Here is a 55,519-nt window from a genome sequence, read left to right on the forward strand (position 1 = left end):
CGGCTCCGGGTGATGGATGGGCGGGGTGACCGGCGCGGTTCAGGGCCACGCGGGTAGTCCGCAAATGAAACGGCCGTCGCCGCGCCGGTCTTATCGAGGTCTGGGTGAGACCGCTGCCGTGAGGGAGCGTGCGCGGCTGGTTCTCTCCACACCCTGTTACCAGGACGGGACCTGACCAGTCGGCCGGTTGCCCACGACACCGACCCGCCATGGGACGACTCCCATGACCCTCGATATCCAGCCACCATTCGTTCGTCGCGAGCGCCCGCCCGTGGTTGGACGGAGGCAGGATAAGGGGGCGTGGATGTGGGGGGATTAGTTTTGTGCGGAATCTTTCGGCCGGTGCGTGGACCCACCCGGGCGCCCAGCTTGGCCTGGGCCCAGCTTACGGCTGGTGCGGGAGGCGAGGTGGGTCCCAGCTTTCGCTGGGATGACAGCCGGTGGGAGCGGCGGGCTCAGTGCCCTCCGCAGGTCCCTAGGCCGGCGCGCCGTCGGCGTCTTCGTCGAAGCCGTTGTTGACCAGCGTGGTGATCGCGTCGAGCGCCTCGCGGGCCTGCTTGCCGGTGGCCTGGACGAGAATGGTCGAACCCGGCCCGGCGCCCAGCATCATCAGGCCCATGATCGAGTTGCCGTTCACCGCGGTGCCGTCGCGCACCACCTTGATCTCGGCATCGAAGCACTCGGCCGTGCGCACGAAGCGCGCCGAGGCGCGCGCATGCAGCCCCTTGCGATTGACGATGGTCAATTGCTGCGCGAGCGCCCGGTCCGATCCTGCCGCGGTATCCATGCTGCAAGGATGCCCGAAATGGCGTCAGCCGCCAAGCGTTTCGCTGGCCACGTTGATGTATTTCCGCCCGGCCTCGGCCGCCGCGGCCACGGCCCGCTTGATGTCGAAGTCGGCGCGGATGCGCGCCAGCTTGACCAGCATGGGCAGGTTCACGCCGGCGATCACCTCGACCTCGCGCTGCTGCATGATCGAGATGGCGAGGTTGGACGGCGTGCCGCCGAACATGTCGGTGAGGATCACCACGCCCTGGCCCTGGTCGGCGCGGTCGACACCGCTGAGGATGTCGTTGCGCCGCTCCTCCATGTCGTCGTCGGGGCCGATGGCCACCGTCTCAACGAAGTCCTGCGGACCGACGACATGCTCGAGGGCAGACTTGAACTCGACGGCGAGCGCACCGTGAGTCACCAGAACCATGCCGATCATGCAATATCCCCAGTCCCGGAGGTTCCGGCGGGACCCGAGGCCCCGGACGAACCCCGAGTCTTGACCCATGCGGGCCTTGATTCAAGTGGTTTTTTGTCGCGCCGCACCGCCGGGCGCAGCGAGCGCCCGGAGCGCCTCGCGCACCAGCAGGCCCTGGTGCCGCCCGTCGACCACACCGGCCCGCGGCACCGGCGCCCGCGGCACCGCGATGCCGAACAGCTCGGTGACCAGGGCGTCCTCCTCCAGCATGCGCTCGAGCGTGTCGACGAGGTCGATGACCAGGTCGACCCCGGCCGCCTCGACATGCGGCCGGCTGACGATGCCGCGGCCGCGCAGCTCGATCAGCCCGGCGATGTTGGGGGCGGGATGCATGGCGAGCCGGCCGTCCTCGACGACGATCTCCACCCGGTCGTCGGAGACCAGCTTCGCCTCGCGCCCCCGGGCCTCCCAGGTATCGAGCAGGTCGAGGGCCAGCAGTGACTTGCCGGCGCCCGGCGGTCCGCGCAGGATCACGCCGAGGCCGTCGAGCACGATGCCGGTGGCGTGGATATTGTGGCGCTCGCTCATTTCCGCTTCTCGGCCGCGGCGCGCCGCAGGCGCACCGTGAACCGCGCGCCGCTGCGGTCCTCGCGGTTGGCGCCCGCGATCGAGCCGCCATGCGCCTCGACGATCTGCCGCGAGATGGCGAGCCCGAGGCCCGAATGGTCGCCGAAATGCTCGCCGTCCGGCCGGTCGGTATAGAAGCGCTGGAAGATGCGCGTGATGTCGCCGCGGATGCCCGGGCCCTCGTCGGTCACCGTGATGGTCACGCCGTCCTCGTCCGAGCGCACCAGCACCAGCACCTTGCCGCCTGCGGGCGAGAACGAGACCGCGTTGTCGATCAGGTTGTTGATGACCTGGGCCAGCCGGCTGTCATGGCCCAGCACCACCGGCGAGTACCGGCTCACGTGCTTTTCCAGCACCACGTCGACCTTGCGGTTGGCCGCCACGTCCTTCTGGATCGACACCATGGCGTCGCAGAGCTGGGCGATATCGACCCGCTCGGCGCTCTGGCGCGCCAGTTCCGCATCGAGCCGGCTGGCGTTGGAGATGTCGGAGATCAGCCGGTCGAGCCGGCGCACGTCGTGCTGGATGATGGCGTTGAGCCGCTCGCGATCCTCGGCCCGCCGCGCCCGCGGCAGCGTCTCGACCGCGGAGCGCAGCGAGGTCAGCGGGTTCTTGAGCTCGTGCGCCACGTCCGCGGCGAAGCGCTCGATCGCCTCGATGCGCCCGTAGAGGGCCGCCGTCATCGAGCGCAGCGCCTTGCTCAGGTGCCCGACCTCGTCGGTGCGCTCGCTGAAATCGGGGATCTCGGCCCGACTGGTGATGGTCGACTGCACCGTCTCGGCCGCCCCGGCCAGTCGCCGCAGCGGTCCGGCGATGGTGCCGGCCATGAGCAGCGACAGGATGATCTGCACCGCCGCCGCGACGAGCGCGATCCGCAGCACGCTCCAGCGCTCCGAGGTGGCGATCTGGTCGATGTCGCCCGGCTGGGTGGAGAGCAGCAGCACGCCGACCGTGGCGCGCACGCGCTGGATCGGCACCGCCACCGACACCACCAGCTGGTGCTTGGGATCGACGCGCACGATGGCCGTCGCCGCGCCGCCCAGCGCCGCTGCGACCTCGGGGTACTTGGTGCCCTCGTCGACCCCCAGTTCCTGGTACTGCGGGTAGTCGTCGCCCGGCAGCCAGTCCATGAACGTGTTCCACCAGTCGAACAGGAAGAAGTTGCCGCTGTCCGCCGGCTTGCTGATCTGCCGCAGCACCTCGCCGCGCGCATAGAGGTTCGTGCTGTCGAGGATCAGCAGTCCGCCCTGGTCGTAGATGCGGGCCCGCGTCCGTGTCGGGGTCACGAGGTTGCGCAGCAGCGGCGCCACGCGCTCGGGGTTGATCGGGAACTCGAGGCTGGGATCGAAGAAGCTGAGCGGGGAGACCGGCTCGCCGTCCTGCAGCTCCAGCAGCCGGTCGGGATTGACGGTGATCACGTCGCTGTCGACCGTGGCCGAGGCGGCGATCGCCGCAGCGATGATCTCGCCCTGCACGCGCAGGCTCTGCACGCGCGCCTCGATCAGGCCGGTGCGCCACTGGTTGAGGAACAGGATGCCCACCACCAGCACGGCGAGGCCGGCAAGGTTGAGCACGATGATGCGGCGCGCCAGGCTCGAGAAGATCGTCAGCTCGAGCAGGCGCTTGAGCTGTCCCAGCACGGTCAGCACAAAATGCCCGATCGCTGCCGCGATGCGGTTCAGCCTCGACATTGGACCCTGCGCGGATGCGGGCCGGCGACCGGTCACATCCTCTTCGGTAACGGCCAAGTCGTCCCCTTACTGCTCCTTGAAGCGGTAGCCCACGCCATAGAGCGTTTCGATCATCTCGAAATCGTCGTCGACGGCCTTGAACTTCTTGCGCAGCCGCTTGATGTGGCTGTCGATGGTGCGGTCATCGACATAGACCTGGTCGTCATACGCGGCATCCATCAGCGCGTTGCGCGATTTCACCACGCCGGGCCGCAGCGCCAGCGCCTGCAGGATCAGGAATTCGGTGACGGTGAGCGTGACGCGCTGCCCCTTCCAGGTGCAGGTATGCCGCTCCTCGTCCATGACCAGCGAGCCGCGCTCGATCAGCGCCTTGCTCGGCGTCGCTTCGGCGCCCGGCGTTCCCGCCGCCGCCGAGGGGTCGCGCGGCGCGGCGCGGCGCAGCACCGATTTCACCCGCTCGACCAGGAGGCGCTGGCTGAACGGCTTGGTGATGAAGTCGTCGGCACCCATCTTGAGGCCGAACAGTTCGTCGATCTCCTCGTCCTTGCTGGTGAGGAAGATCACCGGCACGTCGGACTTCTGGCGCAGCCGGCGCAGCAGTTCCATGCCGTCCATGCGCGGCATCTTGATGTCGAGGATGGCGAGGTCGGGCCGGTCGGCCGTCAGCCCCTCGAGGCCCGAGGCCCCATCGGTATAGGTGGCGACCTGATACCCTTCGGCCTCGAGCGTCAGCGATACCGAGGTCAGGATATTGCGGTCGTCGTCCACCAGTGCGATCTTGGGCATTGAGCTCCCTTTCATCGAGGTATCGGCCACGGCGCTTCAGTCGCGCCCAGCCGAAATGTGGCGGACATTGACTGCCACAATTGCGCATAAATAAGGCGTCGGGCCTGCGATTGCCAGCCTGCCGCACCCAACCGAAGTCGCAGGACTTCTGTCGTACGCCGGATTTCCGGATGTTCCGCAGTGGCTTGCGCGGCGTAACTCGGCTCATTCGAGATCGGAGTTACGGCCATGGGGCACGATATTCACCAGCAGATCGCAGCGCGGATCGGGGCTTTGGCTACCGTGCGCTGGGACGAACTGCCCCCTACGCTCGTCGAGACGGCGCTCGGCCGCGGCGAGGGGCGCCTTGCCGCCGGCGGCGCGCTGGCGGTGACCACCGGCGTCTATACCGGCCGCTCGGTCAAGGACAAGTTCATCGTCCGCGACGCGGCGACCGACGGCCACGTCTGGTGGGACAACAACCAGCCGATGGCGCCGGAGCATTTCGACGTGCTGCTCGCCGACATGCTGGCCTCGATCGCCGAGCGCCAGCTGCACGGCCAGCACCTGCTTGCCGGCGCCGATGCGGCGCACCAGATGAAGGTCGCGGTCGTGACCGAAACGGCCTGGCACGCGCTGTTCATCCGCAACCTGCTGATCCGCCCCGACGCCCCCACGGCCGAGGGCACCGATGTCACCATCCTGCACCTGCCCAGCTTTTCCGCCGATCCGGCCCGCCACGGCACCCGCACCGGCACGGTGATTGCCCTCGACATGGCGCGCAAGCTGGTCCTCATCGGCGGTACCGCCTATGCCGGCGAAATCAAGAAGTCGGTGTTTTCGCTGTTCAACTACCACGCGCCGCTCACCGGCACGATGCCGATGCACTGCTCGGCCAATATCGGCCCGGATGGCGACGTGGCGCTGTTCTTCGGGCTTTCGGGCACCGGTAAGACCACGCTCTCCAACGATCCGGAGCGCCTGCTGATCGGCGACGACGAGCACGGCTGGACCGCCGAGGGCGTGTTCAACCTCGAGGGTGGCTGCTACGCCAAGACGGTCAAGCTCAGCCCCACGGCCGAGCCGCAGATCCATGCCGCCACGCAGCGCTTCGGCACCGTGCTCGAGAACCTCAATCTCGATGACCGGCTGGTGCCGCTCTACGACGACATCTCGCTCACCGAGAACACCCGCGCCGCCTATCCGCTCGAAACCCTGCCGGTCGTCGCCGAAGGCGGCGTCGGCGGTCGTCCGCGCACCGTGGTGTTCCTGACCGCCGACGCCTTCGGCGTGCTGCCCCCGATCGCCAGGCTCTCGCCCGAGCAGGCGGTGTTCCACTTCCTGTCGGGCTACACCGCCAAGGTCGCCGGCACCGAGCGCGGCATCACCGAGCCGGTCGCCACCTTCTCGGCCTGCTTCGGCGCCCCGTTCATGCCGCTGCATCCCACCGTCTACGGCCGGCTGCTCGAGGAGCGCCTGACCCAGACCGGCGCCAGCATCTACCTGCTCAACACCGGCTGGACCGGCGGCGGCTATGGCGTGGGCAAGCGCATCGACATCGCCACCACCAGGCGCCTCCTCGATGCTGCCCTGTCGGGTGAGCTCGAGCAGGGCGAGATGCGCACCGAGCCGCTGTTCGGCATGCAGGTTCCCCTGCGCGTCGAAGGCGTCACCCCCCGCGCCCTCGACCCCCGCGCCGGCTGGGCCGACGTTGCCGCCTACGACGCGGCAGCGGCCAGGCTCCAGGAACTGTTCGCCAACAACTTCCGCAAGTTCGAACAGGTCGCGGAAGCGGCGGAGTAGGGCCCCGCAAGCTCGTGTGACGAAACCGGCACCAGCCGCCCTTCTCCCCTTGCGGGAGAAGGTGGCGCGCAGCGCCGGATGAGGGGTGTCGCAGGCGGCAGTCTGCGCGACCGGAGCAAAGCGACGGGCGACGACGAGGGCTGAGACTGACCCCTCATCCGCCCTTCGGGCACCTTCTCCCGCAAGGGGAGAAGGGAGGAGCGGACCACTCTCCTCACCCCCAAACGAAAAAGGCCCCGTTCAGGGCCCATTCATCCGCGTTTTCGTAAGGCTCAGTTCGTCGCGTAGAACACGTGCGAGCCGATGGCGGCGACGCGGTGGAAGGTGTGCGACCATTGCGGGGCGACCGCGGTGGTGTGGTAGAACAGCGCCGAGTTCGGGATGACGCCGGGGCGCTCGCCGCGCTGGAACTCGTAGAACGCATCGTCGGCCAGCTTCAGCGACCGGTTCCACGCCGTGCGTTCGCGCCCCATGTCGGAGCGGCCGTCGCAGGCAAAAGTGAACTGGCACTTGTACTTGCCCTTGTCGGCGTTCTGGAACACCACGCCGCAGATGGTGGACGGGTACTTCTTGCTCATCGCGCGGTTGATGATGACGTTGGCCACTGCCAGCTGGCCCTCGCGGCTCTCGCCACGCGCCTCGTGGTAGATCGCCTGCGCCAGGCACAGCCGCTCGCCCTCGGCGAGCTTGACGCGCTTGGTAGTCGGCACGAACCCGTCCTGCGCGTAGTTGGTGAGCACGGCCGCGGTCAGCGCCGGCTTGTCGGAGAAATCGGCCGCCTCGATCGCGTCGAGCGCCTTGTTCTGCTTCTTGGCGATATAGCCGAGCAGCACGTCCTCGGTCAGCTCGGCCTGCGCGGCCGGCACGTCGAAGCCGTCGAAGCTCTTGAGCTGCTGCTGGCGGGACACGTAGGCCTCGAGCAGCGCATTGGTCAGCTGCGGCTGCGTCGCGGCATGGAACTGCTCGCGCTTGATCGACACGGCCGAGGTGAAAGCGGCGGGAACGACGGTCGCGTCGGCGAGGTCTTCGGCATTGGCGGGCGCCACGGTGACGTGCAGCACGAAGGCTGCTGCGGCAATCGCCGCCGCGTGCATGACCACGCGCACCGTCTTCGCGAAAGCCCCTGCCCTCAACCCGCCTACCTTCCCCGATGCCGCCCCCGAGGCAGCCCAGTGGTCTCGTTACCCTGCCGGCAACCTAGCCGAGCCCGGGCGGTGATGGAACCCAGAATTTACAGTTACTTAACCATGAACGTTAGGCTCTTAAATTGAGGTTAATGCCCCGCGACCGGGGGTGAAAGCCCTGATTTTCAAGAGCTTTGCCGATAGGTAACGGCAGCCTTCGACAATTGATAAAAGTTAATCGTTCCGAATCGTTGCACGAACACAACAGTGCCGGCGCCCCGTTTCCGGAGGCCGGCTGCAAGCTGTCGAGCGTAACTTGAGTCGCGGCCTCAGCCGCGCGGGAAGGCAGCGTCGCGCAGCACGTGGAGACTGTCCATCACCGCCACGCACAGCGCGCTGATCTCGTCGGACGGGGCGACGATGTCGGGCACCATGATGGTCTGCAGCCCCGCCGCATGCGCCGCCCGCACCCCGGCATGGGAGTCCTCGACCGCGATGGCCTGGCCGGGCGCGATGCCCAGCAGCTGCGTGGCCCTCAGGTAGGGCTCCGGGTGCGGCTTGGGATTGGTGACGTCGTCGCGCGTCACCACCGCGGCGAAATGGTCGAGCAGCCCGGCGTGGCCGAGATGCCCGAGCGCGTGCTGCGCGCGCGACGAGGTGGCGACGGCGGTCGGGATGCGGGCCGACCGGAGCTCGCGCAGGATTTCGTGCACACCGGTCTTGACCGGCACCGACAGCTCCATGCGCGCCTTCATCTTGGTGCGGCACATGTCGTCGAACACGGCATAGGGAAAGCTCACGCCATAGGCCTCGACCAGCAGCCGGTTGGTGGTCTCGTGGCTCGAGCCGACGATCTGGTGGTGCAGCCCGTCGGTCATGGCGAAGCCGAGCTCGGTGCTCACGTCCCACACGATCTCCTTGAACACCATCTCGGTGTCGAGCAGCGTGCCGTCCATGTCGAAGACGATGGCGGAGAAGGGTTTCAGCGGGGCGTTCGGCGCGTTCGTGGGCATGGCCTGCATATAGGCAGAATTGCCCGCCGCCGCTACCCTGCCGGCTTCAACGCGCCGCGACGACCTGCTATGTGCGATCCGATGACCGATTTTGATCCCTACGACATCCTCGGCCTGGCGCGCGCCGCCCGCGCCGCCGACATCAAGCTCGCCTACCGCCGCCGGGTGCAGACCGCCCACCCCGATCGCGGCGGCGACCCCGAGGTCTTCATCCGCGTCGTCCGCGCCTTCGGCCTGCTCTCCGATCCCGACGCGCGCCGGCTCTACGACGAGACCGGCATCGTCGACGACGAGGCGGTGAAGGGCTATCGCCGCGAGGTGGCGCAGATCCTCGCCGACATGTTCGATGCCGCCGTCGAGGCCGCGGTGGCGACCGGCCTCAGGCTCGAGAGCGTCGATTTCATCGCCCAGATGTCGGCCGCCGTCACTACCGGGCTCGGCGATGCGCGCCGCACCCTGGGCCGCACCGACGGCGAGATCGGCGCCCTGCAGGCCCTGCGCGCCCGCATCCGCCGCACCGACGCCGACCGCAACCTGTTCGCCGAGCGCCTCGATGCCCAGGTCGCGCTCAAGGCCGAGCAGCACCGCACCATCAAGCGCCGCGTCGCCATGCTGGAGACGGCGCTGGCCGAGCTGGGCAACTACGAGAGCGAGACCGAACTGATCGCGGCGCTCGAGGCCGAGGGCTGATCCTCCCCTGTGCATTCTGGCGGTGAACCGTCCTACCGCCCCAGCAATTCGACCGTCAGCGGGTCCTCCACCCCGCCATAGTATTTCTCCAGCACCTGCCGGAACGGCGCGCCGGCGCCGGCCCGCGCGAACAGCGTCATCGACGAGCGCAGCTTCAGGTCGTCGGGCGCCCCGAAGATCTGGTGTGCGCTGCGCCCTTCGATCCGCAGCACCGCCTTGGCGCATTCGACCAGCCGCGGCCCGAGCACCGGATGCGCCAGGTAGTCCCGCGCCGCGTCGAGGTCGGCGATGCCGAAGCGCCGTGCCATGTCGCTGCGCCCCAGCGCCGTGAGCTGCGGGAAGATGAACCACATCCAGTGGCTCGCCTTTTGTCCGGCCGCCAGCTCGGCCAGCACCACGGCATAGACCCGGTCCTGCGCGACAACGAAATGTTCGAACATGGCCGCGAGCCTAGCACGCCCGCCCACCTTGCTCCCACCCCGTGCCTTTGCCATTGTCGCACAGGTTGCGAGGGAGGGGACGGATGGGCGAACTGCACGATTGGGCCGCGCGGCCGGAGCGCGAGGTGTTCCCGGGCTTCCACGGCCGCTTCATCCACTCGGAGCGCATGACCTTCGCGCGCTGGCGCATCGATGCCGGCGCCGTGCTGCCCGAGCACAGCCACGAACACGAGCAGGTCGTGCACACCTTCGCCGGCGAGCTCGAGCTGGTCATCGAGGGCACCCGCCATGTCTGCGGCCCCTCGAGCGTGCTGGTGATCCCGCCCAATGCCCGCCATTCCGGCCGGGCGCTCACCGATTGCGTGGTCATCGACGCCTTCGCCCCGGTGCGCGAGGATTATCGCTAGGGACAGGGCCGGTGCGGGTCGCCACCCCCACCCTTGATCCCTCCCCACAAGGGGGAGGGAGACGATGGAGCCGCGCCCCCGCCGCCTCCCTCCCCCTTGTGGGGAGGGCAGCAGAGCTTGTGAGCGCAGCGAACTAGCGTCGCTGGGTGCGGGTGGCCGCACGCACCGGCGGATGCTCATGGCGCGCCAGGCCGTCCGGCCGCCCTGCGGCGCCGGAGGATGGGGTGGGCGGGACCGGCGCGGTTTCGGCCACGCGGGTAGTCCGCAACAAAACGGCCGTCGCCGCGCCGGTCCGTTCGGGGTCTGAGTTGGACCCGGTGCCATGAGGGAGCGTGCGCGGCAGCCGCTCTCCACACCTCTGTTACCAGAGCGGGACCTGGACTGTCGGCCGGTTGCCCATGCCACGGGCCCGCCGCCGGACGGCTCCGGCGACCCCCGAAATCCCCGGCCAGCCGTCCGTACGCGACCGCGCCCGTACCGGGAACGGGAGGAGAATATAGTGGCGCGGGAGTGGGGGGACAGAGTTGGCTGGTTTTTGAGTAACACAGGGAAATCGCACGGCATTTTCGAGGTGAAGGGCTCTCTCTGCCCTCCCGCACCAGCTGTCATCCCGGCGCAAGCCGGGATCCAAGGCGCAGCCCGCACCCAGCCGGGAGATGGATCCCAGCTTTCGCTGGGATGACACCCGGTGTTTGAGGCGAGTCCTGCCTGTCACCGATTGTGCCCTTGAGCGTTTCCAATGTCGGTGCGCCAATGGGCCCTCTTGGTGCCCTCCCGCACCAGCTGTCATCCCGGCGCAAGCCGGGATCCAAGGCGCAGCCCGCACCCAGCCGGGAGATGGATCCCGGCTTTCGCCGGGATGACACCCGGTGTTTGAGGCAGCGTCTTGCCTCTCATCGACTGTAAATGCCCTAAAACCCCAGTTTGGAGCGGGTACGCAGCTCGGCAATATCGATGGGCTCGCCGGCGAGGCCGTAAAACCGGCGCGGGCCGGGACGGTTCGCCGGGCGTGTGGGGGGCTGCGGTGGTAAGGCCGGTTGCGGCCGGGGCGAAACCGGCTCCGGCTCCGGTTCGGGCTCCGGCTCCGGGATCAGCGGCAGCGGGTGGTGCGGGCCTTGCCACTCCATGCCCCCGCGATAGCGGCGGCGGCGTTTTGCCGGGCGGGCGGCGCGCTCGGCCTTGTCGCGCCCCTCGAACCCCGTGAGCGCTTCTTCGAGCGCCTCGAAGGCGAGGACGAGGGCCAGCCGCACCTCGCCCCGGGTGACTGTGTCGCGGGGCGCAAAACGTGCCCGCCATTTGGCCCCCATCGTCCGGCTCACCGCCGCCTCTGCCGTATCGAGCAGCCAGACGAGCTGGTCGAGCTCCTCGCGAAACAGCGGGTGGCTGCCCGGGCGCCCATTCTCCTCGCTCGTGACCAGCCACCCCGCCACCGCCGAAAGCGCACTCTCGATCCGCCCCCTGACCCGGCGCTCACGGATGGCCCGGTGTCGCGGATGCTCGGAAACGGATGGGACGGGCACGGCGTGATCCTCGGTTGTTTGGGGTGAGGATACGACGGGTGGGAGGGGACGGGGACTGAATCATACGGCAAGCGACGTGCAAATCCAAAAGGACAAAACACGAACGGTGGCTATCCGTCTAAGTGGAAACTGGATATGCTTCGCTGATTAGTGTTGTCGCATGAGTCTGCCATGACCACTTTTGGTTTTTCGGCCTTCCTCAAGCTGGTTAGTTCTAGTGCAAAGAGGCAGAGATCGTTGATCGCCGAGCGCGTGAAGGGTGAAAGGAAGTCCGGATATGACTTCCATAAGGCCATGCGTGGCATTTGCGGGGGCTACCTTATTGGTGGGGTTTCGCTCGCTGACAGCAGGGTCCTCGCCGAGGCCATAGTGAAAGAAGCTGAGCGCAAATCGGCGCTGACCGCCATTGATCGCGTCGCCGCTTGGCGGCGCGAGCGCGTGGCTGATGCATTCACAGTCGCTAGCCGTATCTGCGAGAGCCCTACAGGCATCTTCAAAGTGCGATTTGATCCAGATTTTGGCACCACCATTGATGGGCAGCGTGTAGCGATCCATCTTTGGAACACGAAGCTGCCGCCGCTTGATGCCCGGCTGACGAGAGCCGCGCTATCGCTCTTTCCTGGATTGTATGAAGGTCTCGACGATCTCGCTGTCCTATCCCTTCGGAATGGACAATTGGTGCTTCTCAGCGAGGATGCTGATGCCGCTACAATCGGTGCGAATGTGGTTGAGGCGCTTGAAGACATCTTCATAGAGATTCGGTCTGGGGGTACGAGGCCTGGGGCCGAGGAACACCCGACGCCCTAAGGGCGCACGATCTTACTAGTACATCCCCGTTCATCCGACCCCAATCCCGCGAATGCTAGACGCCACGATGACGACAACTGAATCGACAATTCCCGACATCGACCAAGTAGCCGCAATTGAACTCTGTCAGCGGGTTGAGGATCAGTTCTATGACTGTAAAGCGAATGCGCTGTCAGGCGCTGGTGCCGAGAAGATTGGTGTAGCATTCGCGAACGCTGACGGCGGCACGTTCATTATGGGTATCCACGACGCCGATGGACGACCAGTGCCAAAAGACCGATGGGATGGCGCACCAAATCCAGAACACTTCAACGGTGTGTTGCAGGCACTCCACAGCCTCGATCCACCGCTTCCTTTTAGATACGACTTCCTGCAATGCTCTGTCCTAGGGGGGTATATACTTCGCGTGTACGTGGACAAGAGTCGGGCGGTTTGCCAAACGTCAGACAGAAAGGTGTATCAGCGCGTCGGCGCTCAATGTCTGCAATTGAGGTCGGTTGAGAAAATCACTCAACTGTCCTTTGCCAAGGGCTATGTCACCTTCGAGAACCAGAAGTTGGTGGGTGTGAGGCCCGAATACGTTGTAGACTCAAACACGCTTGCTTCGTTCGTCGAAGACGTTAAGCCCCGCCCAGACGGTCTTTCCTACTGCCTCAATGAGGGCTTGCTCGATTACAACGACTGGACTCCACTGGCGTGTGGTGTCCTGCTGTTCGGGGATCAACCCCAAGGTGTCTTCCCAACGCGTTGCGAGTGCCGGGTTGTGTTCTATGACACTCGGCTTGAGGTCCCGGAGAGGGAGCATCTGAAGATAAACGAGACAATCGGCGGCCCTCTATATCAGCAGATACACAGCGTCGTCGATCGAGTATCAGAGATAATGTCTGGTATACAAATACTTACCTCAGACGGAATGAAGCAAGTAAAATATCCACCAGAGGCAATCTGAGAGATTATCGTCAATGCGATTATTCATCGTGACTACTCAATCGCGGACGATGTGCAGATAGTGATATTTCAAAATCGTATCGAGGTGATCAGTCCAGGGCGCCTTCCGGGTCACGTTACAGTGGAGAATATCCTCGACGTACGAGATAGCCGAAACCCAAAAATCGTTCGCACTCTGCGACGATATAAGGATGCGCCAAATCAGGATTTGGGGGAAGGGTTGAACACGGCGTTTCAGAAGATGAAGGAATGGCGGTTGCAACCGCCAGTCATTCAGCAGCTTCAGAACGCAGTGAAGGTCACCATTCCGCATACACCACTTGCCACACCCGAGGAAGCGGTTCTAGAGTACTTGCAGACGCATGAAGAGATCAACAACAGCATTGCGCGCTTCCTTACCGGCATTAAGTCAGAAAACCAAATGAAGGAGGTGTTCTATCGCCTGCGCGATCGGGGGCTGATAGAGCGCGTGCCGGATAAGCGCGGCAATGCCGCCGCTTGGCGCCGGACCTGAAGATTGGGATGGGGCGCTCAATGCGCCCCGTCCCAATCCCGCGCCGCATGCGCATCCACCTTGATCGGCACGGTCAGCCGCACCGCCGGTTCGCTTGCCGTTTCCATCGTCTTGACGATCACCGGCATCACGTCGGCCTCTTTCCCCTCGTCGACCTCAAAAATCAGTTCGTCGTGGACCTGTAGCAGCATCGTCGCGTCGGCGCCGGCTGCCTTCAGCGCCGGTTCCATGCGGATCATGGCGCGGCGGATGATGTCGGCGGCAGAACCCTGGATGGGGGCGTTGATCGAAGCCCTCTCGACAAAGCTGCGCTCGGCCGGGTTGTTGGATCGCGCGTTGGGGAAGTTCACCTTGCGGCCGAAGATGGTCTCGACATAGCCCTGCTCCTTCACCAGCCGGCGCTGGTCGGCCATGTAGTCCTGGATGCCGGGGAAGCGGGCGAAATAGGTCTTGATGTACTCGCCGGCTTCGCTGCGCTCGATGCCGAGCTGGTTGGCGAGCCCGAAGGCCGAGATGCCGTAGATGATGCCGAAATTGATCGCCTTGGCGCGGCGGCGGATTTCGCTCGGCATGCCCTCGACCGGCACGCCGAACATTTCGGACGCCGTCATGGCGTGGATGTCGAGCCCTTCCTCGAACGCGTCCTTGAGCGCCTGGATATCGGCGATGTGGGCGAGGACGCGCAGCTCGATCTGGCTGTAGTCGGCGCTGATCAGGAGCTTGCCCGCCGGGGCGACGAAGGCGGTGCGGATCTTGCGCCCATCCTCGGTGCGCACCGGGATGTTCTGCAGGTTCGGATCGTTCGAGCTCAGCCGCCCGGTCAGCACCGAATGCTGCGAATAGGTGGTGTGGACGCGGCCGGTGCGCGGGTTGATGTAGGTGGGCAGCGCATCGGTATAGGTGCCCATCAGCTTGGTCAGCTGGCGCCAGTCGACGATGGTGCGGGCGATGGCGATGCCCTGCGCCGCCAGCTCCTCGAGCACGTCGGCGCCGGTCGACCACTGCCCGGTCTTGGTCTTCGAACCACCCGGCAGGCCCATGCGGCCGAACAGGATTTCGCCCAGTTGCTTGGGGCTGCCGAGGTTGAAGCTGCCGCCGGCGAGCTCATAGGCTTCGGCCTCGAGCGCGGCGGCGCGCTGCGCGAAATCGCCGCTGAGGCGGGAAAGGATCTGCCGGTCGACGGTGATGCCGCGGCCTTCCATGCGCGCCAGCACCGGGGCCAGCGGGCGCTCCAGCGTCTCGTACAGCGTCGTCATGTTCTCGGCGACGAGCCGCGGCTTCAGCACGTGCCACAGCCGGATGGTGAGGTCGGAATCCTCGGCGGCATAGCGCGCCGCGTCCGCGATCGGCACCTCGGCGAAGGTCTTCTGGTTCTTGCCGGTGCCGAGCAGTTCCTTGATGGCGATGCCAGTGTGGCCGAGCCAGTGCTCGCTGAGCTCGCCCATGGTGTTGAACTGCGGCCCGTCGAGCGCGTAGCTGATCAGCAGGTTGTCGTCGAACGCGCGCACCTCGACGCCGTAGCGGGCCAGGATGCCGAGGTCGTACTTGATGTTGTGGAAGATCTTGAGGATCGAGCGGTCGGCAAACACCGGCTTCAGCATGTCGAGCGCCTGGCGCATCTCCATCTGGCCTTCGGCATGGCCGCCGCCGAGCAGGTCGTTGGCGCCCGTGGTGTGGCCGAGCGGCAGGTAGGCGCCATTGCCCGGGGCGGTCGAGAACGAGATGCCGACGAGGTCGGCGGTCTGGTTGTCGAGCCCGGTGGTCTCGGTGTCGGTCGCGACATAGCCCTGCGCGTAGATCGCCTCGATCCAGCGCGCCAGCGCCTCGGCGTCGCGGATGATCTCGTAGTTCGAATGATCGAGCGGGATCGCCTTGATGCGCGCATGCTCGAGCCTGGCATGCACCACCGGGGCAGACTCGGCCCGGCCCTCGGCCACCTGCCGCGCGGCGCGCGCCTCGGCCCGGGCGGAATTGTCGAAGCCGACCGGCTCGGCCGGCTTGGCGGCAAGCTCCGGGTCCGGCGGCCAGGCGGACGGGTCGGCATCGAGCAGCGTGCCGAGGCGCTTCGCCACCGAGACGAACTCCATGGCGTTGAGGAAGGGGAACAGTTTTCCCGGCTCGATCGGCTGGCGCCTCAGGTCCTCGAGCGGCAGCTCGACCGGCGTGTCGTGCTTGAGCGTCACGAGCTGTTTCGAGATGCGGGCGAGCTCGGCATTCTCCTCGAGCGCCTGCCGGCGCTTCGGCTGCTTGATCGAGGCCGTGCTGGCGAGCAGCGTTTCGATGTCGCCATAGGTGTTGATCAGCTCGGCCGCCGTCTTCACCCCGATGCCGGGCACGCCCGGCACGTTGTCGACGGCGTCGCCGCACAGGGCCTGAACTTCTATGACCTTGTCGGGCGAAACGCCGAACTTTTCCCGCACTTCATCCGCGCCAATCCAGCGAAGTGCAGGCTGACCCGGCCGCGGAATCGTGTCGAGCAGGCGCACGGAGCCGTCCGGTTCGACCAGCTGCATCAGGTCCTTGTCGGACGAAACGATCGTCACCTTGCCCCCGGCATCGCGCGCCAGCGCCGTGTAGGTGGCGATGATATCGTCGGCCTCGTAGCCTTCCATCTCGATCGAGGGCAGGCCGTAAGCCCTTGTCGCAGCTCGCGTTAATGGAAACTGCGGGACCAGCTCCTCGGGCGCCGGCGGCCGGTGCGTCTTGTAGTCGGCATAGATCTCGTCGCGGAAGGTCTTGGATGAATAGTCGAAAACCACCGCCATGTGCGTCGGCGCATCCTCGCCCTTGAGGTCCTCGCCCAGCTTCCACAGCATGTTGCAGAACCCGATCACCGACCCCACTGGCAACCGATCCGACTTGCGCGTCAGCTGCGGCAGGGCGTGGAAGGCCCGGAAGATGAAGCCAGAGCCATCGACGAGGACAAGATGCATGTGAAGCGATTCCGGATGTTTGGCGCGGACCTTAGCCGAGATGGCCCGGGGGATGAACCCTGACGAAGCCTGACAGGGGTGGGAAAGCCCGGTCCGTGTTGTTAGGATGCGCGGGCCAAGGGGATCGACCAATGAGCAAGCCGGTTATCTTCACTATCACGGCCGCCTGGGATGACGAGGCCTCGGTCTGGACCGGCCACTCCGACGAGATCCCGGCCGCCGCCGATGCTCCCACGCTCGACGAACTGCTGAGCAAGATTTCCGCCATGGCCCTCGACGTGTTGCCGGACAACCACCCGGACATCGACCCCTCTCAGCTCTACCTGCAGATCACCGCGCTGCGCGAAGCCGAGCCCGCGGCGGCCTGATGGCACCGCAGTTCGACCGGCCCCTGCGCGACCTGCTGAAGGCAGCCGGCTGTAGCTTCGTACGCCCGGGCAAGGGCAGCCACGAGATCTGGCACAGTCCGATCACCGGCCGGACATTTCCAGTGCCCATCGGCATCCCCAGCCGGCACACTGCCAACGCGATCCTGCGACAAGCGGGCCTGCCAAAGGCCTTCTAGCCCTTCCATTTTCCCTCGTCCGCCCCATCTCTTCCGACAACAGCGTCGAGAGGGCATGGGAATGCGGGCAGCGGTATATCGTCGGTTTGGCGGACCTGAAGTGGTGCAGGTCGAGGATGTGCCAAAGCCGGTGCCCAAGGCCGGCGAGGTGCTGATCCGCGTCGTCGCCTCGACCGTATCGGTCGCCGACCACCGCATGCGGGCCAAGGACGTCCCGGGCGGGCTGGGGCTGCTGGTCTCGGCCGTGGTTGGCATCTTCAAGCCGCGCCGCCGCATCCTCGGCATGGACTTCGCCGGCACCGTCGAGGCGGTGGGCGAGGGCGTGACCCGGTTCAAGCCGGGCGACGACGTCGTCGGCCTCACTGGCGCGGCCTTCGGCGGGCATGCCGAATACGTGGTGCTGCCGCAGACGGCGGCAATGGTCGCAAAGCCCGATGGACTGGGGTTCGAGGATGCCCTGGCGCTGGTGTTCGGCGGCCATACGGTTTCGGAATGCGTGCGCAAATGTCCGATCCGGCCGGGCGACGAGGTGCTGGTCAACGGCGCCTCCGGCGCGGTCGGCACCACCGCGATCCAGGCTGCCAAGGCGGCCGGGGCCGTGGTGACGGCCGTCACCAGCGCCGGTAATGCCGAGCTGGTCCGCTCGCTCGGCGCCGACCATGTCATCGACTACGCGCGCGAGGATTTCGCCGCCGGCGACAGGCAGTACGACATCATCTTCGAATGCGTCGGCAACGCTCCCTTCGAGCGCGTCGGGCGCGTGCTGAAGCCGGGTGGGGCGCTGCTGCTGGTGGTCCTCGATCTCAAGGGCCTGCTCGGCGCCGGCCGCAACAGCCGCCGCTCCGGCAAGCGCGTCATCCCGATCAGCTTCACCGCGAGGCCCGAAGACGTGCGCTTTGCCTTCGACCTGGCGGTGAAGGGGGCCATGCGGCCGGTGATCGACCGGACCTATGCGCTCGACCAGATCGTGGAGGCGCACCGCTATGTCGATACGGGGCGGAAGCGTGGCACGGTGATCCTGCGGGTCGTATGACGCACCGGCTGCGGTCGGATCGATACAACTCGACTGATCCCGGATTGAGCCGAGTCATTGCCCGATTTGGGTCGTTTTCGGGACAGATTTTCCACACGCTTGTTAAGCATAGTCGCCGGCATGAACGGGGCATTCGACAGGTTCAGGCGCATCGCAGGGCGTGCGCATCCGGCCTTGATTAGTGACGTGTTGGGAGGTTTCGCGCTGCCGGCTCTCGCGGCAGCCGGCACGCTCGGCGTGGTTGGCGTACTGTTCGGCCTGCAGTGCGGCGGCATCGACCGTTGCTTCGTATCGTCCGCGCCTGCCGCCGTCGCCACCATGGCCCCCTCCGCGCCTGCCGCAGCGGCGGCGGAGCCGCGCCTTGTGCCCGACGCGGGTGTGGTCGTCGCCGAGCCGGCTCCGGTCGTCGAGCCCCCGGGCGGGGTGGCGGAGACGCAGTTGCGGCGGATCGACGACATGATCGGCAGCAGCTTCGCCGCGATCCGCGCCGATGATGCGGGCTGGCTATCGGGCGCGCACAGCGCCAGGACCGAGCCGGTCGTGGCGGCCGTGGCTGACAGTGTAGGCCCGATCCGGGCCGTCGCCGCCGCTGGCAAGCCCAGGACCACGTCCGCTCCTGCGCCGACCAGTGCCCAGGGCGAGGCGGCGGTTGCGGCCATCGACGCCCTCGAACAGCCGGTGCGGCCCGTGCCGCGGCCCGAGCCGCTCACCGTTACCGCCTTTGCCGAGACTCCGTCGGATACGCCGCAGGAGGTCACCGCGGCCGCAAAGAAGCAGCTCGCCCAGGTCGCGGCCAGAACGCCGGTCGCGACAGCGCAAGCCAGGCCTGCCGAACCGGCCGGGGCCGCCAAGGTGGCCGATACTGCCAGCGGCGACACCCGCACCGTCGCCGGATCCGGCGTCAATGTCCGTTCCGGCCCCGGCAAATCCAGCGGCAAGCTGTTCGCGCTGGCCGGCGGCGAGAAGGTCAAGGTCGGTGAGGACCAGCACGGCTGGCTCAAGATCACCGACGACCAGGGCCGCACCGGCTGGGTCTACAAGACCTATCTGGACTAGTCCCTGCGGGCAGGCAGCGGGGGCCGATGCCTGCCCCCGCGGACTACTCCACCTGTCCGATGCCGGCCGGACTTTCACCGGGCGACAGCACGTATTTCCAGATCGCCGCCCCGAGCGCGCCGCCGACCAGCGGCGCGACGATGAACAGCCAGACCTGGCCCATCGCCCCGTTCTGCGCAAAGACCGCTGCCGCGATCGAGCGGGCCGGGTTGACCGATGTATTGGTCACCGGGATCGAGATCAGGTGGATCAACGTCAGCGCGAGGCCGATCGCGATGGGGGCGAAACCGGCCGGAACCGCCTTGGCAGTCGAGCCCAGGATGACGATCAGGAAGAAGGCGGTGAGCACGATCTCGGCCACCAGGGCCGCGAGCATGCCGTAGCCGCCGGGCGAATTGGCGTCGAAGCCGTTGGAGGCAAAGCCGCCGGGGGTGTAGCCCGCGACGCCCGAGGCGATGACATACAGCACGGCCGCACCGGCGATGCCGCCCACGACCTGCGCCACCCAGTAGGGCACCAGGTCCTTGTAGGCAAAGCGGCCGGCCAGCGCGAGCCCGAGCGACACGGCCGGGTTGAAATGCCCGCCCGAGATGCCGCCCACGGCATAGGCCATGGTCAGCACCGTGAGGCCGAAGGCCAGGGCCACGCCGACGAAGCCGATCCCGACGTCGGGAAAGCCGGCCGCGAGGATGGCGCTGCCGCAGCCGCCGAAGACCAACCAGAAGGTGCCGAAAGCTTCGGCCGAAAGTCGCCTGAACATAACGCTGGCCCCTGTCCAAGGATGTTCCCACCCTCGACTGTTAGTCTGCGTCGCGTTGACCGTGAATTGGCGAGCCGCTGTTTTGCACCGTTGTCGCGCCGACCCGGACGCCTCTCAGCGCAGGCCGGCTTCTTCGAGCAGGCCCAGGCGCTTGGCGTCGTAATAGTAGCCGCGGGCGAAGAAGCGCACGGCGCTGTCCGAGTTGTAGCCGCCGACCACATAGGCGCCGCGCAGGTACCTGACGCCGTACTTGAGGTTCGTCTCGGCATCGAGCAGGCCTTCGGCGCTGCCGCCGTAGCCCATCGAGCGGGCGGTGTCGTGGCGGATCTGCATCAGCCCCAGATAGGGTCCATGCCGCGCTGCCGGATTGAAGCCGCTCTCGCGCTGCACCACGCGGCGGACCAGGGACTCCGGTACGTCGTAGATCATGGCGTACTTGGCGATCAGCCCGTCGACCGGTGTCGGCATGCGCGCCGGCGCCTCGGCGAAGGCCATGGGCTCGAACGGCTCGTCCGCCGCCTCGGGCCGGTCCTCGGGCACCGGCGCCGCCGCGGCGACGACGGCCGGCGCCGGCTTGAACGAGGGCAGGCCCGCCATCGAGCAGCCCGAAACGGCGAGCGCGATGGCCGGCACGACGAGCAGCAAGCGCATGGCAGCGATGGAGGCGGCAGCCCTGGACATGCCCGTCTCATAACAGAAGCCCGCGCAGGGGGGAACCCGGCGGCGAGTGCCCGGCAACGGGCCCGTAACGCCGGGGTTCCGCTCGCCTTCCGCCCCTGCTATGAGCCGCGCAATGCTCAACCCCATGCCCGCGACCTTCGACTACCACCCGCCCACCGACCCGTGGCTGACCGTGGTGCATGCCGACGAGGACATCGTCGTGCTCGACAAGCCCTCGGGCCTGCTGTCGGTCGCCGGCAAGGACCCGGCGCTCGCCGATTGCCTCGAGGCCCGGGTCAAGCAGCGCTGGCCCACCGCCGCCATGGCGCACCGACTGGACAAGGACACCTCGGGGGTCCTCGTCATGTGCCTCAACAAGAAGGCGCTCGGCCATGTCGGCCAGGAGTTCGAGCAGCGCCGGGCGAAGAAGTCCTACGTGGCGCGCGTCTGGGGCGAGATCGAAGGCGACGCGGGGCGCATCGACCTGCCGCTCGCCACCGACTGGGAGCACAAGCCGCGCCAGCGCGTCGACTACGAGCGCGGCCGCCCCAGCGTCACCGACTGGGTGGTCGAGTCCCGCGCCGACGGCATCACCCGGGTCCGGCTATATCCGCTCACCGGCCGCACGCACCAGTTGCGCGTGCACATGATGGAGCTCGGGCATCCGATCCTGGGCGATCCGTTCTATGCCACCGGTGCGGCGCTCGCCGCCGCCGACCGGCTGCAGCTGCATGCCGAGGAGCTTGCCTTCAATCACCCGCGCGGCCACTGGGTCAGCTTCCGCGTCCCGGCGCCGTTCTAGCAGCGGCGCCGGCGCCAGCTCGCGTGAAGACCCTGGTTCTCTGCCCCTGCCGTCACGAAATCGTCATGGGAAGGCCGGAATCCGGTCCGAAACGGGCCAAACCTGGCCTCTAGCGTCCTCCTTGCCCGACCGGCGCCTGCTGGTCGTGCGATCCGTCGCATCTGACCCGGAGAGACCGATGAGCGAGCCTGAGGACCGGCAAGACGCCACCCCCGCCGTCGTAGCCCCCGCCATTTCGCCGGCCCGCGTTCCGGCGGACAGCGCCGATGTCGACGCCGTCGCTGCCGTGGAGGGCACCGCCGACGCGGCGCCAGATCGGCCGGCGGTCGCCGAGCCGCCCCGTGATGGCCGTGCTGATACGGTCGCCGTCGCAACTTACGCCGGCTACGGTCCCGCCGCCCCGGCGCACAGCGCGTCTCCCGTGCACGACGACGCTCCGCTGCTCGACGATGTGCTCGAGGCCGGCATCGCCTCGGTCTTTGCCGCCCTCCACGCCGCCGCCGGCGACGACGCGACCGATGCACCGGACGAATCCGACGGCCCGCTCGGCGACGCCGAGGCGGTGGACGGCATCACCTTCCGGCTGTTGGGCGAACTCGACCGCCTCTGGCACCGCGCGGCCTGACCGGGCGCCTGCCGCGCCGGGCGACGGGGCGCAACCCGTCTTGCGCTCGCCGCCCCAATCGCCTATTGCCTTGCTCTGCTGCACCCGTAGCTCAGCTGGATAGAGCGCTGCCCTCCGAAGGCAGAGGTCATGAGTTCGAATCTCGTCGGGTGCACCAATCTTTTCAAGGGGTTAGCCGTGTCTGGCTGGCCCCTTTTGCTTTGGCGGTGCCATTTGTCGCCAAGCACGGGGGGCTGGCATCATCGGCGAGCCGTGTCGAGCAAGGCGGAGCGAGGCGCGCGCCCGATGCGAGGCCCGCGAGATCAGACCTGCGTGGCGAACAGGACGAGCCATTCCGGCATGACCTGGACCAGGCTGGCCTCGACGATGCGGTCCAGGCCGGTCAGGGCGAACAGGCCGACGATGACGAGCACGCCGCCGAAGATCATCCTCCCGGCGCGGGCGGAGGTGCGGGTGGCGGCCTTCGATTGCCGCGTCAGCCGGCCAATCAGGAAGCCGGCCACCAGCAGTGACGCTGCCGAGCCGAGGGCGAAGATGCCCATGGTGAGCATGGCCAGCGGCAGGGTCCCGGTGCCCGCCGCCAGGAGCAGCGCCGCGCCGAGCGTCGGCCCGACGCACGGGCCCCAGAGCAGGGCCAGGAGGGCGCCGAGACCGGCTTGCCCGAGCAGTCCGGTGGCGGGAAGGCGCGCGGACAGCTGCTGCCCCACGGCGGCGACGGGAGCGAGTAGGCGCTCGCCGACCTCCGAGACGATCGGCACTGCGATGGCCAGGCCCAGTGCAATCATGACCGAGGCCGATACCCATCGCAGCACGGGATTGTCGCCAAGCTCGGCGCCGGCCGAAGCGATCAGGCCACCCACGATCCCGAAGGTCAGGGCGAGACCGATGGCCAGCGCGAACGGACCGCGGGCATCGCGGGCGCCGGCTCCGGCCACCAAGATGGGGGCCAGCGGGAGCACGCAGGGATTGAAGATGGTCAGCAAGCCGGCGAGGAAGGCCAGTCCAATGGCAAGCATCGCTACTTGACGGCGTCGAGGACGTTCACCACCGATTGCGTGCTCGTGCCCCACGACATCCTGGCCACTTCCGCACCGCCGTCATAGGCGATCAGGGTGGAACGCGGCGTGCCGAGCGCCTTCACCACGTCCTTCTGCTTGTCGTAGTCGACGCGATAGAAGCTGATGCCGTCGTAGCCGGCATCGCTCGACAGCCGACCCAGGATCGCCTCCTGGGCGCGGCACTGCAGGCACCACGGGGCAAAGACATGGACGACCACCGGCCGTCCCGACGCGATCGCCTTCTGGACGGTGGCAGCGTCGTAGGCCTTGAACTCGAAGGCGTCGGCGGCGGGAACCGCGGCGAACGCCAGAACCACGCTCATCGCCAGTCCACGGAGCAGCTTCATCATCGGGGCACGTCCTGATCAAAGGTCTCTGCCATCAGATACGGGAACCGAGCGGACCGAGTTTCACCCCGAACGCGCAGGGATGGCGACGACGAGTGCGGCTGTGCTGCCACGAGCGGCGGCGCGCCTAGGCCGACGGCTTGCCGAGTATCGCCGCGGTCGAGGCGAGTTCGTCGAGCAGGGCCATCGTGGCTCGGGCCGAGCAGGTGAACGGGTCGAGTTCGGCCTTCTCGTGATACTTGAGCAGCAGGCTGGCATTGACCTTCCTGAGGTCCACCTGTCCCATGGTCCAGCTGCCGAACTTGCGCTGCGGAATCTCCTCGAACGCGAGCAGTCGCACATTGGTATGGCGCGGATCGGTGGCGATCCGGATGAACAGGTCGGAAACCTCGTCCCTGCCACCCTCCAGCACCTGGATGAAGATGTCGCCGCTGACGCACAGGAAACCGGTGATGCCGGCCTCCGGATTGCGTTGGCGCGAGACATCGAGGATGGCTCCGAGCACGGGCTTGGTCAGGGGATCGACGGAACGACTGGCGTAGGCGCACCTTACGAGCATGGCCGGCTACTCCTTGCTGATCAGCGAGAGAAATTCGCGCCGCAGGGTGGCATCCTTCAGGAACGCCCCCCGCATGACGCTGTTGATCATCTTGGCCCCGGTGTCCTTGACCCCCCGCCAGTGCATGCAGAAGTGGTCGGCCTCCATGACCACGGCCAGACCATTCGGCGTGACCTTTTCCATCAGCACGTCGGCCAGCTGACTGATCGCCTCCTCCTGGATCTGCGGGCGACCCATGATCCACTCGGCCAGCCTGGAATACTTGGACAGGCCGATCAGGTTCGAGTGTTCGTTGGGCAGAATGCCGACCCAGACCCGCCCCATGATCGGACACAGATGGTGGCTGCAGGCACTGCGGACGGTGATCGGCCCGACGATCATCAGCTCGGCGAGGCTCTCGGCATTTGGAAATTCGGTGACTGGCGGCGCCGGTTCGTAGCGGCCCTTGAACACCTCGGTAAGGTACATCTTGGCCACACGCCGCGCGGTCTGGTTGGTGTTGTGATCATTCTCGGTGTCGATCACCAGGCTTTCCAGCACCGCCTCCATCTTGCCCGCGACCTCCTCGAGCAGCGCGTCGATCTCGCCCGGCTCGATGAACTCGGAGATGTTGTCGTTGGCATTGAAGCGCCGCGAGGCCGACCGGATCCGTGCCCGGATCCTGTCCGAGATCACCGTCGCCGAGGTCTCGTCGCCATCCTGGCGTGAGTAGGTAGTCATGGCCAAGCGCCTGCCCTGTCTGTGTCGCCACATCATTGACGCCTGCCCGTCGCCGGCGCAACTCACAGTTCGCGCCGCACCGATCGGGATCGACCGTCCGGGCTGGCTCGTTCAGGCCGCCACGCGATTTCTGCCCAGGTTCTTCGCATCATAGAGCGCCGCGTCGGCCCGCTGAATGAGATCGCCTGGCGTGGTGTCGGTCGGTTCGATCTCGGCGGCGCCGATGCTTGCCGTGACGCCGACTTCCCCATCGGCGAGGGGCAGTCGTATCGCGGCAACGGCCCTGCGCACCCTCTCGGCCAGCTGCAGGGCGCCGGCCAGGCCCGTATCCGGCAGGAAGACGCAGAATTCCTCGCCTCCGAACCGTCCCAGCGTGTCGGCGGGCCTCAGTTCCGAACGAATCGCCGCAACGAGTCGAACCAGGACCTCGTCGCCGATCGCGTGCCCCCATTCGTCGTTGATGGTCTTGAAGTTGTCCGCGTCGATCATGAGGCAGGCCAACGGGTTGCCCTGGCCCTGCGCCAGCGCCAGGTCGCGGGCCGCGGAGGCCAGGAAGGGTATTCTGCGCAGGGCGCCGGTCAGCCCGTCGCGGGTTGCGAGCAGTCGCAACTCCAGCTGCTCCATGGTCAGGTTTGCCAGGTCACCCAGGATATCGAGCTCCCGCTGCTCGATGTCGCGAGGCCTCGTGTCGATCCCGCACAGTGCTCCCAACGGCGTGCCGTCCGCGGCCCGGAGCGGAACGCCGACATAGAAGCGAATGTCGGGCCGGCCCCTGACCAGGGGGTTGAAAGCAAAGCGGGGGTCAAGAACGGCGTCGCGCACGACCATGGGTTCCTGGCCCAGCATGGCGTGCGCGCAGAACGACTGCTCTCTTGGCGTCTCGGCAAGGTTCAGTCCGTGTTCGGACTTGAACCACTGACGGTCGCGATCCACCAGCGTGACGGCCGCAATCGGCACGTTCAGCACCGCCGTGACCAGCCGCGTGATGCGGTCGAAAGCGTCCTCTCGCGGGGTGTCCAGCAGATTGTACTGCTGCAGCTTCCGGAGGCGCAGCGCTTCCTCGTCGGTGCCCATCGGTCGTTGCCCCCAGCCAGATGCGAGTGATGATCCCTAGCTAGCGCCGGGGCAGCTAATTGATCCTGAACATCAGGTCGGATTTCTGCGTGCAAAGCGGCGGGAAGCCCGCGGGTCATCCGTCCGCTCGAGATCCCACAAATCCGTCCGGGATGCGCGGATCGGCAAGACCTTCGAATTTCGGTCGGGCCAGCAGATAGCCCTGAAACAGTGTCAGCCCGAGATCCCGGAGCGCCTGCAGTTCATCGACAGTCTCCACGCCCTCGCACACGGTGCGGACGCCGAGTTCCGCCAGCATCCCCGCTACCGACCGGACGATCGTGCGCCGGGGCTTGTCGGTGTCGATCCCGCGAATCAGGTCCATGTCGAGCTTGACGATGTCGGGCTGAAACTGCGCCAACAGGTTCAGCCCGGCATGACCTGCCCCGAAGTCGTCGATGGCCGTCAGGAACCCCATGTCCCTGTAGCTGCGCAGGATGCCCAGCAGGTGGTCGGCCTCCACGCGCTCGGACTCGGTGAATTCGAAGATGATGTTGCGTGTCGGGAAGCCGACTGCCGAGGCGGCCGCCAGCGTAAGCCGGATGCAGGCGCGGGGCTCGTACACGGCGTTCGGCATGAAGTTGATCGACAGGCAGGCTCCGTCCGCTGCGAGGTCCAGCGAGTGCGCAAGATTGATCGCCCGCACGCGGCACTGCTGATCGAAAGCGTAGCGGTTCGATGCATCCACGGCAGACAGGACGGAATGGGCGCCCTCGCCGTTCGCTCCACGAACGAGAGCCTCGTGGGCGAACACCCTGCCCGTCTCGACGTCAACGATGGGCTGGAACGCCATCGAGAACGGCGTTTCGAATTTCGCGCCGTCGCGGCAGCCTTCACATCTGGTCGTCAATCTGTCGTTCCCGCAAGAGTCTGACACAGGTTATCGGACAGGAATTAACGGTCGGTTGGAGCCGAAAGCCCGCCAGTCTGTGCGTGACAAGGCCCCGGAGAGCCTCGGGTGCAGCGCGGCCAGGCGCCCGGCTGCCAGTGGCTTGCCGGCGCGACCGTGCCGATCGCACATTGCAACCGAGCGCTCTCGACACGAGATGAATGTCGTCGGTGGATACTGCGAGGTTGCGTGATGGCCGTCGAGGAACCCAAGTACAATATTGTCAGGGCTGACGGGGACTTTGAGGTTCGAGACTATCCCGATCTCGTTGTCGCCCAGGTCGAGGTTGGCGGAGACCGCCAGGCCGCCTCGAACGAGGGCTTCCGGATTCTGGCTGGCTATATCTTCGGCGGGAACGCCGGCGACAGCCGGATTGCCATGACCGCACCTGTTTCCCAAGCGCCGGCCAATGCCCAGTCCCGTGCTCAGGGGAGCAGGATCGCCATGACCGCCCCGGTCACTCTGGAAGGCGGCGCTGGCCGGTGGACGGTGCAGTTCACCATGCCGAGCACGTACACGATGGCGGAACTGCCGGCTCCCAACGACAAGCGCGTGCAGCTCAGGTCCTTGCCGCCAGTACGAATGGCGGTGCTGAAATTCTCCGGCCTGACCGGCGACGCGCGGGTCGCGCAGCAGACCGAAAGACTTGAGGCGCTCGTGCGCGAGCACAATCTGACGGCGACCGGCAAGCCATCGCTGGCCCGCTATGATCCGCCGTGGACGCCATGGTTCATGCGGCGCAACGAGCTGATGGTTCCGGTTTCGCCGTGATGGCACCGGCCGGCCCCGTCGACGATCGACGGAACCTGCCGGCCGAACTCGAGCTCAGGTCGAAGCCAGGTGCCGCAGTTCCGCCAGGGCCGCTTCGCTGACGGGGATGCCCCGGGCGAGGCTCTCGCGCCGGTTGGCATAGCGGCGGTCGCCGGGGAGGCGCGATTGCCCGGCATCATGGATTTCTCCGATCAGCACCTCGAGCCGATCGGCGAAGCTGTTCACGGCACCGCGGTTCGGATCGATGACGATGTAGGTCTGGCCGCCATGCGGCGTCGCGGCGCCGGGATAGTCGCTCCAGTCGATCTCGAACGAGTAGTCGCCGCCGGCCAGCGCGGCGCCCATGATTTCCATCATCATGGCGAGCGACGAGCCCTTGTGCCCGCCGAACGGCAGCAAGGCGCCGCCCTCCAGCACCGCATCGGGGTCGGTGGTCGGGTTGCCGTCGCGATCGACGCCGGTTCCGGGCGGCAGCTGCCGGCCTTCCCGTCGCGCGATCTGCACGTCACCGTTGGCCATGGCGCTCGAGGCCTGGTCGAACACCAGCGGGTCGGCGCCGTCGCGTGGCGCGGCGAAGCCGAACGGGTTGGTGCCGTAGACCTTGCGGTGGCCGCCATAGGGCACCACGCTCGCCATCGAGTTGATCATGGCGAGGGCGATGAACCCCTCGCGGGCGAAGGGCTCGATGTCGGGCCAGACGGCGCTGAAATGATGGGCCTTGCGGACGCTGAGGATCGCGATGCCGTTGGCCCGGGCCTTCTGCATCAGCGGCGCGCGCGCCATCTCGAGCACCGGCAGCGAGAAGCCGTTGCGGCCGTCGGCGCGCAGCATGCCGGGGGCCACATCCTCCAGCACCGGCACGGCCTTCCCATCCACCCAGCCGGTCTCGAGCGAGGCAAGGTTGCCCTTGATGCGGAAGATGCCGTGGCTGTGGGCGCCGTCGCGCTCGGCTCCGGCCATGTTCTCGGCCAGCAGCGTGGCGACCTGCTCCGAGCAGGCGTGCTTGAGGAACATCGCCTTCAGCAGGCGCACGAGTTCGTCGTAGGAGATGCGGACTATCATTGTTCTATGCGGGACCAGTTCCTATGCGAGGCCAGGTGTCGGACAGCCGGTAGCCACCCGGCCAGGGGTCGGTGGGATCGAGCATTTCGGTACGGCTGCCGGTGATCCAGGCGCGACCCGAGATCGAGGGGATGATGGCGGGCCTGCCGCCCAGCCTGGTGTCGGCCTCGATGCGGCCGAGAAACTCCGAACCGATGATCGAGCGGGCCAGATAGCGGTCGCCGACCTGCATCTGACCCTTGGCCCGCAGCACCGCCATGCGCGCCGATGCACCGGTGCCGGTGGGCGAGCGGTCGATCTTGCCGGGCTGGATGGCGACGGCATTGGCCGCGGTCAGCATGCCGTCGCGGCGCTCGATCGGCGCGGCGATCTGGCAGAACGAGAAATGCGTCCAGTCCGGATTGGTCGGATGGGCGAAACCGAGCTGCTCGTTGGCCGCACGGGTGATGCGGATGCCGGTCTCGGCGAGCTCGCGTGCCTCGTCCGGCGCGATCCTGAACCCGAGCGCCTGCGCATCGGCGATCACGAAGCTGTCGCCGCCATAGGCGGTGTCGACGGTGAGCGTGCCGACGCCCTCGACCTCGAGGGTGGCGTCCAGCCTGTCGGCGAAGCTCGGCACGTTGGTGACCGTGATCCGCTCCGCCTTGCCGTCGCGGCAGTGCGCGACGACCTCGACGATGCCTCCCGGCGCCTCGAGCACCAGCCGCGTCTCCGGCTCGGTCATCGGCACGATGCCGGTATCGAGCAGCACGGTGGCGACGCAGATCGAGTTCGACCCCGACATCGGCGGCGTATCCTCGGGCTCCATGATGATGAAGCCCATCTGCGCCCGCTTGTCCTTGGGCGGCACCAGCAGGTTGACGTGGCGGAACACGCCGCCGCGCGGCTCGTTCAGGACGAAGTTGCGCAACGTCTGGTCGCGGGCGATGAAGCGGGACTGCTCCCACAGCGTCTCCCCCGGCGGCGGGGCGACGCCGCCGACGATCACGTCGCCCACCTCGCCTTCGGCGTGGCAGCCCACGATCTGTATGGCGCGCGAGCTTCTCACTGGATGACCTGTACCGCCTGGCCGAGCACGTCCCATTTCGGCGTGACGCCGAGGCCGGGCGCGTCGCTGGCGCTCATGAAGCCGTTCTCGCGCCGGGGCGCGCCATCGGCGATCGATACGGTGACGTACGAGTTGAAGTCGGTGGCGGTGAAGCAGAACCTCTGCGGCGTCGAGCGGGCGAGGTGCGCGATGGTGGCGGTGACGATGTCGCCGCCCCAGGTGTCCTCGATGGTCATCGGGACACCCGACGCCACGCACAAGTCCCGCATCTGGCGCGCCTTGGTGAGGCCACCGACCTTGCTGATCTTCAGGTTGATCACGTCGAACGCGTCCTCGGCGATGCCCTGCACCAGGTCGCCGACGGTGCCGATATTCTCGTCGAGCACAAAGGGCAGGGAAGTGCGGCGGCGGATCGAGACGCTTTCCGCGTAGGTCATGCACGGCTGCTCGATATAGACGTCGAGATCGCCGACGGCGTTCACCACGCGCGCCGCATCAGCCATGGTCCAGCCGGTATTGGCGTCGGCGACGAGGATGTCGGTATCTTCGAGGATTTCGCGGCAGGCGCGGATGCGTCGGATATCGTCATTGGGGTCGCCGCCGACCTTGAGCTGGAACTTCGTGTAGCCCTCGGCCCGGTAGCCGGCGATCTTCTGCGCCATGACGGCCGAGTCTTCCTGGCTGATGGCGCGATAGAGCGCGATGCGATCCTGCTCGGCGCCGCCCAGCAGCTTGTAGACCGGCAGCCCGGCCACCTTGCCCAGGATGTCCCAGCAGGCGATGTCGATCGGCGCCTTGACGTAAGGGTGGCCACGCAGCACGGCGTCCATGTGGTGGTTGAGCGGCCACAGGTCGGTGGGATCGAAGCCGATCAGCTTGGGCCCGATCTCGGCGATGCCGGCCCGCACGCCCTTGGCGTAGGAGGGCAGGTAGGCCGATCCGAGCGGGCAGCATTCGGCATAGCCGGTGATGCCGGCGTCGGTCTCGACCGCGACCACGGTCGAGTCGAACACTTCCATGAAGTTGCCGCCGGACCAGTTGTAGCGACCCTCACGGAGGGGCAGGTCGACCTGATAGACCTTGATGGCCGTGATCTTCATCTGGGCTCGTCCTTGTCCAATTGGGCTTGCTGCCAGAGCTCGGTGAGCGACTGGCCCTTCCTGCCCCAGTTGTCCGTGTCGATCTCGTCGATCACCACGAAGATGTATTCGGGGTTGCGCCCCAGTTCCTTGACCAGGACGTCGGTCATGCCGCGGATGACGGCGCGCTTCTGCTCGACCGAGGCAATGCCTTTGGCGATCTCAACCCTGACGTAGGGCATGGCAGACCTCCATCAAACCAGTGAGAAGCCGTGGGCGAAGGGGTCGCGGTCGTCGATGTAGATGGTGTTGAGACCGGTCTGGCGGGCCCAGCCGGCGATCGAGGGCACTATGCCGTCATAGTTGCCGACCTTCACCGCGCGCTCGACACGGCCGTTGAACACCGAGCCGATGATCGACTCGTGGTTGAAGGCATCGCCGACCTTGAGCTTGCCGCGACCGTACCACTGCGCCATGCGCGCCGAAGTGCCGGTGCCGCACGGCGAGCGGTCGATCGCCTTGTCGCCGTAGAACACGGCGTTGCGGGCGGTATTCCCGGCCTTCGTCGGCTTGCCGGTCCACAGGATGTGGGTGCAGCCGCGGATGTTGTGGTTCTCCGGATGCACGAACTCGTAACGCTCGTTCATCGCCGTGCGCAGCGCCGGGCTCCAGCGCAGCAGGTCGCCCACGCTCACGTCGGCGATGTCGGTGAAGTTCTCCTGGGCGTCGACGATGCAGTAGAAGTTGCCGCCATAGGCAACGTCGACCCTGAGCTTGCCCAGCCCCGGCGCATCGATCTCGAGATCGGTGGAGTGGAGGAAGCTCGGCACGTTGGTGAGCCGGACATTGTCCACGTACTCGCCGTCCATCGTGTACTCGGCCACCACCTTGCCGGCGGGCACGTCGAGATTCACCACGCCCGGCGTCTTCGGGGTCATCAGCCCGTTCTCGATCGCCATGGTCACGGTGCCGATGGTGCCGTGGCCGCACATGTACAGGCAGCCCGAGGTCTCGATGAACAGGATCGCGATGTCGCAGTCCTCGCGCGTCGGCGGATAGAGGATCGAGCCGCTCATCACGTCGTGGCCGCGCGGCTCGAACATCAGGCCCTTGCGGATCCAGTCATGGTTGGCGAGGAAATCGGCGCGCCGCTCCATCATGGTGCTGCCCTTCAGCAGCGGGCCGCCGCCGGCGACGAGGCGGACGGGATTGCCGCAGGTGTGGCCGTCGATGCAGGTGAAGATATGCCGGGACATGGGGGAGGGTCGTTCCTAGAAGCGTTGCGGCGAGAAAGGGGTGAGGTCGAGCGAAGACGGGGCTCCGCTGAGCAGTTCGGTGACCAGTTTGCCGGTGGCGGCCGCCTGGGTCAGTCCGAGGTGGCCATGCCCGAAAGCATAGACGATGCGGCGCGAGCGGCGCGAGAAGCCGATGGCCGGCAGGCTGTCGGGCAGCGATGGCCGGAAGCCCATCCATTGCTTGCCGCCGGTGGTGACGAGCCCGGGCATGAACATCGCCGCCTTCTTCAACATGGCGTCTGCACGCCTGAAGTTCGGCGCCAGCTTCAGGCCGCCGAGCTCCACGGCGCCGCCGATGCGGATGCCGCTTTCGAGCGGGGTGACGACGAAGCCGTGGCCGCCGAAGACGAGCTGGCGCTTCAGGTCGAAGCTGTAGCCGGGCAGGGTGGTGTTGTAGCCGCGCTCGGTTTCGAGCGGGATATCGTCGCCGAGCGGCGCGGTCAGGTGCTTCGACCAGGCCCCGCCGGCCACGACGACCTGCCGGGCGCGCAGGGCCGTGCCATCGGTGAGCTCGATGCTGACGCCATCGTCCAGCGGGCGCAACTGCGCGACGTCGGCCTGCCGGAAGCTGGCCCCTCGCGCCTGTGCCGCCCTGCCGACCGCGACCGCGAAGTCGTAGGGGTCGCTGACGGTCTGCCATTTCGGGATGAAGGTGGCGCAGACGATCCGCGGGGACAGACCCGGCTGCAACTCGGCCAGCTCGGCGCCGCGCACATGTCGGAACTCGATGCCCTCGGCGGCCTTGGCGGCGTCATCGCGCGCCGTGTGGCGCAGTTCCTCTTCGCTCTCGTGCAACTCCAGCACGCCGTCGCGGCGGATCATCGCCTCGAGCCCGGCACTGGCGATCAGCGCCTCCGCCTCGCTGCGGGCGAGGCGCATCATGGCGCTTTGCGCCTTGAGGCTCGCCGCCACCCGGTCGGGCCAGCCCGCGCGCCAGAAGCGCATCATCCAGGGCGTGATCTGCGCCAGGTATTCGGGCCGGATGGTGAGCGGCCCGAGGGGGTCGCTTAGCCATCGCGGCAGCTTGCGCAGCACCCCTGAGGTCGCCAGCGGGATCACGTCGGAGAAGGCGAAGGCCCCGGCATTGCCGCGGCTCGTCTCCTCGGCGATTCCCTTGCGGTCGATCAGCACGGCCGTCCGGCCGGCTTCCTGCAACTTGAAGGCGGTAGAAACGCCGACGATGCCGGCGCCGACGATGGCGACGTCGATGGTAGTCAATTCGGCCAATTCAGGCTGCCTTTGCAAACGTCGGGCGGGTCGCCAGCGCGTGGTTGACGATGTCCTCGATCTTCTTGCGCTCCTCGCCGACCAGCGGCAGGCGCGGCGGGCGCACCCATTCCTTGCCTTCGCCGGTCATGTGGTTGACCAGCTTGATGTACTGCACGAGCTTGACCGCCACGTCGAGGTGCAGCAGCGGCATGAACCAGCGATACAGCGCCAGCGCTTCCTCGGTACGGCCTGCCTTGGCCAGGCGGAACATCTCGACGCTCTCGCGCGGGAAGGAGTTGGTGAGCCCCGAAACCCAGCCGACGGCGCCGAACAGCACGTTCTCGAGCATCAGGTCGTCGACGCCGCAGACGATCTCGAAGCGGTCGCCGAGCAGGTTGATCATGTCGGTGATGCGGCGGCTGTCGTGGCTCGATTCCTTGACCGCGACGATGTTCTTTTCCTCCGCCAGCGCCGCGAACGACTCCGGCAGCAGGTCGAGCTTGTAGGCCGGGCGGTTGTTGTAGATCATGATCGGCAGGTCGGTATTGCGGGCGAACGTGCGGAAGTGGTGTTCGCCCTCGCGCGCGTCCTGCTGGTAGACCATGGTCGGCAGCGCCATGAGGCCATCGGCGCCGGCTGCCGCAAGGCGCCTGGCGGTGGCAATGGCAAGGTCCGTCGTGTACTCGGCCACGCCGGCAATGATCGGGGCGCGACCGTTCACGGTCTGCACCGCGTTGCGCACCACGGTTTCCTTCTCCTCCAGCGATAGCGAGGAGTTCTCGCCCAGCGTGCCGAGCATGACGAAGCCGTTCACGCCGGCGGCGAGGCAGCTCTCGATATGGCGCGACGTCGCTTCGTGGTCGAGCGCGCCGTCCTGCTTCATTTCGGTCATCAGGGCGGGGATCACGCCGCGAAAGATTGAGGTCATTTTCGTAAGTCCTGTGATTGGGGGACGGGGGATCAGCTGCCGAGGTAGGCCTGAACGATCGAGGGATCGGCGCTGAGTTGCGACGCTTCACCCTCGAGGCGGATGACGCCGCTTTCGAGGACGTAGCCGTAGTGGGCGAGCCTGAGCGCCAGCCGCGCATTCTGCTCGACGAGCAGGATCGTCGTGCCGGCCTCGTTGAGCCGCTTCACGATCCTCATCGTCTCGAGCACGAGCTTGGGCGCAAGCCCCATCGAGGGCTCGTCGAGCAGCACGATCTTGGGACCGTGCATGAGGGCGCGTCCGATCGCGAGCATCTGCTGTTCGCCGCCCGAGAGCAGCGACCCGTCGGAATTGGCGCGCGTCTTGAGGATCGGAAACTGGGCGAAGACCTGATCGAGTCGCTCCTTGCGCAGCGCAGCATCCTTCACCGTGAAGGCGCCGAGCTCGAGGTTCTCGCGCACGCTCAGGCCGCGCAGCACGTGGCGACCCTCGGGCACGTGTACCACCCCGGCCCGGGCAATCTCGTGCGCCGCCATCGCCGTGATGTCCTGGCCCTCGAACAGCACGCGACCCGCCTTGGCGCGCACGAGGCCCGAAATGGTCTTGAGCGTCGTCGTCTTGCCCGCGCCGTTGGCGCCGAGCAGGGTCACGATCTGCCCGCGCTTCACCTCGAGGTCGATGCCCTTGACCGCATCGATCTTGCCATAGGCGCTGGCGATGCCCTCGAGCTTGAGGATCAAATCAGAGGTCAAGCGCATCCTCCTCGACACCGAGATAGGCCTCGATCACCTTCTGGTTGGACTGGATCTCCCTGGGCGTGCCCTCGGCGATCATGACGCCGTGGTCGAGGACGCTGATCCGTTCCGAGATGCGCATCACGAGGCTGGTGTCGTGCTCGATCAGCAGCACGGCAATGCCGCGCTCGTCGCGAATGCGGCCGATCAGCCCGATCAGCTCTTCCTTTTCGCCGGAGGTGAGACCTGCCGCCGGCTCGTCGAGCAGCAGCAGCTTGGGCTGCGTGGCGAGGGCCCGCGCGATCTCGACGCGCCGCTGCCAGCCGTAGGGCAGGGTGGTCGCCTCGCGGTCCCAGCCCTCGGTGATGCCGACGAAGCGCAGGCACGCCTCCGCGAAGTCCCGCGTCGCCGCCTCCTCGCGGCGCTGGGCCGGCAGCCGCAGGATCGCGTCGATGACCCCGGCCCCGGTGCGGCAGTGCTGCCCGGCCATGACGTTCTCGCGCACGCTCATCTCGCGGAACAGCCGTACGTTCTGGAACGTGCGGGCGATGCCGAGACGCGTCACCTGGTGCGGCTTCATCCTGAGCGTCTCGGTGCCGTCGAGGCGAACCGAGCCCTGCTGCGGCTTGTAGAAGCCGGTGATGCAGTTGAACAGCGACGTCTTGCCCGCTCCGTTCGGCCCGATCAGGCTGACGATGGCGCCTGCCGGCACGCTGAAATCGACCGCGTCGAGAACCCGCGATCCGGCAAAGCTGAGGCTGACGCCCTTGAGTTCGAGAAGGCTCATCGCTTGCTCCTCACCGGCCAGATGCCGCTCGGGCGGAACAGCATGATCAGCAGCAGGCCCACGGCGAAGATCAGCAGCCTGAGGTCACCGAAGTCGCGCAGCAGCTCGGGGGCGAGAATGACGATGAAGGCACCGAGGATGACGCCCGGGATCTTGCCCATGCCGCCCAGGATCACGGCCATCAGGATCAGCACCGACTGGCGGAACGAGAAGCTCTCCGGCGAGATTGCCCCGAGATTGGCGGCAAAGAAGGCGCCGCCGATCGAGCCGTAGATGGCGCCGACGATATAGGCGGCAAGCTTGACCCGCACCCGGTCGATGCCCATCGCCTCGGCCGCATCCTCGTCGTGCCGGACGTAGAGCCAGGCGCGGCCCAGACGGGAGTTGGCGAGCCGCACGGAGGCGATGACGCCAAGGATCACGAGCACGCAGAACACGTAGTAGAAGTCGAGCGGCGTGCGGATGTGCCAGCCGAACAGCCATGGCGAGTCGATGCCGATCAGGCCGCTGGCGCCGCCCGTCTCGCGCAGGTTGCGCGCCGTGATGCGGACGATCTCGCCGAAGCCGAGCGTCACGATGGCGAGGTAGTCCGACCTGAGGCGCAGGGTCGGCGCCCCGATCACGACGCCGGCGATGATCGCGATCAGCACCGCAAGCGGCAAGGCCAGCCAGAAGTTGAGCCCGAAATGCAGCGTCGAGATGCCCACCGTGTAGGCCCCGACCGCGAAGAAGGCGGCAAAGCCGAGGTCGAGCAGCCCGGCATAGCCGACGACGACGTTGAGCCCCAGCGCCAGCAGCACGTAGAGCAGCGCGTTGGTGAGGATCACCGTGCCGTAGCTGCCGAACACGAAGGGCGCCGCGGCCATTGCGACGAGGATCACGGCGATCGCCGTCCACCGCTTGGCGGGCGTGTCGAGGATCGCGCCAAGACCGCCCCAGGGACTCGGTCGTTCGGGGAACTGCGCCATCACATGCGCTCCTGCTCGGGCTTGCCCAGCAGGCCCGTCGGCTTGAACACGAGGACGAGGATCAGCACCGAGAACGAGAACACGTCCTTCCATTCGCTGCCCACGCCCGGCAGTTGCGTGCCGAAGCTTTCGAGCAGGCCGAGGATCAGGCCGCCCAGCATGGCGCCCGGGATCGAGCCGATGCCGCCGATCACCGCTGCGGTGAATGCCTTCAGGCCGATCAGGAAGCCCATGAAGTACCACAGCGAGCCGTAATACGCGCCGGCCATCGTGCCGGCGGCGGCGGCCAGCGCCGAGCCGAGGAAGAACGTGACGGCGATCACCGCGTTGACGTTGATGCCCATCAGCCGGCTCATGTCCTTGTCGACCGCGATGGCCCGCATGGCGCGGCCATATTGCGTGCGCGAGACGAACAGCTCGAGCCCCAGCATCAGCGCGCCGGCGACGCCGACCAGCACCATCTGGTTGTAGCTGATGAAGAGGCTGCCCAGCCGGACGCCCCCGAAGCCGAGGGCCGCGCCGAACGGTACGTACTGCCCCTTGGTCAGGGTGAGCATGCCGTTCTGCAGCACGAGCGAAACGGCGAGCGCGGTGATGAGGATGGAGAGGCGCGGCGCCGACAGCATCGGCGCGTAGGCGACGCGCTCGATGACCACGCCGAGGAAGCCGACGGCGATCATCGCCAGCACCATCGACACCGCGACGCCGAACCAGCCGGGGCCGAGGTAGGGGGCGAGGAAGGACAGCAGCAGGAAGCCGGCAAAGCCGCCGACCATGTAGAGCTCGCCATGGGCGAAGTTCAGCAGCTTCACCACGCCGAACACCATGGTGTAGCCCAGCGCCACCAGCGCATAGAACGAGCCCAGCACGATGCCGTTCAGCAGTTGGTTCGTGAAGATGTCGAAGATGGTCACCGGCTCGCCTGCCTTTCAGCCAATCTCGCTGGATGGATCGGCGCCGGAGCGCCGATCCTGACTGCATCGGGCGATTACTGGGCCAGCGTCCAGGCGCCGCCCTTGCCCTGCAGCACCACGAAGTTGGAGCGGGCCAGGGTCTTTTCGGGCGTGAACGAGATCGGGCCCGAGATCGTGTCGGTGAAGTTGGCGCCCTGCAGCGTCTCGATCACCTTGGCCGAGTCGGTCGTGCCGGCCGTGTTGATGGCCCAGGCGAGCAGCTTCATCGCGTCGTAGCTGAGCGTCGAATAGGGCCCGGGCGCTGCGCCGAACTGCTTCTGGTAGGCGTCGGCAAAGGCCTTGGCCTGGGGCAGGAACTCGGCGGTCGGGTTGGAGAAGGCGATCACGCCCTCGGCCGCAGGACCGGCGATCTTGAACAGCTCGGGCGAGTTGGACCCGTCACCCACCGCGATCAGGCCCTGGTAGCCGCGCTCGCGCAGCTGCCGGATCAACAGGCCGCCATCGGCATAGTAGGCGGTCCAGAACACGGCATCGGGGTTGGCCGAGGTAATGGCCGTCACGACCGCGGAATAGTCCTGCTCGCCCTTGTTGGTGACCTCGAAGTTGGTGACCTTGTTGCCGGCCGCTTCCCAGTTCTTCTTGGTGAGGTCGGCGAGGTCCTGCGAGTAGGCGTCGCCCTGGTTGATGATGGCGATCGACTTGATGCCCTTGCCGTTGAAGTACTCGATCGCCTTGGCCACCTGGTCGTTGCCGGTGGAGTTGATCATGAAGGCGTTGCCCGGATTCTCCGGGATCAGCTTGGTCGAGTTCGCCGCCGGAATGATCAGCGGGATCTTGGCGTCGCCATAGATCTTGAGGGTCGGGATCGTCGCGCCGGAGCAATAGCCGCCGACCACGCCGACGACGCCGGACGCCGCCAGCTTGCTCGCCGCGTTCACCGCCAGCTGCGCATCGCAGCCGTCATCGCCGACGGTGGAGGTCAACTGCTTGCCCAGCACGCCGCCGGCAGCATTGATCTCGCCGATAGCGAGGTTCACGGCATTCGCCATGTCCTGGCCGTAGGTGGCTTCCGATCCGGTGGTCGGCACCATGATGCCGATAGTCAACTTGTCCTGCGCGATTGCAGGCATGCCAAGCACGATGGCGAGGGCAAGCCCTGCCGCGGTCTTCATGACATTACGCATGGTGGTTCTGTCTCCCTGTTGACAGACGCATGGCTGCAATACTGCATGCATCTTGTCGACAAGGATGACTCCGCATTAACATCCGGTCAATCCCCACTGCCGGGGTCGGAAGACGTTCGACACATGACCGCCAAACCCAGCCTGATGACGCCAGGCGAACGGCCTGCCGCGACCCGTGTTCGGGGCTCGGGCGTGCAGACTGTCTACGACGCGCTGAAGCAGGCCATCGTCGAGCTCACCCTCGAGCCCGGCGCGCCGCTCGACGAGGTGACGCTGGCCGAACGCTTCGACATGTCCCGGACGCCGGTGCGCGAGGCGCTGGTGCGGCTGGCCGCCGAAGGCCTGGTGACGCAGCTCCCCAACCGCAACACCATTGTCGCGCCCATCGATTTCGGCCAGCTGCCGGTCTATTTCGAGGCACTCACCCTGATGTATCGCGTCACCACGCGGCTCGCGGCAGGGGGGCGCACCGAGCGCCAGCTCGAGACCATGCGGGGCATCCAGGCGCTCTATGCCGAGGCTGTCGAGCGCGACGACGTGCCGGGGATGATCGGTCACAACCGCGATTTCCATGCCGCCATCGCCGAAGCCGGGGGCAACCCCTATTTCACCGGCCTCTTCACCCGCATGCTCGACGAGGGGCGGCGCATCCTCAGGCTGTACTACTACAAGAGCTTCAACGACCATCTGCCGCGCAAGTACGTCAACGAGCACGATGCGATCGTCGCCGCGATCGAGGCGCAGGACGCCGAGCTCTGCGACCGCCTCGCGGCCGAGCATGCCGACCAGATCGTCCGGCAGATCCAGCGCTACATCGCCACCAACCGCATCCGCGACCTGTCCCTCAAGACCTGGCCGTGACGCCCCCGCGGCGGCGTGGAAGGAGCGCGCAAGCGGCGACGGCCGCCCACCGCTGCCGCCCCCGTGAACGGGGGAGACGTGAGGTACGTGAACGGTGTATGCACCATCCTCGCGTCTATCGGACCCGGGGACCGGGCCGGACTGAGGAGGAGGACACCCCATGCAGCCCGTCGGCATCGGCATCATCGGCACCGGCAACATCTCGGATGCCTATCTCAAGGCGGCCGCGCAATTTCCCGTCATCCGCATTGTCGCCTGCGCCGACATCAACATGGATGCCGCCCGCGCCAAGGGCGCGACCTACGGCATCGAGGCCGTCACCGTCGATGAGCTGCTCGCCGACCCGCGCATCGGCATCGTCCTCAACCTCACCACGCCGCAGCACCACGTGCCGGTCGGGCTGAAGGCCATTGCCGCGGGCAAGCATGTCTATTCCGAAAAACCGCTCGCCGTCGCATTCGCGGACGGGTTGCGCCTCGTCGAGGCGGCGGCAAAGGCAGGCCTGCGCGTCGGCTGCGCCCCCGACACCTTTCTCGGCGGTTCGCACCAGACCGCCCGCAAGGCCATCGACGCCGGTGCCATCGGCACCCCGCTCGCCGGTACCGCCTTCATGATGGTCCCCGGCCACGAGCTCTGGCACCCCAATCCGGACTTCTACTACAAGGCCGGCGGCGGCCCGATGTTCGACATGGGGCCGTACTATCTCACCTGCCTCGTCAACCTGCTCGGCCCGGTCAGGAGCGTGACCGGCGCCGCCAAGGCCTCCTACGACACCCGCACCATCGGCTCGGGCCCCCGCGCCGGCGAGAGCTTCGCCGTCGAGGTGCCCACCCATATCTCGGCGCTGCTGCAGTTCCACGACGGCGCTGCCGTTACCATCACCACCAGCTTCGACGTCTGGAAGCACGCCCACGGCCACATCGAGATCTATGGCAGCGCCGGCTCGATGCTGGTGCCCGATCCCAATCGCTTCGACGGCGCCGTGCAGGTCTCCGACAGGAAGGGCGACTGGACCGAGGTGCCCCAGACCCATCTCTATGGCGACGGCAACTACCGCATCCTCGGTCTCGCCGACATGGCCGAGGCCATTCTCGACAACCGGCCGCACCGCGCCAGCCATGAGCTCAGCCTGCACGTGCTCGAGATCATGGAGGCCATCCTGCGGTCTGCCGAGAGCGGCAGCCGGATCGAGCTCACCCATCCTGCCGGCCGTCCCGCCCCCATGCGCGACGACCTGCCGTTCGGCCAGCTCTGACCGCCAGGTGGGGCAGGCTGGTCAAGCCGCGTGCCGCGGGCCGGGGACATGCGCGGCTCGCTGTGCTGGGATCGTCTGTCACTCAATGTCCGCGCGGCCTGCGGTTCCGCGCGAAGCTTTCAGTCGGGCCAATACATCGCTAACCAGTTCGGCGCAAAGCATCGTCCACCTCCCGATCACATTTCCCATTCTGTTAACTTGGCGCTGCTTGGATGCGTTCAGGAGCAGAAGCTCCCGGGGGATTGATGTGCACGTTCTGATGATCGACGACTCCAGGTCGAGCTTGGCGTTCCTCCGCCATGTCGTCGGGGCGCTCGACGACATCGAGATCGTCACTTGCCTGCGTCCCTCGCTCGGCCTTGCCGCTGCCGCGATGACGCAGTTCGACCTGGTGCTGGTCGATCACGTGATGCCGGAAATGGACGGCGTCGAAGTCACCCGCCGGCTGCGCGCCGAGGAACCCTATCGCCTCGTGCCGATCGTCATGGTGACCTCCGACAACTCCCCCGCCTTGCGGGTGCGGGCCATCGCCGCCGGCGCCACCGACTTCGTCAACAAGCCCTTCGATACGACCGAACTGCAGGCGCGCGTCACCAACCTGCTGGCGCTGCGCCAGGCCCAGATCGAACTCGCCGATCGCGCTGCCTGGTTGGCGCGCGAGGTCGAGATGGCGACCCGCCACCTGGTGGCTCGCGAGGAAGAGATCATCTGGCGCCTCGCCCGCGCCATCGAGTACCGGGATGGCGACACCGGCGGTCATGTGTCGCGCGTCGCCCAGGTCTCCTCGCTCATTGCCGAGGCCCTGGGGCTGAGTCCCGAGTGCTGCCGGCTGATCTACCTCGCCGCGCCGCTGCACGACATCGGCAAGATCGGCATCGCCGACGCCATCCTGGGCAAGCCCGGCAAGCTCTCGCCGGACGAGATGGCCGTCATGCGCCAGCACGTCACCATCGGCGCCCGCATCCTCGAGAACGGGTCCTCGGAATTGGTGCGTACCGCCGAACTCATCACCCAGAGCCACCACGAGCGCTGGGACGGCACCGGCTATCCCGATCGCCTGTCCGGCGCCGACATCCCCCTCGAGGCTCGCATCGTCGCCATCGCCGACGTGTTCGACGCGCTCTGCTCGGAGCGTCCGTACAAGAAGGCCTGGCCCGTAGCCGAGGCCTATCGGGAGATCCTCTCGCTCTCCGGCACGCATTTCGACCCGGCCTGTGTCGCCGCGTTCGAGAGCAGGTGGCCCCGGATCCAGGCGCTGCTCGCCGAGCCCGCTGACCCGGTTCGCCTGGCCGGCTGAGTTCGCTTCAGTCCTGCGCAGTCACCGCAGCGCGTTCCCCGCGCTCTCATCCGCCCACACGGCATTTGCCATTTGTGGTCAAGTAATGCGGATGCGATCAGAGTCATCGGCCGGTGTCAGTAACTCGCGGGCGATTGCGCATGAATCACGCCAGAGTCGAGTGGGGATCTCAATAGATTCAGGGATACCGGAAATCTGCCGAACAATACTTTCAACAATTGCATGAGATAGCGTCAATCAAATATCGCGCGTCAGTAATGCAGATTTAACTTATCTGGCCGAGCATCGGTGACGTTGGGGGGCGACGGCAAGTCCATTTGGACATGTGGCTGTCACCGGGCAGCGTGGCGCAATCGCCAGGCCGTCCGCATGGTCGCGTGCGCACCCCGAGTAATTGTATCGCAGAAGCATACTCAATCGGGGCAGAATAAACCCTATGACCGCAAATTATCCGCGCCCGCTCGCCTTGAGCGGCGAGCTTTCATTGCGCTCGATTTCCGGGCTCCACACCCAACTCATTGAAGCGATCGACGGCCACGAGGCCGTCTTCATCGGCACCGAGGCGGTCGACAGCATCGACATCGCCGCGCTGCAGCTGCTGGTCTCGGCGACGAAGACCGCCGCAGCCCGCGGCCGGCAGGTCAGCCTCGCTGCGCCCGACGGCGGACCGGTGGCGCGCGCCCTGGTGGCGGCGGGCCTGTTCACGCCCGCCGGCGTTCCCAAGGTCGCATCCCTTTCCTGCTGGACCATCACCCGCGAGGCAGCATGACCAAGACGATCCTGACCATCGACGATTCCGCCTCCATCCGGCAGATGGTGGCGATGACGCTCAAGGGGGCCGGGCTCAGCGTGCTCGAGGCCGGCAACGGGCTCGAGGGGTACAACAAGGCGACCACCGAGACGGTCCACGCCGTCGTCACCGACCTCAACATGCCGGTGATGAACGGTCTGGAGTTCCTCAGGAAGTTCCGCCAGCACCCCGCCGGCAAAGGCATCCCGGTCATCCTCCTGACCACCGAGTCCGACGAGGAACTCAAGCGCCAGGCCCGGGAGTCCGGCGCCACCGGCTGGATCGTCAAGCCCTTCAAGCAGGACCAGCTGCTGAGCGTGATCAGAAAGGTGACTGGCGCATGAACTCCGATCCCGCCGAGACCTTCCGCCAGGAAGCGCGCGAACTGCTCGAACAGCTGGAGCAGGGTCTGCTCGATCTCGAGCACGATCCCGCCGATGCCGACCTCGTCAACGCTGTGTTCCGCGCCCTGCATACCATCAAGGGTTCGGGCGCGATGTTCGGTTTCACCGATGTCGCAGCCTTCGTGCACGAGTTCGAGACCGCCTTCGACAAGGTGCGCAAGGGCCTGTCGCCGATCACTCCGGCGCTTGTCGCCGTGGCCCTCGACGCCAAGGACCACATCCATGCCCTGATCGAGGCGCCCGAGGCCGTCGGCGCGGCCGGCGAGCCGATCCTGGCGGCACTGCGCCGGATCGTCGAGGGCAGCGACAGCTTCCCTGCCGCGCCCATGACCGGGGCGCCGCCCGCCGCCGATACGCCGCTTGAGCCGACCGGTCGCTGGCGCGTCCGCTTCACCCTGCCCGGCGACGCGCTGGTGCACGGCACCAATCCGCTGCTGCTGCTCGGCGAGATCGCCGACCTGGGGCCGGCCGAGGTCACCGCGCTGCTCGACGACGTGCCGACGCTCGACGTCATCGACCCCGAGGCCTGCCACCTCGGCTGGCAGGTCGATATCGACCATGCCGATCCCACCGCCGCCCTCGACGACGTGTTCCTGTTCCTCAAGGACGGCATGGAGCTTTCGATCGCGCCGTTGGCCGTCGCCGGCGACCCCGGGCTGGATCCGGCCGCGGAAACCATCCTCGACATCCTCGCCGAGGCGACCGAGGCCCCCGACGGGCCGGAGGCCGCTGTCGCCGGCGAGGCGGTGCCGGTGGCCAAGGCCGCCGGTGCGCCGAAGGAGCAGAGGGAGCCAAGGCCCGAGGCGGCAGCCTCGACCTCGCTGCGCGTTCCGGCCGAGCGCCTCGACGAGCTGATGGACCGGGTCGGCGAGCTGGTCATCGCCCAGGCCCGCCTGTCGCAGCTCGCGACGCAGAGTTCCGACATAAACCTCAAGACAGTGGCCGAGGAACTCGAGCGCCTCAGCTCCGGCCTGCGCGATACCACGATGGGCATCCGCATGGTGCCGATCGGCTCGATCTTCTCGCGCTTCCGCCGGCTCGTGCACGACCTGAGCCGCGAGCTCGACAAGGACATCGAGTTCATCACCACCGGCGAGGAGACCGAGCTCGACAAGACCATGATCGAGCGCCTCGCCGATCCCCTCGTGCATCTGATCCGCAACTCCGTGGACCATGGGCTCGAGAACGCCGAGGCCCGGATAAGGGCCGGCAAGCCGGTCAAGGGAACTGTGCGCCTCTCCGCCGTCTATGCCGGCGCCGAGGTCGCGATCTCGGTCACCGACGACGGTGCCGGGCTCAATGCCGAACGTATCCGCCGCAGGGCCGAGGAGCAGGGCCTGATCGCCCCCGAGGCTCGCCTCGCCGACCAGGACCTCTACCAGCTGATCTTTGCCCCAGGCTTCTCGACCGCCAGGGAAGTGACGTCGTTGTCGGGTCGCGGCGTCGGCATGGACGTGGTCAAGCGCACCATCGACGGGCTGCGCGGCAAGATCGAGCTCTCGACCCGGCCGGGCCAGGGCACCACGCTGACCCTGCGCCTGCCGCTCACTCTCGCCATCGTCGAGGGCATGCTGGTCCGTGTCGGCGATGGGCGCTACTCGATCCCGCTCTCGGCGGTCGAGGAATGCGTCGAGCTGCCGGCCGAGGTCGCGACCCATTCGCGTGGCCGCAACTTCCTCGATATCCGGGGTACGCTGGTTCCGTTCCTGCGCTTGCGGGACCTGTTCAACACACCCGGCGAGCCCGATAGCCACCAGAAGGTGGTTATCATCTCCTCCGGCGAGGCCCGGGTTGGTCTCGTCGTCGATCAGATCATCGGCAACAACCAGACCGTCATCAAGCAGCTGAGCAAGCTGCACGCGGGGCTCGAGACCTTCTCGGGCGCCACCATCCTCGGCGATGGCGCCGTGGCGCTTATCCTCGATACCTCCCGCCTCGTCTCGTTCGGGCAGGCGCATGAGGAGAGGTTCCGTGCCGAGGCCGGGAGGGCCGCCGCATGAGCGCGTTCACCGAACCCATGCGCGCCCTCACCCTGCGCCTCGACGACGAGCTCTTCGCCATCAGGGCGGAGAGCGTGCGCGAGATCCTCGATCTCGTGCCGGTCACCGACGTGCCCAATGCCAGCCCGTTCGCGGCCGGCCTGATCAACGTGCGCGGCCGCGTCGTGCCGCTCGCCAACCTCAAGGTCGCCTTCGGCATGCCGGAGCAGGCAGCCGACCAGGATACCCGCATCGTTGTCATCGAGACTGAAATCGAAGGCGAGCCGAGCATTGTCGGCATCCTCGCCGACAAGGTCTACGACGTCACCGACATCGAGCCGACCGCCATCGAGGACGCTCCGCGCGTCGGCATGCGCTGGCGACCCGACTACGTCCGCGGCATCGGCAAGCGCCGCGGCGAGTTCATCATCATCCCGGACATGCAACGGATTTTCGAGATCGAGGGCCGCACGAGCGGCTCGCATAATGCAGCTGAAGAAAGGCCCGCATCGTGAGACTGACTATCAAGGCAAAGTTGGCGGCGACGTTTGGCGTCGTCGTGGCCATGTCGGCCGGCGGGATGTTTGTTGCGCTGCAGAACCTTGGAGCGATGAACGACTCGTTCAACAGCACCATCAACGGCAACGTGAAGCGCATCGAACTGGTCACCGGCATGCGGCAACAGTCGCTGCTGGTTGCCGGCAACGAGAAGAGCCTGGTGATGGCCGACAATGAAGCCGACCTCAACAAGCACGCCGAAGCGATCACTGCCGGCAACGCCAAGATCAAGGCGCTCGAGGACGAGCTGCGCGCCATCACCGACGAGGAGGGGGCCAAGCGCCTCGATACCTTCACGGCGGCCTGGGATGCCTACGAGGCGATCGACGCCAGGATTGTCGAGTATGCGATGCTGAACTCGTCGGTGCGAGCGAGGACACTGGCACAGGGCGATGCCGCCGCTGCGTTCGACGCCATGTTCGCCCCCTTGCTGCAGATCACCGACGCGATCAACGCCAATTCCCTGGCGGGCAGCACCGAGCTGCGGACCTTCGCCAACGTCGCCGAGGTCGAGGATGACCTGAACACCATCAACGCCCATGCGCTCGACGTGCTGTTGAGCTTCGACGACCCGGCCCGCCAGGATCAGATGTCGGCCGCGGTCGACAAGCAGCTCTCCGAGGTTCAGGGTGACATCGAGCGCATCGGGGGCATGATCCAGCCAGAATTCGCCCAGCACTGGCAGGACTTTGCGCTCGGCTTCGGCAAGTGGACCGACCTCGTCAATCAGTACCGCCAGATCTCCATCGAGAATGGCGACGATCACGCCAGCGTGCTGCTCGGCGGTGAAGGCGCCCAGGCGCTCGACGCCGCCATCGCTGCGCTCGGCGCGCTGGTCGACGACGAGACCGCCGACATGGCCAACTCGGTGGCCGCCAACGACGGTCTGTTCGGCTTCGCCCGGGTGCTGCTGCTCAGCCTGCTCGTCGGCTCGATCATCATCGCCGCTCTCGCCGCGCTGTGGATCATCGTCTCGATCTCCAGGTCGCTCGGCGCCGCCCTCGGCCTCGCCAACGCGGTTGCCGCTGGCGACCTCAGCGCCGAAGCCAAGGTCAAATCGAACGACGAAATCAAGGACGTCATCGACGCCCTCAACCTGATGGCGCGCAAGCTCCGCGAGGTCGTCGCCGAGGTGACCGCTGCAGCCCGCCATGTTGCCTCCGGCAGCCAGGAGCTGTCGGCGACCGCCGAGCAGCTGAGCCAGGGCGCCACCGAGCAGGCCTCCTCGACCGAGGAAGCGTCGGCTTCGATGGAAGAGATGGCCGCGACCATCAAGCAGTCGGCGGACAACGCCAACCAGACCGAGAAGATCGCCCGCCAGTCGGCCGCCGATGCCATCGCCTCTGGCGAGGCGGTGAACGATGCCGTCGTCGCCATGCAGACGATCGCCGAAAAGATCATGGTGGTGCAGGAGATCGCCCGCCAGACCGACCTGCTCGCCCTCAACGCCGCGGTGGAAGCGGCGCGTGCCGGCGAGCATGGCCGCGGTTTCGCCGTGGTCGCCTCCGAGGTGAGGAAGCTGGCCGAGCGAAGCCAGGCCGCCGCCGCCGAGATTTCGACGCTCTCCGACACCACCGTGAAGACGGCCCGCTCGGCCGGCGAAATGCTCACCCGCCTGGTGCCCGACATCCAGCGGACCGCCGAGCTGGTCGAGGAGATCACCGCCGGGGCACGCGAGCAGAATGCCGGCGCGGCCCAGATCAACACCGCCATCCAGCAGCTCGACAAGGTGACCCAGCAGAACACCTCGGCGGCCGAGGAGATGTCGGCGACCTCCGAGGAGCTGGCCAGCCAGGCCGGGCAGCTGCAGAACGCCATCAGCTACTTCCGCATCGATGCCGCCCGCGGCGAGGTCGCGGCCGCCGCGGCTCCGGCGCAGCGCCGGCCCTCGCCCAAGGCGGCGCGGCTGCGCAGCGAGATCATGGCCAAGGCACCGCACATGGCGCGCGCCCGGCCGGCTGCCGGCAGCGGCGGCTTCGACCTCGATATCGACGATGCCGGCGACGAGCTCGACGGCGACTTCACCCGCCGTGGCGCAGCCTGAGGAGGCATGACATGACTGAACGGGCGCAGTTCGTGACGCTGGGGGTCGACGGCGAAATCTTCGCCGCCCCGGTGGAGAAGGTACAGGAAATCCTGGAGATGCGGCCGGTTGCGCGCCTGCCGCAGGCTCCCGCCAACCTGCTCGGCATGACCGACGTGCGCGGCGAGGGCATCCCGGTGCTCGATCTCAGGCTGACCCTCGGCTTGCCCGAGGCCGAGGACACCGAGAACACCCGCATCGTCGTGCTCAACGTCAACGGCGACAGCGCGCCGATGACGCTGGGCCTGAGGACCGATCGCGTCTTCGAGGTCACCGTGCTCGATGCCGACGAGCTCGACCCGCCGCCTTCGGTCTCTGGCGACTGGCGCGTCCGCGCCGTCGCCGGCATCGGCCGTCGCAATGGCCGGTTCGTCACCGTCCTCGACCTCGACCGCCTGCTTGGCGGCGTTGCCGAAGCGGCTTGAGCCACATGAGGCTGCCCACCGGACACGCCCCTGTCCGCGGCGTTTCCGCCATCTCCGGTGCCATCGTCTCCCTCCCCCTGGTGGGGAGGGATCAAGCTGGCGGCCCGGTACTCCGGTCCATCGCATTGCTCGTTCAAGGGTTCAGAATTGCCTAGCCTCGCCCTGAAGCTCCAGCCGGAGGAGACCGAGGATCACCTCGCCGCCCTCGACTTCGCCCGCATCGCGCGCCTCATCGAGGGCGAGGCGGGCATCAGGCTGCCGCCCGGCAAGCGCCTGATGGTCGAAGGCCGGCTGCGCAAGCGCATGCGCGCCCTGGGGCACCCCGATTTCGCCTCCTATACCGACCTGCTGTTCAACAAGGCCGGGCTCGAGCGCGAGCTGGTTCACATCATCAACGCGGTCACCACCAACAAGACCGACTTCTTCCGCGAGTCCGAGCACTTCGACTATCTCGTCGAGCACATGGTGCCGTCGCTGCTCGCGCGACGGGCCGAGCGCAACCCGCTGCTCAAGGTCTGGAGCGCTGCCAGTTCGACCGGCGCCGAGGCCTACACCCTCGCCATGGTGCTGAACGATCTGGCGGCGCAGGGTCGCGCCTTCCGCTTCGCCATCCTCGGCACCGACATCTCCACCACGGTGCTGGCCCAGGGGCGTCGCGCCGTCTATCCGGCCGAGATGATCGCCCCGGTGCCGCCCGACATGCAGGCGCGCTACGTCATGCATGCCCGCCACCCCGGCACCCGCCGCGAGGTCCGCATCGTTCCCGAGCTGCGCCGCTTCGTCCGCTTCGACCATCTCAACCTGATGGACCAGGCCTATCCCTACGACCGCGACTGCGACATCGTCTTCCTGCGCAACGTACTGATCTATTTCGAGAAATCGGACCAGGAGGCGGTGGTCACCCGCCTTGTCGGCCATCTCAGGCCCGGCGGCTACCTCGTCCTCGGTCACTCCGAATCCATGATCGGCACCTCGCTTGCCGTGCGGCAGGTGGCGCCCGCCGTGTTCCAGAAGCTCTGAGGGACGAGCCGATGACCGCCGAAGCCGACCGCAAGATCCGTGTCCTGATCGTCGACGATTCCGCCGCCGTGCGCACGACGCTCAGCGACATCATCGCTGCCGACCCCGAACTCGAGGTCATGGGCACCGCGGCCGACCCCTATATCGCGGTCGAGCGCATCCGCGGCGAGGTCCCCGATGTCATCTTCCTCGATATCGAGCTGCCGCGCATGGACGGCATCACCTTCCTGCGCAAGCTGATGTCGCAGCGCCCGATCCCCGTGGTGATCTGCTCGGCGCATGCCTCGGAGGGCAGCGACACGCTGATCGAGGCGCTCGAGGCCGGCGCCGTCGACGTCGTCCCCAAGCCGCGCCTCGACACCGCCCAGTTCCTGCAGGATTCGCGCGAGCGCATCTGCTCGGCGGCCCGCCTGGCCGCGCAGGCGAGCCTGAAGGGCCGGGTCAGGCCCCCGGCGCCCAAGCTGAACGTCGAACGAAAGCTCACCGCCGATGCGGTGATCCCGCCGCGCAGCGCCGCTCGTGCCGCATCCGCCCTCGCCACCACCCCGCTCACCGATCCGCTGGTCTGCATCGGCGCCTCGACCGGCGGCACCGAGGCGTTGCGGGACGTGCTCGTCGAGTTGCCGGCCACCACGCCTGGCATCCTCATCGTCCAGCACATGCCCGAGCGCTTCACCGCCGCCTTCGCCCGCCGCCTCGACGGCCTGTGCCAGATGCGGGTCAAGGAGGCCGAGGATGGCGACGCGGTCGAGCCCGGCAGCGTGCTCATCGCTCCCGGCGGCCACCACATGGTGCTGCACCGCACCGGGTCGCGCTACACCGTGCGGGTGATCGATGGTCCGCACGTCTCGCGCCACCGCCCCTCCGTCGACGTGCTGTTCCGCTCGGCCGCCTATGGCGCCGGCCGCAACGCGCTCGGCGTGCTGCTGACCGGCATGGGCGACGATGGCGCGCGCGGCCTGCTCGAGATGCGCGAGGCCGGGGCCGCCACGCTCGCCCAGGACGAAGACAGCTCGGTGGTCTTCGGCATGCCCAAGGAAGCCATCGCGCTGGGCGCGGCGCAGAAGGTGGTCGGCCTCCGCCGCATCGCGCACGAAATCACCGCCTACGCCGCCCGTGCCCCGATGAGGGATCCCGCATGATCGCTTCCGAAACCACCCCTCGTGTCCTCCCCCACGGAACGGAGGGTCCCCATGCGGCCCTCGAGGCGATCGACCTCGCCACCGTGATCGCCGACCTCGCCGCGCCGCGCGACGCCATCGACGGCGCTTTCGTCGCGGTCGGCGGTCGCCTCGCCGAATGTGCCGAGATCCTGTCGCGCATCACCGGCACATTCGAGGCCCTGCCGGTGGAACTGGGCGGCGACGAACTCACGGTTGCCACCGACCGGCTTGCCCTGGTCGGCCGCCGCGCCGGCGAGATCGCCCTGGCGCTCGGCACCGAGCAAGGCGACCTGACCCGCCTGGTCGAAGCCCTGCACCGGGCCGCCCAGCCCATCGATGCGCTGCGCCGCACCGTCAGGATGATGGGCATCGTCGCCATCAATGCGCGCGTCGTCGCGGCCGGCGTGATCGACGAACGCGAGGATTTCAGCGTCTTTACCACCGACATCGCCCAGCTGTCGGACAGCGCCGCCACCACCATCAGCAAGTTCCACCGCACCTACGAGGCGCTGACCGGCGTCGTCGCCGATGCGGCGCTGGCGCGCGGCAGCTTCCAGGCCGCCCACCGCGACACGCTCTCCGCCCTCGCCGGCGAGCTCGAGCGCGACCTCGCCGAAGTCACCGGGCAGCGCCTCGAATCCGCCCGCTCCAGCGCCGTCACCGGCCAGATGTCGCGCGCCATCGCCGACCGGGTCGCCGCCGCCGTGATGGCCCTGCAGGTCGGCGATGCCACCCGCCAGCGCCTCGAGCATGTCGAAGCCGCCCTCACGGATGTCGCCCCTCTTGTCCTCCCCCGCGCGGCGGGGGAGGTGTCCGGGGAAGGGCCGGATGGAGGGGGCCACGATCCCTCGGCTCACCTCCCCGTCCTCGAACTCCAGCGTCTCCAGCTCGCCGCCGCGCGAGAATCCCTCGTCGAGGAAATGGCCTCGGGTGCCGAGGCGCTCGGGCAGCTGTCGCACGACGTGCAGGCGGTGCTCGATCATGCCGGCGCGGTCTACGGCTCGGCCGAGAACCGCTCGGCCCTGGCCGAACTGCATGGCGCCGTGCGCCGTGCCGTCACCGTGCTGCGCGACTGCGAAAGCGAGCGCGGCAAGCTCGACCAGGTCGCCGCCGCCGTGTCCGACACCGTCCGGGTGCTGCTCGGCCACGTCGAGGCGGTGCAGGAAATCGAGTACAAGATGCGCCTCGTCTCGCTCAACGCCGCGGTCAAGTGCGCCCAGCTCGGCCCGCGCGGCCGTGCCCTCGACGTCATCGCCCAGCAGTTGCGCACCCTTACCGGCGAAACCGTCGTCTCTGCCCACGCCGCCGTCGAGTGCCTCACCCAGGCCTCCGAGTTCTCCGCCGCCTTCACCCGCTCGGCCGATTCCGGCGCCACCCGCGTCGGCGACATCGAGCGCGAGGCCACCGCTGCGCTCGGCGAGCTCGAGGCCGTCGGCTTCCGCATGAAGAACGCGCTGGTCGAACTCTATGCCGGCGGCCCGCAGGTAGCCCGGCGCCTTGATGACGCCGTCGCCGCCCTCGCCGGCCACGCCACCATCTCGGAGGCGATCAGCGACATCGAGTTCGCCCTGACCCGTCCCCGCGAAGCGGAGGCTGATCACGGTGCGCCCGACGCCCCGGCCGGTATAGACCCCGCCCTCGAGCCGTTTCTCGCCACGCTGCGGCGCCGCTACACCATGGATGCCGAGCGGCGCCTGCATGACGGTTTTACCGGGCTCGCGCCCGAAGCCGAGCCCGAGCCGGCCGCCGACGATCTCGACGACCTGCTGTTCTAGCTGGCCGGCCGGACGGAGGCCAACGCATCGCCGAATGGAGTCGGCCGGCTGTCTTGCATTCGTCATCCGACCGGGGCCAAGTGGCGCCAGCTGTTCCGGAACCCCGCCATGACCGGCGACGAGGTCAAGGAGACCGTGCCGGTTGCGGCCAGGGGCCGAGTCGACTAGAACGGCCCCATCGGGGAGTGGTATCAAAATGGTCGCAGATTGGTATGATCGCTTGACGCTGTCGAGCCAATGGCGTCCCGCCTCCGAGGGCGTTCCGGCGCGCTATCGACTGGTGCTGCACAACCACGGTGCGGATACGCTGCGCGACTTCCGTCTCGGCTTTTCCGGGCCGACGCGGGTCAGCGACGATGCCGAGATCGTCGGCGGCAGGGTCGTGGCGCAGCTCTCGAACTTCTGCGAGATCGCTCCCGACAAGGGCTTTTCGCTGGCGCCCGGGCAGAGCTGGGTCATCGACGTCCTCAAGCTCGACTACCCCATCCGCCACTGGACCGACGGCGCCACCACCGGCTTTCTCATCCTGGCCGACGGCAGCACCCACTCGCTCCGCACCGTGCCGACGGCCCGCGAGGGTAGCGACGCAGTGCGCCGCAAGGGTACCGCCGTTTCCGAGGTTCCCGAGCACCCGCCGGTGCCGGTCTCGATCATCCCCTGGCCGAAAGCCGTCGCGGTCTCCGGGCGCCGCACCGTGCCGCCCGGCCTCGCCCCGGTCGCCAACACCGGCTTCGGTCACGCCGCCATCGCCGCCTTCGGCAAGCTGGCCGGGCGGCTCTTCGCCGGCGAGGGTCTCGTGCGGCCTGCCCATGAAGGGGGGCTGCCGGTCGAGATTGTCAGCGGGGCCGGCGGCAGGGAGGGCTATGCCATCGAGTTCGGCCCCGAGCGCGTGCGGATCAGTGCCGAGAGCGAGACCGGCGGGCTCTATGGCCTCATCACGGTCGGCCAGATCCTGCGCGGCGCGCGCCTGCATCTGCGCCAGTTCGACTTTCCCACCGCCGGGCGCATCGAGGATGAGCCGGCCATGGCCTGGCGCGGCAGCCATCTCGATGTCGCCCGCCGCGTCTATGCGCGCGACGAGGTCGAGCAGTTCCTCGCCGTCCTCGCCTGGAACAAGCTCAACGTCTTCCACTGGCACCTGAGCGACGACGAGGCCTGGCGCGTCGAGATCGACGCCTATCCGCAGCTGACCGGCAGGGGCGCCTGGCGCGGCTACGGCATGCCCGTGCCGCCGCTGCTCGGTTCGGGCCCGGAGCGCAGCGGCGGCTACTACACCAAGGCCGACATCCGCGCCATCGTCGCCCTCGCCACCTCCTGGGGCATCGACGTCGTCCCCGAGATCGACGTGCCGGGCCATTGCTATGCCATGCTGCAGGCCATTCCGGCCCTGCGCGATCCGGGCGAGAACGCGCCCTATCACTCGATCCAGAGCTTCCCCAACAACTGCCTCAACCCCGCCATCGAGGCGACCTACGGCGCCATCGAAACCATCTTCTCCGAGATGCTCGCGCTGTTTCCCTCGCGCTATTTCCACGTCGGCGCCGACGAGGTGCCCGAGGACGCCTGGCACGCTTCGCCGGCTGCCAACAGGTTGCGCCAGGACCTCGGCGTCACCGGCGCCGCGCCGCTCCAGGCCCTGTTCCTGCAGCGGCTCCAGGCCTTCCTCACCTCCAAGGGCAGGATCACCGGCGCGTGGGAGGAGGCAAGCCACGGCGGCGGCATCGACAAGGCCAACTGCTACCTCGTCGGCTGGCGCACCCCCGAGGGCAGCCGCCAGCTCGCCGCCGACGGCTACGATGTCGTCGTTGCGCCCGGCCAGGCCTACTATCTCGACATGGCCAATTCCGACGACTGGCACGAGTGCGGCGCCTCCTGGGCCGGCTGGTCTTCGCCCGAAAAGACCTACGCCTTCGATCCGACCGCCGGCTGGAACGACGCCGAGCGCGCCCGGCTTCTGGGCGTCCAGGCTTGCATCTGGTCCGAGCCGATGACCGACCGCGCCGTGTTTGACCGGCTGGTCTTCCCGCGCCTTTCCGCCATTGCCGAGACCGGCTGGAGCCATCACCGCGACTTTGGCCGCTTCAGCGCTCTGGCCGGCCTGATGCCGAACCTTTACGGGCGCTACGAAGCGGGCTGACGGGCGGGTGAGCGCCTGGCGTCAGTCCGGCTGGAGTGCCCCAACCGGGCTAACCTCGCATTTACTTGCCCACGCTAGTCTCGACGCCGATTATCGTCAGCGCTTCCGGGACTTATCGCGCCTTGCCCAAGACCGGAGATACCCCCGACCTCGCAACGCCGTCCCCGCCCGCCCATGGCGCGCGCCCGGGCGGACTTGCCGCCATGCGCCGGCGGCTCGAGGTGCAGGAGCTTCGCCTCAAGGCCGTCCTGGACAGCTTGTCCCAGGGTCTGTCGCTCTATGACAGCGAAGCGCGGCTGGTGCTGTGCAACCAGCAGTTCCTCGACATCTACCGGCTGCCGCCCGAATGCGGCACACCGGGCACCACCTTTCGCCAGATCCTCGAGGCGCGGATCGCCGGCAACACGCATGTCGGCGACGACGCCGAGGACTATGTCGCCGATCGGCTCGGGGTGGCCACCGCCAGGCGGGCGCTCGGGGCCATCCACCGGCTGAACTCCGGCCAGATGATCTCGGTGACGCATCAGCCCATGGCCGACGGCGGCTGGGTCTCGACCCACAAGGACGTCACCGAACTGCACAACCTGCAGGCCGAACTGACGCACCTCGCCTACCACGATCCGCTGACCGGCCTGCCCAACCGGACGCTGTTCTACCGGCGCATCGGCGCGGCCTTCGATGAGCTCGCCCGCCACCCGGGGCTGGCCGTGCTGTGCCTCGATCTCGATGGCTTCAAGCCGATCAACGACACCATCGGTCACGCCGCCGGCGATGTGCTGCTGCGCCAGTTCGCGGCCCGCCTCGCCGCCTGCCTCGGTCCCGACGACACGGTGGCCCGCATGGGCGGCGACGAGTTCGCCGTGCTGCACCACGGCACGTCCGAAACGGCCCGCGCCCTCGCGTCGCGCATCGGGGAAGCAACGCACGCCCCCTTCGAACTCGACGGGCGGGTGGTCAGCGTCGCGGTGGGTATCGGCATTGCCGTCGCCGGCCGCGATGGCGCCGAAACCGACGCGTTGCTGCACAGCGCCGATCTGGCGCTGTATGCCGCCAAGCGCGATGGTCGCGGCGGCATCCGCAGCTTCGATCCCGAACTCGACCGCGCCGAAACCGATCGGCGCCGCATCGAGGTCGA

Annotated in this window: 56 protein-coding genes, 1 tRNA gene and 1 pseudogene (1 of these 58 cut by a window edge); 28 read left to right on the forward strand and 30 right to left on the reverse strand. The window is 67.4% G+C overall.

The features are described from left to right. Positions 1-475: 475 nt before the first annotated feature. From J0I99_RS03325 to J0I99_RS03345, 5 genes are all read right to left on the reverse strand, one after another. Complete coding sequence (locus tag J0I99_RS03325; RefSeq protein ID WP_291390983.1) at positions 476-787, reverse strand: HPr family phosphocarrier protein; 312 nt, start codon at positions 785-787, stop codon at positions 476-478. A gap of 24 nt (positions 788-811) precedes the next feature. Next, positions 812-1,210 (reverse strand): PTS sugar transporter subunit IIA, encoded by a 399-nt coding sequence (locus J0I99_RS03330; protein WP_291390984.1) that lies wholly within the window; start codon positions 1,208-1,210, stop codon positions 812-814. Between the two features lie 81 nt (positions 1,211-1,291). Then, positions 1,292-1,777, reverse strand: a complete 486-nt coding sequence (locus J0I99_RS03335; RefSeq protein ID WP_291390985.1) for a hypothetical protein — start codon at positions 1,775-1,777, stop codon at positions 1,292-1,294. Next, the gene (locus tag J0I99_RS03340; RefSeq protein ID WP_291395832.1) at positions 1,774-3,507 is read right to left on the reverse strand and encodes a sensor histidine kinase; all 1,734 of its coding nucleotides are present in this window, start codon (positions 3,505-3,507) and stop codon (positions 1,774-1,776) included. The genes J0I99_RS03335 and J0I99_RS03340 overlap by 4 nt, the downstream gene beginning before the upstream one ends. Positions 3,508-3,573: 66 nt before the next feature. Next, positions 3,574-4,293, reverse strand: coding sequence for a response regulator transcription factor (locus J0I99_RS03345; RefSeq protein WP_291392487.1), 720 nt, complete (start codon positions 4,291-4,293; stop codon positions 3,574-3,576). Positions 4,294-4,521: 228 nt separating this feature from the next. Here J0I99_RS03345 and pckA point away from each other — a divergent pair, with 228 nt between their 5' ends. Then, positions 4,522-6,075, forward strand: coding sequence for a phosphoenolpyruvate carboxykinase (ATP) (gene pckA / locus J0I99_RS03350; protein WP_291395834.1), 1,554 nt, complete (start codon positions 4,522-4,524; stop codon positions 6,073-6,075). Positions 6,076-6,347: 272 nt separating this feature from the next. Here the strand turns inward: pckA and J0I99_RS03355 are convergent, their stop codons facing one another. After that, entirely contained in the window at positions 6,348-7,208 is an 861-nt protein-coding gene (locus tag J0I99_RS03355) for a cell wall hydrolase (protein WP_291395836.1), read from the reverse strand. A gap of 320 nt (positions 7,209-7,528) precedes the next feature. Then, a complete protein-coding gene (locus tag J0I99_RS03360; RefSeq protein ID WP_291392482.1) occupies positions 7,529-8,212 on the reverse strand; it encodes an HAD family phosphatase in 684 nt (227 codons plus the stop codon). An 81-nt stretch (positions 8,213-8,293) separates the two neighbouring features. Here J0I99_RS03360 and J0I99_RS03365 point away from each other — a divergent pair, with 81 nt between their 5' ends. Further along, positions 8,294-8,902 carry a DnaJ domain-containing protein gene (locus J0I99_RS03365; RefSeq protein WP_291395838.1) on the forward strand — a complete coding sequence of 203 codons (609 nt, stop codon included), beginning with the start codon at positions 8,294-8,296 and terminating at the stop codon, positions 8,900-8,902. A 32-nt stretch (positions 8,903-8,934) separates the two neighbouring features. Here J0I99_RS03365 and J0I99_RS03370 read toward each other — a convergent pair whose 3' ends face one another. Beyond that, entirely contained in the window at positions 8,935-9,342 is a 408-nt protein-coding gene (locus J0I99_RS03370; RefSeq protein WP_291395840.1) for a DUF1810 domain-containing protein, read from the reverse strand. Between the two features lie 83 nt (positions 9,343-9,425). Here J0I99_RS03370 and J0I99_RS03375 point away from each other — a divergent pair, with 83 nt between their 5' ends. Further along, a complete protein-coding gene (locus J0I99_RS03375) occupies positions 9,426-9,749 on the forward strand; it encodes a cupin domain-containing protein (protein WP_291389539.1) in 324 nt (107 codons plus the stop codon). A 911-nt stretch (positions 9,750-10,660) separates the two neighbouring features. On the opposite strand, the gene J0I99_RS03380 is transcribed toward J0I99_RS03375, so the two are convergent. After that, positions 10,661-11,269, reverse strand: a complete 609-nt coding sequence (locus J0I99_RS03380) for a hypothetical protein (RefSeq protein WP_291395842.1) — start codon at positions 11,267-11,269, stop codon at positions 10,661-10,663. Between the two features lie 171 nt (positions 11,270-11,440). On the opposite strand from J0I99_RS03380, the gene J0I99_RS03385 reads away from it, so the two are divergent. The 3 genes from J0I99_RS03385 to J0I99_RS03395 all read left to right on the forward strand — a co-directional run bounded on the left by J0I99_RS03385 (position 11,441) and on the right by J0I99_RS03395 (position 13,538). Then, positions 11,441-12,076: a hypothetical protein gene (locus tag J0I99_RS03385; protein ID WP_291395843.1), complete on the forward strand. Its 636-nt coding sequence runs from the start codon at positions 11,441-11,443 to the stop codon at positions 12,074-12,076. A 67-nt stretch (positions 12,077-12,143) separates the two neighbouring features. Then, a complete protein-coding gene (locus J0I99_RS03390) occupies positions 12,144-13,025 on the forward strand; it encodes a helix-turn-helix domain-containing protein (RefSeq protein WP_291395844.1) in 882 nt (293 codons plus the stop codon). Between the two features lie 60 nt (positions 13,026-13,085). Then, a complete protein-coding gene (locus J0I99_RS03395) occupies positions 13,086-13,538 on the forward strand; it encodes an ATP-binding protein (protein WP_291395846.1) in 453 nt (150 codons plus the stop codon). A 17-nt stretch (positions 13,539-13,555) separates the two neighbouring features. Here the strand turns inward: J0I99_RS03395 and polA are convergent, their stop codons facing one another. Then, on the reverse strand, positions 13,556-16,471 hold the full coding sequence (polA, locus tag J0I99_RS03400; protein ID WP_291395848.1) for a DNA polymerase I: 2,916 nt from the start codon (positions 16,469-16,471) through the stop codon (positions 13,556-13,558). Positions 16,472-16,602: 131 nt separating this feature from the next. On the opposite strand from polA, the gene J0I99_RS03405 reads away from it, so the two are divergent. The 4 genes from J0I99_RS03405 (at position 16,603) to J0I99_RS03420 (ending at position 19,125) form a co-directional block, all read left to right on the forward strand. Further along, positions 16,603-16,839 (forward strand): DUF1902 domain-containing protein, encoded by a 237-nt coding sequence (locus tag J0I99_RS03405; protein WP_291390174.1) that lies wholly within the window; start codon positions 16,603-16,605, stop codon positions 16,837-16,839. Next, positions 16,839-17,036, forward strand: coding sequence for a type II toxin-antitoxin system HicA family toxin (locus J0I99_RS03410; protein ID WP_291390175.1), 198 nt, complete (start codon positions 16,839-16,841; stop codon positions 17,034-17,036). Before J0I99_RS03405 ends, J0I99_RS03410 begins: the two co-directional genes overlap by 1 nt. A gap of 61 nt (positions 17,037-17,097) precedes the next feature. Further along, positions 17,098-18,069, forward strand: a complete 972-nt coding sequence (locus J0I99_RS03415; protein WP_291395850.1) for an NAD(P)-dependent alcohol dehydrogenase — start codon at positions 17,098-17,100, stop codon at positions 18,067-18,069. 186 nt (positions 18,070-18,255) lie between these two features. Beyond that, positions 18,256-19,125, forward strand: a complete 870-nt coding sequence (locus J0I99_RS03420) for an SH3 domain-containing protein (protein WP_291395852.1) — start codon at positions 18,256-18,258, stop codon at positions 19,123-19,125. Positions 19,126-19,168: 43 nt separating this feature from the next. Here J0I99_RS03420 and aqpZ read toward each other — a convergent pair whose 3' ends face one another. Both aqpZ and J0I99_RS03430 read right to left on the reverse strand, forming a co-directional pair. Beyond that, positions 19,169-19,885, reverse strand: coding sequence for an aquaporin Z (gene aqpZ / locus J0I99_RS03425; RefSeq protein WP_291395854.1), 717 nt, complete (start codon positions 19,883-19,885; stop codon positions 19,169-19,171). A 114-nt stretch (positions 19,886-19,999) separates the two neighbouring features. Next, a pseudogene (locus J0I99_RS03430) lies at positions 20,000-20,341 on the reverse strand (transglycosylase SLT domain-containing protein); the annotation flags it as partial. A gap of 325 nt (positions 20,342-20,666) precedes the next feature. Here J0I99_RS03430 and J0I99_RS03435 point away from each other — a divergent pair. From J0I99_RS03435 to J0I99_RS03445, 3 genes are all read left to right on the forward strand, one after another. Then, positions 20,667-21,347: a pseudouridine synthase gene (locus J0I99_RS03435; protein ID WP_291395856.1), complete on the forward strand. Its 681-nt coding sequence runs from the start codon at positions 20,667-20,669 to the stop codon at positions 21,345-21,347. Positions 21,348-21,525: 178 nt separating this feature from the next. Continuing rightward, entirely contained in the window at positions 21,526-21,972 is a 447-nt protein-coding gene (locus tag J0I99_RS03440; RefSeq protein ID WP_291395858.1) for a hypothetical protein, read from the forward strand. 80 nt (positions 21,973-22,052) lie between these two features. Next, a tRNA-Arg gene (locus J0I99_RS03445) sits at positions 22,053-22,129 on the forward strand. A gap of 145 nt (positions 22,130-22,274) precedes the next feature. On the opposite strand, the gene J0I99_RS03450 is transcribed toward J0I99_RS03445, so the two are convergent. From J0I99_RS03450 to J0I99_RS03475, 6 genes are all read right to left on the reverse strand, one after another. Beyond that, positions 22,275-22,988, reverse strand: coding sequence for a cytochrome c biogenesis protein CcdA (locus J0I99_RS03450; RefSeq protein ID WP_291389457.1), 714 nt, complete (start codon positions 22,986-22,988; stop codon positions 22,275-22,277). A 2-nt stretch (positions 22,989-22,990) separates the two neighbouring features. Further along, positions 22,991-23,380, reverse strand: coding sequence for a thioredoxin family protein (locus J0I99_RS03455; protein WP_291395860.1), 390 nt, complete (start codon positions 23,378-23,380; stop codon positions 22,991-22,993). Between the two features lie 124 nt (positions 23,381-23,504). Continuing rightward, positions 23,505-23,936, reverse strand: a complete 432-nt coding sequence (locus tag J0I99_RS03460) for a BLUF domain-containing protein (RefSeq protein WP_291395862.1) — start codon at positions 23,934-23,936, stop codon at positions 23,505-23,507. Between the two features lie 6 nt (positions 23,937-23,942). After that, entirely contained in the window at positions 23,943-24,656 is a 714-nt protein-coding gene (folE, locus tag J0I99_RS03465; protein WP_291395864.1) for a GTP cyclohydrolase I, read from the reverse strand. A 111-nt stretch (positions 24,657-24,767) separates the two neighbouring features. Beyond that, on the reverse strand, positions 24,768-25,730 hold the full coding sequence (locus J0I99_RS03470) for a sensor domain-containing diguanylate cyclase (RefSeq protein WP_291395866.1): 963 nt from the start codon (positions 25,728-25,730) through the stop codon (positions 24,768-24,770). A gap of 115 nt (positions 25,731-25,845) precedes the next feature. Then, on the reverse strand, positions 25,846-26,562 hold the full coding sequence (locus J0I99_RS03475) for an EAL domain-containing protein (RefSeq protein ID WP_291393594.1): 717 nt from the start codon (positions 26,560-26,562) through the stop codon (positions 25,846-25,848). Between the two features lie 288 nt (positions 26,563-26,850). Here J0I99_RS03475 and J0I99_RS03480 point away from each other — a divergent pair, with 288 nt between their 5' ends. Beyond that, positions 26,851-27,429: a heme-binding protein gene (locus J0I99_RS03480; RefSeq protein ID WP_291395868.1), complete on the forward strand. Its 579-nt coding sequence runs from the start codon at positions 26,851-26,853 to the stop codon at positions 27,427-27,429. Positions 27,430-27,483: 54 nt separating this feature from the next. On the opposite strand, the gene J0I99_RS03485 is transcribed toward J0I99_RS03480, so the two are convergent. The 12 genes from J0I99_RS03485 to J0I99_RS03540 form a co-directional block, all read right to left on the reverse strand. After that, complete coding sequence (locus J0I99_RS03485; RefSeq protein ID WP_291393589.1) at positions 27,484-28,491, reverse strand: Ldh family oxidoreductase; 1,008 nt, start codon at positions 28,489-28,491, stop codon at positions 27,484-27,486. Positions 28,492-28,495: 4 nt separating this feature from the next. Continuing rightward, positions 28,496-29,539 (reverse strand): proline racemase family protein, encoded by a 1,044-nt coding sequence (locus J0I99_RS03490; RefSeq protein ID WP_291395870.1) that lies wholly within the window; start codon positions 29,537-29,539, stop codon positions 28,496-28,498. Further along, the gene (locus J0I99_RS03495; protein WP_291395873.1) at positions 29,536-30,639 is read right to left on the reverse strand and encodes a cis-3-hydroxy-L-proline dehydratase; all 1,104 of its coding nucleotides are present in this window, start codon (positions 30,637-30,639) and stop codon (positions 29,536-29,538) included. Before J0I99_RS03495 ends, J0I99_RS03490 begins: the two co-directional genes overlap by 4 nt. Further along, on the reverse strand, positions 30,636-30,860 hold the full coding sequence (locus tag J0I99_RS03500) for a 4-oxalocrotonate tautomerase family protein (RefSeq protein ID WP_291393583.1): 225 nt from the start codon (positions 30,858-30,860) through the stop codon (positions 30,636-30,638). Before J0I99_RS03500 ends, J0I99_RS03495 begins: the two co-directional genes overlap by 4 nt. 12 nt (positions 30,861-30,872) lie before the next feature. After that, positions 30,873-31,874, reverse strand: coding sequence for a 4-hydroxyproline epimerase (locus J0I99_RS03505; protein WP_291395875.1), 1,002 nt, complete (start codon positions 31,872-31,874; stop codon positions 30,873-30,875). 15 nt (positions 31,875-31,889) lie between these two features. After that, on the reverse strand, positions 31,890-33,140 hold the full coding sequence (locus J0I99_RS03510) for an FAD-binding oxidoreductase (RefSeq protein ID WP_291395877.1): 1,251 nt from the start codon (positions 33,138-33,140) through the stop codon (positions 31,890-31,892). Position 33,141: 1 nt separating this feature from the next. Then, on the reverse strand, positions 33,142-34,050 hold the full coding sequence (locus J0I99_RS03515) for a dihydrodipicolinate synthase family protein (protein ID WP_291395879.1): 909 nt from the start codon (positions 34,048-34,050) through the stop codon (positions 33,142-33,144). Positions 34,051-34,082: 32 nt separating this feature from the next. Next, positions 34,083-34,787: an ABC transporter ATP-binding protein gene (locus J0I99_RS03520; protein ID WP_363278494.1), complete on the reverse strand. Its 705-nt coding sequence runs from the start codon at positions 34,785-34,787 to the stop codon at positions 34,083-34,085. A gap of 4 nt (positions 34,788-34,791) precedes the next feature. After that, the gene (locus J0I99_RS03525) at positions 34,792-35,571 is read right to left on the reverse strand and encodes an ABC transporter ATP-binding protein (RefSeq protein ID WP_291395881.1); all 780 of its coding nucleotides are present in this window, start codon (positions 35,569-35,571) and stop codon (positions 34,792-34,794) included. Next, complete coding sequence (locus J0I99_RS03530; protein ID WP_291395883.1) at positions 35,568-36,539, reverse strand: branched-chain amino acid ABC transporter permease; 972 nt, start codon at positions 36,537-36,539, stop codon at positions 35,568-35,570. Before J0I99_RS03530 ends, J0I99_RS03525 begins: the two co-directional genes overlap by 4 nt. Beyond that, positions 36,539-37,453, reverse strand: a complete 915-nt coding sequence (locus J0I99_RS03535) for a branched-chain amino acid ABC transporter permease (protein WP_291390447.1) — start codon at positions 37,451-37,453, stop codon at positions 36,539-36,541. The genes J0I99_RS03530 and J0I99_RS03535 overlap by 1 nt, the downstream gene beginning before the upstream one ends. A gap of 74 nt (positions 37,454-37,527) precedes the next feature. Next, positions 37,528-38,637, reverse strand: a complete 1,110-nt coding sequence (locus J0I99_RS03540; protein WP_291390449.1) for a branched-chain amino acid ABC transporter substrate-binding protein — start codon at positions 38,635-38,637, stop codon at positions 37,528-37,530. Between the two features lie 123 nt (positions 38,638-38,760). Between J0I99_RS03540 and J0I99_RS03545 the strand changes: the two genes are divergently transcribed. From J0I99_RS03545 to J0I99_RS03610, 14 genes are all read left to right on the forward strand, one after another. After that, positions 38,761-39,498, forward strand: coding sequence for a GntR family transcriptional regulator (locus tag J0I99_RS03545; protein ID WP_291390450.1), 738 nt, complete (start codon positions 38,761-38,763; stop codon positions 39,496-39,498). A gap of 160 nt (positions 39,499-39,658) precedes the next feature. Beyond that, positions 39,659-40,753 carry a Gfo/Idh/MocA family oxidoreductase gene (locus tag J0I99_RS03550; protein ID WP_291395885.1) on the forward strand — a complete coding sequence of 365 codons (1,095 nt, stop codon included), beginning with the start codon at positions 39,659-39,661 and terminating at the stop codon, positions 40,751-40,753. A 259-nt stretch (positions 40,754-41,012) separates the two neighbouring features. After that, positions 41,013-42,050: an HD domain-containing phosphohydrolase gene (locus J0I99_RS03555; protein ID WP_291395887.1), complete on the forward strand. Its 1,038-nt coding sequence runs from the start codon at positions 41,013-41,015 to the stop codon at positions 42,048-42,050. A gap of 436 nt (positions 42,051-42,486) precedes the next feature. After that, complete coding sequence (locus J0I99_RS03560) at positions 42,487-42,819, forward strand: STAS domain-containing protein (protein ID WP_291390454.1); 333 nt, start codon at positions 42,487-42,489, stop codon at positions 42,817-42,819. Beyond that, positions 42,816-43,184, forward strand: a complete 369-nt coding sequence (locus J0I99_RS03565; RefSeq protein ID WP_291390455.1) for a response regulator — start codon at positions 42,816-42,818, stop codon at positions 43,182-43,184. The genes J0I99_RS03560 and J0I99_RS03565 overlap by 4 nt, the downstream gene beginning before the upstream one ends. Then, on the forward strand, positions 43,181-45,244 hold the full coding sequence (locus J0I99_RS03570) for a chemotaxis protein CheA (RefSeq protein WP_291395889.1): 2,064 nt from the start codon (positions 43,181-43,183) through the stop codon (positions 45,242-45,244). Before J0I99_RS03565 ends, J0I99_RS03570 begins: the two co-directional genes overlap by 4 nt. Continuing rightward, positions 45,241-45,738: a chemotaxis protein CheW gene (locus J0I99_RS03575; protein WP_291395892.1), complete on the forward strand. Its 498-nt coding sequence runs from the start codon at positions 45,241-45,243 to the stop codon at positions 45,736-45,738. Before J0I99_RS03570 ends, J0I99_RS03575 begins: the two co-directional genes overlap by 4 nt. Beyond that, positions 45,735-47,825 carry a methyl-accepting chemotaxis protein gene (locus J0I99_RS03580; RefSeq protein WP_291395896.1) on the forward strand — a complete coding sequence of 697 codons (2,091 nt, stop codon included), beginning with the start codon at positions 45,735-45,737 and terminating at the stop codon, positions 47,823-47,825. Before J0I99_RS03575 ends, J0I99_RS03580 begins: the two co-directional genes overlap by 4 nt. Positions 47,826-47,836: 11 nt before the next feature. Further along, complete coding sequence (locus J0I99_RS03585) at positions 47,837-48,289, forward strand: chemotaxis protein CheW (RefSeq protein ID WP_291395899.1); 453 nt, start codon at positions 47,837-47,839, stop codon at positions 48,287-48,289. A gap of 147 nt (positions 48,290-48,436) precedes the next feature. Continuing rightward, positions 48,437-49,309, forward strand: coding sequence for a CheR family methyltransferase (locus J0I99_RS03590; protein ID WP_291395902.1), 873 nt, complete (start codon positions 48,437-48,439; stop codon positions 49,307-49,309). 11 nt (positions 49,310-49,320) lie between these two features. Continuing rightward, positions 49,321-50,451, forward strand: a complete 1,131-nt coding sequence (locus J0I99_RS03595; RefSeq protein WP_291395904.1) for a chemotaxis response regulator protein-glutamate methylesterase — start codon at positions 49,321-49,323, stop codon at positions 50,449-50,451. Further along, positions 50,448-52,247, forward strand: a complete 1,800-nt coding sequence (locus tag J0I99_RS03600) for a hypothetical protein (RefSeq protein ID WP_291395906.1) — start codon at positions 50,448-50,450, stop codon at positions 52,245-52,247. Before J0I99_RS03595 ends, J0I99_RS03600 begins: the two co-directional genes overlap by 4 nt. Positions 52,248-52,443: 196 nt before the next feature. Then, complete coding sequence (locus J0I99_RS03605) at positions 52,444-54,384, forward strand: beta-N-acetylhexosaminidase (RefSeq protein WP_291395908.1); 1,941 nt, start codon at positions 52,444-52,446, stop codon at positions 54,382-54,384. Between the two features lie 122 nt (positions 54,385-54,506). Further along, positions 54,507-55,519, forward strand: the 5' portion of a protein-coding gene (locus J0I99_RS03610) for an EAL domain-containing protein (protein WP_291395910.1). The gene runs 775 nt beyond the window's last position; the window shows 1,013 of its 1,788 coding nt (coding positions 1-1,013); its start codon is at positions 54,507-54,509; the stop codon falls past the right edge of the window.

It is taken from the genome of Devosia sp. (genome assembly GCF_017307495.1).
Taxonomy (GTDB): Bacteria; Pseudomonadota; Alphaproteobacteria; order Rhizobiales; family Devosiaceae; genus Devosia_A.

Coding starts and splice junctions, on each gene's coding strand:
- J0I99_RS03325 (WP_291390983.1), bottom strand. CDS start 787: ATGGATACCGCGGCAGGATCGGACCGGGCGCTCGCGCAGCAATTGACC.
- J0I99_RS03330 (WP_291390984.1), bottom strand. CDS start 1,210: ATGATCGGCATGGTTCTGGTGACTCACGGTGCGCTCGCCGTCGAGTTC.
- J0I99_RS03335 (WP_291390985.1), bottom strand. CDS start 1,777: ATGAGCGAGCGCCACAATATCCACGCCACCGGCATCGTGCTCGACGGC.
- J0I99_RS03340 (WP_291395832.1), bottom strand. CDS start 3,507: ATGTCGAGGCTGAACCGCATCGCGGCAGCGATCGGGCATTTTGTGCTG.
- J0I99_RS03345 (WP_291392487.1), bottom strand. CDS start 4,293: ATGCCCAAGATCGCACTGGTGGACGACGACCGCAATATCCTGACCTCG.
- pckA (WP_291395834.1), top strand. CDS start 4,522: ATGGGGCACGATATTCACCAGCAGATCGCAGCGCGGATCGGGGCTTTG.
- J0I99_RS03360 (WP_291392482.1), bottom strand. CDS start 8,212: ATGCCCACGAACGCGCCGAACGCCCCGCTGAAACCCTTCTCCGCCATC.
- J0I99_RS03365 (WP_291395838.1), top strand. CDS start 8,294: ATGACCGATTTTGATCCCTACGACATCCTCGGCCTGGCGCGCGCCGCC.
- J0I99_RS03370 (WP_291395840.1), bottom strand. CDS start 9,342: ATGTTCGAACATTTCGTTGTCGCGCAGGACCGGGTCTATGCCGTGGTG.
- J0I99_RS03375 (WP_291389539.1), top strand. CDS start 9,426: ATGGGCGAACTGCACGATTGGGCCGCGCGGCCGGAGCGCGAGGTGTTC.
- J0I99_RS03385 (WP_291395843.1), top strand. CDS start 11,441: ATGACCACTTTTGGTTTTTCGGCCTTCCTCAAGCTGGTTAGTTCTAGT.
- J0I99_RS03390 (WP_291395844.1), top strand. CDS start 12,144: ATGACGACAACTGAATCGACAATTCCCGACATCGACCAAGTAGCCGCA.
- polA (WP_291395848.1), bottom strand. CDS start 16,471: ATGCATCTTGTCCTCGTCGATGGCTCTGGCTTCATCTTCCGGGCCTTC.
- J0I99_RS03405 (WP_291390174.1), top strand. CDS start 16,603: ATGAGCAAGCCGGTTATCTTCACTATCACGGCCGCCTGGGATGACGAG.
- J0I99_RS03410 (WP_291390175.1), top strand. CDS start 16,839: ATGGCACCGCAGTTCGACCGGCCCCTGCGCGACCTGCTGAAGGCAGCC.
- J0I99_RS03415 (WP_291395850.1), top strand. CDS start 17,098: ATGCGGGCAGCGGTATATCGTCGGTTTGGCGGACCTGAAGTGGTGCAG.
- aqpZ (WP_291395854.1), bottom strand. CDS start 19,885: ATGTTCAGGCGACTTTCGGCCGAAGCTTTCGGCACCTTCTGGTTGGTC.
- J0I99_RS03435 (WP_291395856.1), top strand. CDS start 20,667: ATGAGCCGCGCAATGCTCAACCCCATGCCCGCGACCTTCGACTACCAC.
- J0I99_RS03440 (WP_291395858.1), top strand. CDS start 21,526: ATGAGCGAGCCTGAGGACCGGCAAGACGCCACCCCCGCCGTCGTAGCC.
- J0I99_RS03450 (WP_291389457.1), bottom strand. CDS start 22,988: ATGCTTGCCATTGGACTGGCCTTCCTCGCCGGCTTGCTGACCATCTTC.
- J0I99_RS03455 (WP_291395860.1), bottom strand. CDS start 23,380: ATGATGAAGCTGCTCCGTGGACTGGCGATGAGCGTGGTTCTGGCGTTC.
- J0I99_RS03460 (WP_291395862.1), bottom strand. CDS start 23,936: ATGCTCGTAAGGTGCGCCTACGCCAGTCGTTCCGTCGATCCCCTGACC.
- folE (WP_291395864.1), bottom strand. CDS start 24,656: ATGACTACCTACTCACGCCAGGATGGCGACGAGACCTCGGCGACGGTG.
- J0I99_RS03470 (WP_291395866.1), bottom strand. CDS start 25,730: ATGGGCACCGACGAGGAAGCGCTGCGCCTCCGGAAGCTGCAGCAGTAC.
- J0I99_RS03475 (WP_291393594.1), bottom strand. CDS start 26,562: ATGGCGTTCCAGCCCATCGTTGACGTCGAGACGGGCAGGGTGTTCGCC.
- J0I99_RS03480 (WP_291395868.1), top strand. CDS start 26,851: ATGGCCGTCGAGGAACCCAAGTACAATATTGTCAGGGCTGACGGGGAC.
- J0I99_RS03485 (WP_291393589.1), bottom strand. CDS start 28,491: ATGATAGTCCGCATCTCCTACGACGAACTCGTGCGCCTGCTGAAGGCG.
- J0I99_RS03495 (WP_291395873.1), bottom strand. CDS start 30,639: ATGAAGATCACGGCCATCAAGGTCTATCAGGTCGACCTGCCCCTCCGT.
- J0I99_RS03500 (WP_291393583.1), bottom strand. CDS start 30,860: ATGCCCTACGTCAGGGTTGAGATCGCCAAAGGCATTGCCTCGGTCGAG.
- J0I99_RS03505 (WP_291395875.1), bottom strand. CDS start 31,874: ATGTCCCGGCATATCTTCACCTGCATCGACGGCCACACCTGCGGCAAT.
- J0I99_RS03515 (WP_291395879.1), bottom strand. CDS start 34,050: ATGACCTCAATCTTTCGCGGCGTGATCCCCGCCCTGATGACCGAAATG.
- J0I99_RS03525 (WP_291395881.1), bottom strand. CDS start 35,571: ATGAGCCTTCTCGAACTCAAGGGCGTCAGCCTCAGCTTTGCCGGATCG.
- J0I99_RS03530 (WP_291395883.1), bottom strand. CDS start 36,539: ATGGCGCAGTTCCCCGAACGACCGAGTCCCTGGGGCGGTCTTGGCGCG.
- J0I99_RS03540 (WP_291390449.1), bottom strand. CDS start 38,637: ATGCGTAATGTCATGAAGACCGCGGCAGGGCTTGCCCTCGCCATCGTG.
- J0I99_RS03545 (WP_291390450.1), top strand. CDS start 38,761: ATGACCGCCAAACCCAGCCTGATGACGCCAGGCGAACGGCCTGCCGCG.
- J0I99_RS03550 (WP_291395885.1), top strand. CDS start 39,659: ATGCAGCCCGTCGGCATCGGCATCATCGGCACCGGCAACATCTCGGAT.
- J0I99_RS03555 (WP_291395887.1), top strand. CDS start 41,013: ATGATCGACGACTCCAGGTCGAGCTTGGCGTTCCTCCGCCATGTCGTC.
- J0I99_RS03560 (WP_291390454.1), top strand. CDS start 42,487: ATGACCGCAAATTATCCGCGCCCGCTCGCCTTGAGCGGCGAGCTTTCA.
- J0I99_RS03565 (WP_291390455.1), top strand. CDS start 42,816: ATGACCAAGACGATCCTGACCATCGACGATTCCGCCTCCATCCGGCAG.
- J0I99_RS03570 (WP_291395889.1), top strand. CDS start 43,181: ATGAACTCCGATCCCGCCGAGACCTTCCGCCAGGAAGCGCGCGAACTG.
- J0I99_RS03575 (WP_291395892.1), top strand. CDS start 45,241: ATGAGCGCGTTCACCGAACCCATGCGCGCCCTCACCCTGCGCCTCGAC.
- J0I99_RS03585 (WP_291395899.1), top strand. CDS start 47,837: ATGACTGAACGGGCGCAGTTCGTGACGCTGGGGGTCGACGGCGAAATC.
- J0I99_RS03595 (WP_291395904.1), top strand. CDS start 49,321: ATGACCGCCGAAGCCGACCGCAAGATCCGTGTCCTGATCGTCGACGAT.
- J0I99_RS03600 (WP_291395906.1), top strand. CDS start 50,448: ATGATCGCTTCCGAAACCACCCCTCGTGTCCTCCCCCACGGAACGGAG.
- J0I99_RS03605 (WP_291395908.1), top strand. CDS start 52,444: ATGGTCGCAGATTGGTATGATCGCTTGACGCTGTCGAGCCAATGGCGT.